General features: G+C 66.7%; 54 protein-coding genes and 1 tRNA gene (2 of these 55 running past the window's edge). 17 read left to right on the top strand and 38 right to left on the bottom strand.

Translation table 11 applies throughout. The features are described from left to right. A protein-coding gene (locus AC2EAL_RS10540) for an alpha/beta hydrolase (protein WP_484724172.1) crosses the window boundary here: on the top strand, positions 1–756 show its 3' portion. Its footprint begins 45 nt before the window's first position; only the last 756 of its 801 coding nucleotides appear in the window; the start codon falls outside the window, past its left edge; it ends in the stop codon at positions 754–756. Between the two features lie 168 nt (positions 757–924). On the opposite strand, the gene AC2EAL_RS10535 is transcribed toward AC2EAL_RS10540, so the two are convergent. The 8 genes from AC2EAL_RS10535 to AC2EAL_RS10500 all read right to left on the bottom strand — a co-directional run bounded on the left by AC2EAL_RS10535 (position 925) and on the right by AC2EAL_RS10500 (position 8,344). Then, complete coding sequence (locus AC2EAL_RS10535) at positions 925–1,788, bottom strand: ABC transporter permease (protein ID WP_484724171.1); 864 nt, start codon at positions 1,786–1,788, stop codon at positions 925–927. Continuing rightward, complete coding sequence (locus tag AC2EAL_RS10530; RefSeq protein WP_484724170.1) at positions 1,785–2,720, bottom strand: ABC transporter permease; 936 nt, start codon at positions 2,718–2,720, stop codon at positions 1,785–1,787. Before AC2EAL_RS10530 ends, AC2EAL_RS10535 begins: the two co-directional genes overlap by 4 nt. Before the next feature lie 4 nt (positions 2,721–2,724). Next, on the bottom strand, positions 2,725–3,807 hold the full coding sequence (locus tag AC2EAL_RS10525; RefSeq protein WP_484724169.1) for an ABC transporter ATP-binding protein: 1,083 nt from the start codon (positions 3,805–3,807) through the stop codon (positions 2,725–2,727). A gap of 187 nt (positions 3,808–3,994) precedes the next feature. Beyond that, positions 3,995–5,122, bottom strand: a complete 1,128-nt coding sequence (locus AC2EAL_RS10520) for an extracellular solute-binding protein (protein ID WP_484724168.1) — start codon at positions 5,120–5,122, stop codon at positions 3,995–3,997. Between the two features lie 271 nt (positions 5,123–5,393). Next, a complete protein-coding gene (gene modC, locus AC2EAL_RS10515; RefSeq protein WP_484724470.1) occupies positions 5,394–6,464 on the bottom strand; it encodes a molybdenum ABC transporter ATP-binding protein in 1,071 nt (356 codons plus the stop codon). Beyond that, positions 6,461–7,156: a molybdate ABC transporter permease subunit gene (gene modB, locus AC2EAL_RS10510; protein WP_484724167.1), complete on the bottom strand. Its 696-nt coding sequence runs from the start codon at positions 7,154–7,156 to the stop codon at positions 6,461–6,463. Before modB ends, modC begins: the two co-directional genes overlap by 4 nt. A gap of 27 nt (positions 7,157–7,183) precedes the next feature. Then, positions 7,184–7,927, bottom strand: coding sequence for a molybdate ABC transporter substrate-binding protein (gene modA / locus AC2EAL_RS10505; RefSeq protein ID WP_484724166.1), 744 nt, complete (start codon positions 7,925–7,927; stop codon positions 7,184–7,186). Between the two features lie 57 nt (positions 7,928–7,984). Then, positions 7,985–8,344, bottom strand: coding sequence for a winged helix-turn-helix domain-containing protein (locus tag AC2EAL_RS10500; RefSeq protein ID WP_484724165.1), 360 nt, complete (start codon positions 8,342–8,344; stop codon positions 7,985–7,987). A gap of 106 nt (positions 8,345–8,450) precedes the next feature. Between AC2EAL_RS10500 and AC2EAL_RS10495 the strand changes: the two genes are divergently transcribed. From AC2EAL_RS10495 to AC2EAL_RS10465, 7 genes are all read left to right on the top strand, one after another. Then, complete coding sequence (locus AC2EAL_RS10495) at positions 8,451–9,482, top strand: substrate-binding domain-containing protein (RefSeq protein WP_484724164.1); 1,032 nt, start codon at positions 8,451–8,453, stop codon at positions 9,480–9,482. Positions 9,483–9,607: 125 nt separating this feature from the next. Further along, entirely contained in the window at positions 9,608–10,885 is a 1,278-nt protein-coding gene (locus tag AC2EAL_RS10490) for an ABC transporter substrate-binding protein (RefSeq protein ID WP_484724163.1), read from the top strand. Positions 10,886–10,994: 109 nt separating this feature from the next. After that, positions 10,995–11,945 carry a carbohydrate ABC transporter permease gene (locus AC2EAL_RS10485; protein ID WP_484724162.1) on the top strand — a complete coding sequence of 317 codons (951 nt, stop codon included), beginning with the start codon at positions 10,995–10,997 and terminating at the stop codon, positions 11,943–11,945. Continuing rightward, a complete protein-coding gene (locus AC2EAL_RS10480) occupies positions 11,942–12,775 on the top strand; it encodes a carbohydrate ABC transporter permease (protein ID WP_484724161.1) in 834 nt (277 codons plus the stop codon). Before AC2EAL_RS10485 ends, AC2EAL_RS10480 begins: the two co-directional genes overlap by 4 nt. A gap of 6 nt (positions 12,776–12,781) precedes the next feature. Further along, positions 12,782–13,783, top strand: coding sequence for an ABC transporter ATP-binding protein (locus AC2EAL_RS10475; RefSeq protein ID WP_484724160.1), 1,002 nt, complete (start codon positions 12,782–12,784; stop codon positions 13,781–13,783). Between the two features lie 61 nt (positions 13,784–13,844). Then, positions 13,845–14,630: a ThuA domain-containing protein gene (locus tag AC2EAL_RS10470; protein WP_484724159.1), complete on the top strand. Its 786-nt coding sequence runs from the start codon at positions 13,845–13,847 to the stop codon at positions 14,628–14,630. After that, a complete protein-coding gene (locus AC2EAL_RS10465; protein WP_484724158.1) occupies positions 14,630–15,688 on the top strand; it encodes a Gfo/Idh/MocA family protein in 1,059 nt (352 codons plus the stop codon). The genes AC2EAL_RS10470 and AC2EAL_RS10465 overlap by 1 nt, the downstream gene beginning before the upstream one ends. A 260-nt stretch (positions 15,689–15,948) precedes the next feature. On the opposite strand, the gene murD is transcribed toward AC2EAL_RS10465, so the two are convergent. The 15 genes from murD to AC2EAL_RS10390 form a co-directional block, all read right to left on the bottom strand. After that, positions 15,949–17,349: a UDP-N-acetylmuramoyl-L-alanine--D-glutamate ligase gene (murD, locus tag AC2EAL_RS10460; protein WP_484724157.1), complete on the bottom strand. Its 1,401-nt coding sequence runs from the start codon at positions 17,347–17,349 to the stop codon at positions 15,949–15,951. 60 nt (positions 17,350–17,409) lie between these two features. After that, a complete protein-coding gene (locus tag AC2EAL_RS10455; RefSeq protein ID WP_484724156.1) occupies positions 17,410–18,930 on the bottom strand; it encodes a tetratricopeptide repeat protein in 1,521 nt (506 codons plus the stop codon). 147 nt (positions 18,931–19,077) lie between these two features. Next, entirely contained in the window at positions 19,078–20,142 is a 1,065-nt protein-coding gene (locus tag AC2EAL_RS10450) for an endonuclease/exonuclease/phosphatase family protein (protein ID WP_484724155.1), read from the bottom strand. Positions 20,143–20,210: 68 nt separating this feature from the next. Continuing rightward, positions 20,211–21,293, bottom strand: a complete 1,083-nt coding sequence (mraY, locus tag AC2EAL_RS10445; RefSeq protein WP_484724154.1) for a phospho-N-acetylmuramoyl-pentapeptide-transferase — start codon at positions 21,291–21,293, stop codon at positions 20,211–20,213. Further along, the gene (locus AC2EAL_RS10440) at positions 21,294–22,733 is read right to left on the bottom strand and encodes a UDP-N-acetylmuramoyl-tripeptide--D-alanyl-D-alanine ligase (protein ID WP_484724153.1); all 1,440 of its coding nucleotides are present in this window, start codon (positions 22,731–22,733) and stop codon (positions 21,294–21,296) included. Between the two features lie 202 nt (positions 22,734–22,935). Next, complete coding sequence (locus tag AC2EAL_RS10435; protein ID WP_484724152.1) at positions 22,936–24,417, bottom strand: UDP-N-acetylmuramoyl-L-alanyl-D-glutamate--2,6-diaminopimelate ligase; 1,482 nt, start codon at positions 24,415–24,417, stop codon at positions 22,936–22,938. Between the two features lie 25 nt (positions 24,418–24,442). Continuing rightward, entirely contained in the window at positions 24,443–26,233 is a 1,791-nt protein-coding gene (locus AC2EAL_RS10430; RefSeq protein WP_484724151.1) for a peptidoglycan D,D-transpeptidase FtsI family protein, read from the bottom strand. Positions 26,234–26,236: 3 nt separating this feature from the next. Continuing rightward, entirely contained in the window at positions 26,237–26,593 is a 357-nt protein-coding gene (ftsL, locus tag AC2EAL_RS10425; RefSeq protein WP_484724150.1) for a cell division protein FtsL, read from the bottom strand. Further along, the gene (rsmH, locus tag AC2EAL_RS10420; protein WP_484724149.1) at positions 26,594–27,610 is read right to left on the bottom strand and encodes a 16S rRNA (cytosine(1402)-N(4))-methyltransferase RsmH; all 1,017 of its coding nucleotides are present in this window, start codon (positions 27,608–27,610) and stop codon (positions 26,594–26,596) included. It abuts the gene before it with no gap. 2 nt (positions 27,611–27,612) lie between these two features. Continuing rightward, entirely contained in the window at positions 27,613–28,125 is a 513-nt protein-coding gene (locus tag AC2EAL_RS10415) for a division/cell wall cluster transcriptional repressor MraZ (protein WP_484724148.1), read from the bottom strand. Positions 28,126–28,734: 609 nt separating this feature from the next. Next, complete coding sequence (locus AC2EAL_RS10410; protein WP_484724469.1) at positions 28,735–29,340, bottom strand: TetR/AcrR family transcriptional regulator; 606 nt, start codon at positions 29,338–29,340, stop codon at positions 28,735–28,737. Positions 29,341–29,365: 25 nt separating this feature from the next. Next, positions 29,366–29,815: a VOC family protein gene (locus tag AC2EAL_RS10405; protein WP_484724147.1), complete on the bottom strand. Its 450-nt coding sequence runs from the start codon at positions 29,813–29,815 to the stop codon at positions 29,366–29,368. Positions 29,816–29,827: 12 nt separating this feature from the next. Next, positions 29,828–30,427 carry a dihydrofolate reductase family protein gene (locus AC2EAL_RS10400; RefSeq protein WP_484724146.1) on the bottom strand — a complete coding sequence of 200 codons (600 nt, stop codon included), beginning with the start codon at positions 30,425–30,427 and terminating at the stop codon, positions 29,828–29,830. A gap of 4 nt (positions 30,428–30,431) precedes the next feature. Continuing rightward, the gene (locus tag AC2EAL_RS10395) at positions 30,432–30,905 is read right to left on the bottom strand and encodes a VOC family protein (RefSeq protein WP_484724145.1); all 474 of its coding nucleotides are present in this window, start codon (positions 30,903–30,905) and stop codon (positions 30,432–30,434) included. A gap of 161 nt (positions 30,906–31,066) precedes the next feature. Further along, complete coding sequence (locus AC2EAL_RS10390; RefSeq protein WP_484724144.1) at positions 31,067–32,140, bottom strand: Mrp/NBP35 family ATP-binding protein; 1,074 nt, start codon at positions 32,138–32,140, stop codon at positions 31,067–31,069. Positions 32,141–32,389: 249 nt separating this feature from the next. On the opposite strand from AC2EAL_RS10390, the gene AC2EAL_RS10385 reads away from it, so the two are divergent. From AC2EAL_RS10385 to AC2EAL_RS10365, 5 genes are all read left to right on the top strand, one after another. Further along, complete coding sequence (locus AC2EAL_RS10385; RefSeq protein ID WP_484724143.1) at positions 32,390–32,605, top strand: DUF1127 domain-containing protein; 216 nt, start codon at positions 32,390–32,392, stop codon at positions 32,603–32,605. A gap of 759 nt (positions 32,606–33,364) precedes the next feature. After that, entirely contained in the window at positions 33,365–34,513 is a 1,149-nt protein-coding gene (locus AC2EAL_RS10380; RefSeq protein WP_484724142.1) for a benzoate/H(+) symporter BenE family transporter, read from the top strand. A gap of 100 nt (positions 34,514–34,613) precedes the next feature. Continuing rightward, entirely contained in the window at positions 34,614–35,654 is a 1,041-nt protein-coding gene (locus AC2EAL_RS10375; RefSeq protein ID WP_484724141.1) for a hypothetical protein, read from the top strand. Between the two features lie 180 nt (positions 35,655–35,834). Next, positions 35,835–36,701 carry an S-methyl-5'-thioadenosine phosphorylase gene (locus AC2EAL_RS10370; RefSeq protein ID WP_484724140.1) on the top strand — a complete coding sequence of 289 codons (867 nt, stop codon included), beginning with the start codon at positions 35,835–35,837 and terminating at the stop codon, positions 36,699–36,701. A 10-nt stretch (positions 36,702–36,711) separates the two neighbouring features. Then, a complete protein-coding gene (locus AC2EAL_RS10365; protein WP_484724139.1) occupies positions 36,712–37,251 on the top strand; it encodes an adenine phosphoribosyltransferase in 540 nt (179 codons plus the stop codon). Positions 37,252–37,566: 315 nt separating this feature from the next. Here AC2EAL_RS10365 and AC2EAL_RS10360 read toward each other — a convergent pair whose 3' ends face one another. The 12 genes from AC2EAL_RS10360 to coxB all read right to left on the bottom strand — a co-directional run bounded on the left by AC2EAL_RS10360 (position 37,567) and on the right by coxB (position 48,208). After that, positions 37,567–38,976, bottom strand: a complete 1,410-nt coding sequence (locus tag AC2EAL_RS10360) for an FAD-binding oxidoreductase (protein WP_484724138.1) — start codon at positions 38,974–38,976, stop codon at positions 37,567–37,569. A 52-nt stretch (positions 38,977–39,028) separates the two neighbouring features. Continuing rightward, a complete protein-coding gene (locus AC2EAL_RS10355; protein ID WP_484724137.1) occupies positions 39,029–39,829 on the bottom strand; it encodes an MBL fold metallo-hydrolase in 801 nt (266 codons plus the stop codon). A 62-nt stretch (positions 39,830–39,891) separates the two neighbouring features. Further along, on the bottom strand, positions 39,892–40,419 hold the full coding sequence (locus AC2EAL_RS10350; RefSeq protein ID WP_484724136.1) for a DUF1697 domain-containing protein: 528 nt from the start codon (positions 40,417–40,419) through the stop codon (positions 39,892–39,894). Between the two features lie 139 nt (positions 40,420–40,558). Next, entirely contained in the window at positions 40,559–41,143 is a 585-nt protein-coding gene (locus tag AC2EAL_RS10345; RefSeq protein WP_484724135.1) for a GNAT family N-acetyltransferase, read from the bottom strand. Beyond that, positions 41,143–42,402, bottom strand: a complete 1,260-nt coding sequence (locus tag AC2EAL_RS10340) for a M16 family metallopeptidase (protein WP_484724134.1) — start codon at positions 42,400–42,402, stop codon at positions 41,143–41,145. Before AC2EAL_RS10340 ends, AC2EAL_RS10345 begins: the two co-directional genes overlap by 1 nt. Before the next feature lie 136 nt (positions 42,403–42,538). Further along, positions 42,539–43,927 (bottom strand): threonine synthase, encoded by a 1,389-nt coding sequence (thrC, locus tag AC2EAL_RS10335; RefSeq protein ID WP_484724133.1) that lies wholly within the window; start codon positions 43,925–43,927, stop codon positions 42,539–42,541. Between the two features lie 11 nt (positions 43,928–43,938). Continuing rightward, positions 43,939–44,607: an SURF1 family protein gene (locus AC2EAL_RS10330; protein ID WP_484724132.1), complete on the bottom strand. Its 669-nt coding sequence runs from the start codon at positions 44,605–44,607 to the stop codon at positions 43,939–43,941. A 66-nt stretch (positions 44,608–44,673) separates the two neighbouring features. Next, on the bottom strand, positions 44,674–45,474 hold the full coding sequence (locus AC2EAL_RS10325; protein WP_484724131.1) for a cytochrome c oxidase subunit 3: 801 nt from the start codon (positions 45,472–45,474) through the stop codon (positions 44,674–44,676). Between the two features lie 25 nt (positions 45,475–45,499). Further along, positions 45,500–46,090, bottom strand: coding sequence for a cytochrome c oxidase assembly protein (locus tag AC2EAL_RS10320; RefSeq protein WP_484724130.1), 591 nt, complete (start codon positions 46,088–46,090; stop codon positions 45,500–45,502). Next, the gene (locus AC2EAL_RS10315; protein WP_484724129.1) at positions 46,087–46,281 is read right to left on the bottom strand and encodes a hypothetical protein; all 195 of its coding nucleotides are present in this window, start codon (positions 46,279–46,281) and stop codon (positions 46,087–46,089) included. Before AC2EAL_RS10315 ends, AC2EAL_RS10320 begins: the two co-directional genes overlap by 4 nt. Before the next feature lies 1 nt (position 46,282). Further along, positions 46,283–47,227, bottom strand: coding sequence for a heme o synthase (cyoE, locus tag AC2EAL_RS10310; RefSeq protein WP_484724128.1), 945 nt, complete (start codon positions 47,225–47,227; stop codon positions 46,283–46,285). A gap of 69 nt (positions 47,228–47,296) precedes the next feature. Beyond that, positions 47,297–48,208, bottom strand: a complete 912-nt coding sequence (gene coxB / locus AC2EAL_RS10305; RefSeq protein ID WP_484724127.1) for a cytochrome c oxidase subunit II — start codon at positions 48,206–48,208, stop codon at positions 47,297–47,299. Positions 48,209–48,370: 162 nt separating this feature from the next. On the opposite strand from coxB, the gene AC2EAL_RS10300 reads away from it, so the two are divergent. Next, a complete protein-coding gene (locus AC2EAL_RS10300; RefSeq protein ID WP_484724126.1) occupies positions 48,371–49,180 on the top strand; it encodes an alpha/beta hydrolase in 810 nt (269 codons plus the stop codon). Positions 49,181–49,235: 55 nt separating this feature from the next. Then, positions 49,236–50,657: a metalloprotease TldD gene (tldD, locus tag AC2EAL_RS10295; protein ID WP_484724125.1), complete on the top strand. Its 1,422-nt coding sequence runs from the start codon at positions 49,236–49,238 to the stop codon at positions 50,655–50,657. Positions 50,658–50,722: 65 nt separating this feature from the next. On the opposite strand, the gene AC2EAL_RS10290 is transcribed toward tldD, so the two are convergent. The 3 genes from AC2EAL_RS10290 to AC2EAL_RS10280 form a co-directional block, all read right to left on the bottom strand. Further along, positions 50,723–53,023, bottom strand: coding sequence for a Tex family protein (locus AC2EAL_RS10290; protein ID WP_484724124.1), 2,301 nt, complete (start codon positions 53,021–53,023; stop codon positions 50,723–50,725). Between the two features lie 74 nt (positions 53,024–53,097). Then, positions 53,098–54,117 (bottom strand): GlxA family transcriptional regulator, encoded by a 1,020-nt coding sequence (locus AC2EAL_RS10285; RefSeq protein WP_484724123.1) that lies wholly within the window; start codon positions 54,115–54,117, stop codon positions 53,098–53,100. 123 nt (positions 54,118–54,240) lie between these two features. Further along, positions 54,241–54,317: transfer RNA gene (locus AC2EAL_RS10280), tRNA-His, on the bottom strand. A gap of 138 nt (positions 54,318–54,455) precedes the next feature. Between AC2EAL_RS10280 and AC2EAL_RS10275 the strand changes: the two genes are divergently transcribed. Together AC2EAL_RS10275 and AC2EAL_RS10270 are read left to right on the top strand one after the other, a co-directional pair. Then, positions 54,456–54,674: a DUF6324 family protein gene (locus AC2EAL_RS10275; RefSeq protein WP_484724122.1), complete on the top strand. Its 219-nt coding sequence runs from the start codon at positions 54,456–54,458 to the stop codon at positions 54,672–54,674. A gap of 130 nt (positions 54,675–54,804) precedes the next feature. Beyond that, positions 54,805–55,795: the 5' portion of a Ppx/GppA family phosphatase gene (locus AC2EAL_RS10270; RefSeq protein ID WP_484724121.1), read on the top strand. 581 nt of this gene lie beyond the right edge of the window; 991 of the gene's 1,572 nt are visible here — the first part of the coding sequence; it begins with the start codon at positions 54,805–54,807; the stop codon falls past the right edge of the window.

Raw genomic sequence — 55,795 nt, 5'->3', positions numbered from 1 at the left:
GCGAACGGGGCCTTCATCCCCGGCGCGGCCGAGTACCCGCCGCGCTGGACCCGCGAAGCGGCCGAGTTCCGGCAGGCGATGGGTCCCCGCGCCGATCTGGACCTGGTCTACGGCCCCTCGCCCCGGCAGCGCCTTGACCTGTTCCTGCCCGAGGGCGCGCCGAAGGGCGTGGTCATGTTCGTGCATGGCGGCTACTGGCACCTGTTTTCAAAGGCCCACTGGTCGCACCTGGCGGCGGGGCCGTTGGCGCGGGGCTATGCAGTCGCGATGCCCTCCTACACCTTGGCCCCTGTCGCCCGGCTGGCCGAGATCACCGCCGAGGTCGCCCGCGCCGCCTGGTTTGTCGGGACCCGGGTTTCCGGGCCCATCGTCGTCACCGGCCATTCCGCCGGGGGCCACCTTGCCGCCCGCATGGGCTGCGCCGACATCCCGGCCCCGGTCGCGCGGGTGGTGCCGATCTCGCCCCTGGCCGAGCTTGGCCCGCTGATGGCAACCGGGATGAACACGACGTTGAAGATCGACGAGGGCGAGGCCGCCACGGAAAGCCCGGCAAGGCTCGCCCTGCGCGACGGGGTGACCGCCCATGTCTGGGTCGGGGCCGAGGAAAGGCCGGCTTTCCTTTGGCAGGCGAGGGTGCTGGCCGAGGAATGGGCCTGCCCCTGGACAGCAGACCCCGGGCGGCACCATTTCGACGTGATCGACGGGCTGGCCGACCCGGACTCTCCGCTCTGCCGGGTGCTGCTGGAGGGGATCTAGCCGGGGCTGTCCACGGTGGACATTTTCCGATTTTCTTTCGGAATCATCGGCTTGCCCGTGGGCGTTAGGGAATCGTAAACCCCTTGGTTAACCGCTCGTCGGTGGACTTCGTCCCTCCTCGCTGACCGTCCAGCGAGGAGGAGACGAAGGCGCACGACGAGCGGTCCGTCAGAGCATCGCCTCTTCCGCCCGCCGGGCCTCGGCCTCGCGGGCCGCCTCGATCCGTGCCCTTCGGCGGCGGTTCATCTCGTAGGCCAGAGCCAGGACCAGAGTCAGCAGGATCAACAGGAACGCCAGCGCGTTGATCTTCGGCGTGATCCCAGACCGCACCTGGCTGAAGACATAGACCGTCAGCGTCGTCTCGTTCGCCTTGGTGAACAGCGTGACGTTGAAGTTCTCGATCGACTGGAAGAAGGCGATGGCGGCCGAGGCTGCGATGGCCGGATAGAGATGCGGCAGCAGAATGCGCCGCAGCACCTGGCCGTGGCTTGCCCCCAGGTCCAGCGCCGCCTCTTCCAGCCCGGGGTCAAAGCTTTGCAGCCGCGCGAGCACCAGAAGCATCACATAGGCCGCAATATAGCTGACCTGCCCCAGCGTCGCGAGGTGCAGGCCCCGCCCGAACAGCCAGACGCCATCGGCCCCAAGCGAATGGCCCAGCTGGTTCCAGAACAGGACCGTCGAGATGCCGATGACCAGACCCGGCGCCAGCACCGGCGCGACCATGAAACCGTAAAGCGTCGCGCGGACCTTGCCCGAGATCGAATTCAGCACGATCGCCGCCGCCGTCCCGATCGGGACCGCCAGCGCCACAACGGCCAGCGCGACGAGGATCGAGTTCAGGAAGGCGCTCCACATCGTCTGATCGGCCCAAAGTTCACCGAACCAGGCCCAGGTAAACCCCTTCCACGGCGCCACGGTGGGCAGCTTGCTGTCGTTGAAGGCCGCCCCCGCCATGACGATCAGCGGGACCAGCAGATAGAGGATGAAGAGGCCAAAGTAGAGCTGGCCCAGGAATGCGCGGTTCCGGCTCATTTGGCGATATCCGACAGTTTGACCTTGAAGACCCGCATCGCGAGGATGACGAAGACGATGCAGACCAGAAGGAAGATCATCGAATAGGCTGCCCCCGTGTTCCAGTCGAGCGCGTCGTTGAACCAGGTGTAGATCGTCTGCGGGAACCAGTTGGCCTTGGTCGAGCCCACAACCGTGGGCACCAGCAGGGAGCCCGCCGACAGCATGAACACCATCACGCAACCCGACGCGATGCCGGGCTTTGCGTGCGGGATCACCACCCGCCAGTGCGTCCGCCACCAGGGCGACCCCAGGTCCTCGGCCGCCTCGATCTGGTTGGTGTCAAGCGAGGTGATCGCCGTGTAGATCGGGAACAGCATGAAAAGGACGTAGCAATAGGTCAGCACGATCACGATGGCGTCGTAGGACGTGAAGACCCCGTTCTGCCAGCGGATCCCCTGATCGATGATCCCGAGCCCCTTGAGAAGCGCATTCAGCGGGCCGTTGAAGGTCAGGATGATGTACCAGGCAAAAGCCCGCAGCGCTTCGCTGACCCACATCGGCACGAAGAGAAGAAGGAGAAGCGTCGGGATCGACTTCGGCGCAGCGACCTTGGCCAGGAAATAGGCCAGCGGATAGGCCAGGATCAGCGTCATGAACGTGACCAGCGCCGAGAAGAACACCGTGTCGACGAAGGTGCTGACATGGATCGGGATGGTAATGGGGATGCCGAACCAGGCAGTTTCGATCGGGTTTGCGACGAACTTGCCGTAGTTGTCGAAGGTGAACACGTCCTTCGGCCCGTCCAGCTCGCTGACCGGCAGGTAGGGGTAGAAACTTTCGAACAGCATCGAAAAGTTCGGCAGGATCACCAAGACGAGAATCCAGAAGGCGACCAGCAGGCAGAAGGTTGTGGTGAGCCCGGTGCCATAGCGGCGGATGAGGTCCTTCATCGCCCTAGCCCCTTACGTTCGCGTCGGGCAACAGCAGCGCGCGCGCCGCGTCGAAGGTCGCAAAGACCTTTTCACCCACGGCGGGCACTTGCGACACGCCGTCGTTCTTCACTTCCGCCGACAGGCGCTTGCCGCCGTCCGCCATGCCATGCACCGAGATGAATGCACCCTCGAAGGCCACTTCGGTCACTTCCATCTCGACCGCGTTTTCGGCGGCCTTGGTCCGGGCCAGCACGGTATGTTCGGGCCGGACGTAAAGTTTCAGCGCCTTGCCCTGCGCCTCGGGTGACAGCCGTCCGCGGAAGGCCCCATGCGGCCCGGTCATCGCGGCCATGCCTTCGGCCACCGCGCCAACCGTGCCCTCGAAGATGTTGTTTTCGCCCACGAAAGACGCAACGAACCCGTTCACCGGACTGTCGTAGATGTCCCGCGGGGCGGCGATCTGCTGGATGCGGCCCTGGGACATGACGCCCACCCGGTCCGACATCGCCAAGGCCTCGCCCTGGTCATGGGTGATGTAGATGAAGGTGACGCCCGTCCGCTTCTGAATCGCGCGCAGCTCGGCCCGCATATGCTGGCGAAGTTTCAGGTCGAGCGCCGACAGGGGTTCGTCCAAGAGCATGACCTGAGGTTCGACGGCCAAAGCGCGGGCGATGGCGACGCGCTGCTTTTGCCCGCCCGACAGCTGGCTGACCATTTTGTCGGCGGCCCCTGGCAGGTCGACAAGCCTCAAGAGATCCTCGGCCTTCTTGCGGCGCGTTGCCTTGTCGACGCCGCGCACTTCCAGCCCGAACGAGATGTTCTCCCAGATCGGCATCAGCGGGAACAGCGCCAGGTTCTGGAAGATCAGCGCCGTCGGCCGCTGGTTCGGCCGCGTTCCCTTCACGTCCTTGCCGCCGATCTTGATCGCGCCTTCCGTCGGTTCGATGAAGCCCGACACCATGCGCAGGATCGTGGTCTTGCCGCAGCCCGACGGCCCGAGGAAGGAAAAGAACTCCCCCGGCTTGATCGAGACATTGGCATTGTCGACGGCGCGGAAGGTGCCGAAGTCGCAGCAGACGTTTTCGAGATCGATTCCCGCGCTCATGTGGCGTGGTCCCCCTGAGTTATTCTTGGTGTTGCAGGTTAGCAGGCAGCCATGCCCCTGCAATCGGTATCGCCAGTTTTCAGCCAGTCATGGGTCCAGGGCGACAGGCCAGCGCCCAAAAAAGTCACGCCGAGCCCTTTCGGACCCGGCGTGACCTGACCTCAGGTGCGCACTCAGGCGGCCCCTATCAAGCGGCTTTGTACTTGTCGGCGTACTCCGACCGCTTGGCGATGAACTCGGCGGTCTGTTCCGGCCACCACCACAGCTTGCCCAGTGCTTCGTCGTTGAAGGTGCCGGTGTAGTAGGCGGCGACGTCCGGGTCGATGAAGTCGGCCGAGCCCTTGCCCACGGCGTTCGACGAGAAGGCCGCAGCCCACATGGCCGAGCCTTCGGCGGTCGAGACGAACTTGGCAAACTCGTGCGCCTGGTCGACGTTGGCGGCGTTCTTCATCAGGACAAAGCCCTGGTGCCACGCAAAGGCGCCTTCCGCCGGAGCAACATAGGCATAGCCGTCATTGCGCAGGTTGTAGCCGGTCGAATCCCAGCACAGACCGATGGTCGCGCCGTTGGCGGTAAAGCCCGCATTGGCCTCGTTTTCGCCCGACCACCACTGGACGACGTTGCCCTTGGCCTTGATCGCCTCGGCCAGCGCGATGTCCCACAGTTCGGTCATCGCGGCCATGTCGGTGTAGCCGTCCATCCACGGACGCGGCAGCTTGCCGGTCGCATCCAGCCAGCGGCCCATCGCGGCGAGCGTCGAGTGCGGACGCAGCACGGCCTGGTTCTCGGGGTTGAACAGGTCACCGAGCGAGGCCGGCGAGGACAGCTTGGCGTTGGCGGTGTTCACGACCAGCGCTTCGGTGCCCCAGTTCGAGGGCACATACATCAGAGCATCGCCGGCACGCGACCGCTCACCGGCGGAACCGTCGGCGAGGCCCGGCAGGTAGTTGTCCATGGCCAGCTTGGCAGGATCCCAGGCGCCCAACAGGCCGTTCGAGTTCCAGCCGCCCCAACGGTCGATGGTCGGTTCCATCACGTCGATGCCGCCGGTTTCCAGCGCGACCTTGCCTTCCGCGAACATGGTGTCCTGGTCGGGCAGTTCCTTGAAGTTCACGGTGATGCCGGTAGCGGCGGTGAAGGCCGGGAACACCTTTTCGGCCAAGGCCGGATAGCCGGCCCAGCCGACGAAGTTGACTTCGCCCGACGAGGCAAGCGCCTTGGACGAGATGATCGCCGGAGCGGCGAGAAGGCCTGCCCCTGCGGCGGACCCTTGCAGGAACCGGCGGCGGCTGAAGGCGGAGGTGTGTTTGGTCACGGTTAGTCTCCCTGGTTGATGTCAGAGGCGCGGGCTGTCCCCGAGTGTTCTGGTTCTTGCGGACGCGCGCTGCCAGCATGACTGCAGCCCCGATGTAACAGGCCCTTGTCAGACTGGTAGGATCGCCCCCTGCGGCCGTAGCTTACTCTGTCAGCCACTGGCCCTGTCAACGATCCATTGCGCACATACAACTTAAGGTGAGTGGGAACCCGCCAGAAGGGCAGTTTTGCCGTCCTGTCAGCGGACTGCGGTGACCGGCCTGCCCGAATCGTCACCCCGCGCGGGTGCCGATATCGGCCTGGGCAACCGCAACGGTCTTGAGCACGGCATGGACCGGCAGCCCGGGCTGCAGCCCCAGCGCATGGGCCGAGCGGCGGGTGACCCGCGCCAGCAGGAACTCGCCCCCAAGATCGAGCCGCACCACAACCCCCGGCCCCTGCCCCTCGTGCAGTGCCGCGACGGTGGCTGGCAGAATGTTCAGCGCCGAAAGCCCGACGGGCCGGTCCCGCGACAGAATCACATCCTGTGCCGCGATCCGGACGCGGACCACGGCGCCAGGCGCACCCGCGACCTGCGGCAGCCAGACGGGGCCGGCTCTGGTCTCCAGCCGCGTCAGGCCGTCCGCCTCATGCGCCGCGATCCGTGCGGTCAGGACGGCGCCTGCATCGCGCAGGCCCAGAAGTGGCGCCTTGGCGGGGTCGGACAGCACCTCGGCCGCCGGACCCACCGCCAATACCTGTCCGGCCTCGATCACCGCGATGGTGGTGGCCAGCCGCGCGACCTCGGGCAGCGAGTGGCTGACGTACAGGATCGGCAACCCGCTCTCGTCCCGCAAAGCCTCGATGTAGGGCAGGATTTCCGCCTTCCGCCCCTCGTCCAAGGCCGCGAGCGGCTCATCCATCAACAGAAGCCGGGGCTGCGACAGCAGGGCACGCCCGATGGCCACCCGCTGCTTTTCACCGCCCGACAGCGTGCCGGGGCGGCGATCCAGCAGCGCGCCGATCCCCAGAAGCTCGACAATCCGGTCCATTCTCAGCGGCGCCTGACGGCGGACCCGGGGGCCGTAGGTCAGGTTCTGCGCCACCGTCAGATGCGGGAAAAGCCGTGCGTCCTGAAAGACATAGCCGACCTCTCGCTTGTGCGGGGGCAGGTCGTGCAGCGCCACCCCATCCAGCACGATCCGCGCCTGGTCGGGCCGCAACAGGCCCGCCACCGCGTTGATGATGCTGGTCTTGCCCGACCCGGACTTGCCGAACAGGCAGGTGAGGCCGCCCGGCAAGGTCAGGTCGACCTCCAGCGACAAGCCGGGAAAGGCGTGGGAAAGGCGCAGCTCCAGCGTCATCGGCCCGCGATCCGTCTTGCCACCCGCCGCGACAGCCATTCCGACAAGGCCAGCGCCGCCATCGCCACCGCGACCGAAATCAGGACCAGCCGCAAGGCCGCCCCGTCGCCGCCCGGCACCTGCAGGAAAGAGTAGATCGCCGTGGGCAGGGTCTGCGTCTCGCCGGGGATATTGGCGACAAAGGTGATGGTCGCGCCAAATTCGCCCATCGCCTTGGCGAAGGCTAGGACGGCCCCCGCAATGATGCCGGGCAGGATCAGGGGCAAGGTGACGGTGGCAAAGACCATCGGTCGCGCGGCCCCCAGCGTGGCGGCTGCCTCTTCCAGTTTCGGGTCCACCGCCTCGATCGCAAGCCGGATCGCGCGGACGAGAAGGGGGAAGGACATCACCGCCGCCGCCAGCGCCGCCCCGGTCCAGCGGAAGGCAAAGGTGAAGCCGAACCAGTCATAAAGGGCGGCCCCGACCCAGCCCTGCCGCCCGAACGTGAGGAGGAGGAGATAGCCGGTGACGACCGGCGGCAGGATCAGCGGCAGATGGACAAGGCCGTTCAGCAGGCCATGACCGGGAAACCGCCAGCGCGCCAGCGCGTAGGCGACCAGAATGCCAAAGGGCAGGCTGACCAGCGTAGCGACCAGCGACACGCGCAAGGAAAGGGCCAGCGCAGTTGCAGCTTCGGGGGGAAGCCAGGTCATGCGCGGACGCTGCCACGCCGGGCGCGCCTACGGCAAGGGAATGAAGCCATTGGCCTTGAACACTTCTTGCGCGGCGGGACTGGACAGGTGGTCGAGGAAGGCCCCGGCCTCCTCCCCTGCCGTAAGGGTAAGGGCGCCCGGGTAGACGATGGGCGTGTGGCTGTCTTCTGGGAAGGTACCGATCACTGTGACCCCCGGCTCGGCCACTGCGTCCGAGGCATAGACGATGCCAAGCTGCGCCTCGCCCAAGCTGACCAGCTTCAAGGCGGCGCGGACGTTTTCCGACTGGACGACGCTGGGTTCGACGGTGGCCCAAAGCCCCAGGCTCTCCAGCGCTTCCTTGCCGTACTGCCCGGCGGGGACGGCATCGACCATGGCCATCGACAGCTTGCCGCCCGCCAGAAGTCCGGTCAGGTCGAGGCTTGCGCCGATGGTGACTGGCACCTTCCCGACGGGGCCGACCAGGATCAGGCGGTTGCCCAGGACTTCACGGCGGCTGCCGTCCTGGATCAGCGCCTTGTCCTGCAGGTCGTCCATCCAGGCTTTCGAGGCCGACAGGAAGACATCCGCCGGCGCGCCCTCGGCGATCTGCTTCGCCAGCGCGGGGGTGCCACCGTAGGACAGGGTGACCTTGGTGCCTGTCTCGGCGGTCCAGTCCGCCGCAATCTCGTCCAGCGCGGTCTTCAGGCTGGCGGCGGCAAAGACGGTCACGTCGGCCAGAGCCGACTGGGCAGACAGGATCAGGGCAAGGGCAGAGAGGGACAGGCGCATGCGACCATCGATATGTTCACTCGAACATATGGACGGGCCCGGCGCCGCAGACAAGCGTTATTTCTGCCTGGACATATCGAGATGCGCCGCGATCCGCGCGATCCCGGGGGCTGCGGCGGCATCGACGGCCTGCAGCATCGCGCGGTAGGCGGCCAGGACCTCTTGCCCCTCGGCGGTCAGCTGCGCCCCGCCCCCGCCCGCCCCACCCCGGGCCGAGGTGACCAGTGGCGCGCGGAAGGCGGCGTTCATCTCCTCGACCAGCGCCCAGGCGCGCTTGTAGCTCATCCCCATCGCGCGCCCGGCGGCGGCGATCGACCCGGTTTCGGCGATCCGGGCCAGCAGCTCACCCTTCCCCGGCCCGAAGACCAGCCGGTCGCCGAACAGAAGCCGCAGACGCAGGGTGACGGGGTCGGACATAGCAGCAGCATCGCGGGACAAAGGCGGCCTGACAAGCAGAAGCACAAGATTTCGATTGATTTCCGCTTCCGAAATGTTTCGGATACGTTCCAAAGGGGTTTGAGTGATGGCCACACTGAAAGACATCGCGCGGGCGCTGGATCTGTCGATCACCCAGGTCAGCCGGGCGCTGAACGACCATTCCGACGTGAACGAGGAAACCCGCCTGCGCGTCAAGGCCACGGCGCGGGCGATGAATTACCACCCGAACGCCTCGGCGCGAAAGCTGGTGTCGGGGCGGTCGGGCATGGTGGGGCTGGTGGTCCCGAACAACCGCAACATCGGCCAGGACCGGCTGTTCATGGAGGTGGTGGCGGGTTTGTCGACCCAGTTTTCCGGTCGCGGGATGCAGTTTGTCCTGCACATGATGGCGGAACACGAGCCCGCGCTGCCGACCTACCAGCGGCTGATCGGCAAGGCGATGCTCGACGGTTTCGTGCTGATCGACCCGCAGGACCAGGACCCGCGGATCGACTTCCTGCGCAAGGCGGGGATTTCCTTCGTCGTCCACGGGCGCAGCGGCAAGGTGATCGACTACCCGTATTTTGACATTGAAAATGAACAACTTGCCTATGACCTGACCTTCCACCTTGCCCAGCACGGCCACCGCCGGATCGCCTTTCTGAACGGCCTTGCGGGGCGGTCCTATGTCACCGTGCGTGAACAAGGTTACCTGCGCGCCCTGCGCGATGGGGGTGCCGAGGTCCTGCCGCACCTGCACCTCAACGGCGTCATGGACGAGGCGCATGGCTTGACCGACACCGTGCGGCTCTTCTCCGGCGATGCCCCGCGCCCCACCGCCATCGTCTGCGGCAACGTGCGCCTGGCGCAGGGCGTCTACCAGGCACTGGCGGCCCTGGGTCTGTCGGTGCCCGGCGATGTCTCGGTCGTGGCCCATGACGACGAGCTGCCGCTTCTGCGCGCCTCGGCCTTCTTCCCTTCGCTGACCGTCACGAAGTCGCCCCTCCGCGACAGTTGGGAACCGCTTGCCGACTGCCTGGCGGGCGCCATCGAGGGCAAGCCGCTTGGAACGCTCCAGCGGCTCGGGACCTACAGCTTCATCGAACGCAACTCGGTCGCCGCACCAATGCAACCATAGCGTTTACACGAATCGTTGACCGAAAGCGCTTTGGAGACTATGTTTTCCGAAACGTTTCGGGAAAACCGGGCGTTTTGCTACGCGAAAATGGCACGCCACAGCGGCGGCCTTAGGGAGGAAAACCAATGACCATCATCAAGGGCCGCGCAGTCCGCGCGACCGCAACTGCCGCCATGCTTGCCGTCTTCGGCGCGCCCCTCGCGGCGGAAGAGCTGTTCTACGTCTCGGGCGCCGTCGGCAACGCGGTCGAGAACTTCAAGACGCTGGTGAAGCCGTGGGAAGAAGCCACCGGCAACACCGTGACGCTGGTGCCGATGCCCGCGTCCACCACCGACCAGTTCGGCCAGTACCGCCTGTGGCTTGCCGCTGGTGCGACCGACATCGACCTTTACCAGACCGACGTGATCTGGGCGCCGCAGCTGGCCGACCACTTCGTCGACCTGACCGAGGCCGCCAAGGACCTCGCCCCCACCCACTTCCCCTCGATCATCGAATCGCAGACCGTCAACGGCAAGCTCGTCGCGCTGCCGATCTTCACCGACGCCCCGGCGCTGTACTACCGCACCGACCTGCTGGAGAAGTACGGCAAGACCCCGCCGAAGACCTGGGCCGAACTGGCTGAAACCGCCAAGTTCATCCAGGACGCGGAACGTGCCGAAGGCGCGGCCGACCTCTGGGGCTTCGTCTGGCAGGGCAACGCCTATGAGGGCCTGACCTGCAACGCGCTGGAATGGGTCAAGTCCTTCGGCGGCGGCCAGATCGTCGAGCCCGATGGCACGATCTCGATCAACAACGAAAACGCCGCTGCCGCGCTTGAGGCTGCGAAGTCCTGGGTCGGCACGATTTCCCCCGATGGCGTCCTCGCCTACCAGGAAGAGGAAGCCCGTGGCGTCTGGCAGACCGGCAATGCGGTCTTCATGCGCAACTGGCCCTATGCTTACGGCCTCGGCAACGGCGACGACTCGGCGGTCAAGGGCAAGTTCGGCGTGACCACCCTGCCGGTCGGCAAGGAAGGCGACACTTCGGCGGCGACGCTGGGTGGCTGGAACGTGGCGGTCTCGAAGTACTCGACCAAGCAGGAAGCGGCGATCAGCCTCGCCCTGTACCTTGCCGGGCCCGAGGCGCAGAAGCAGCGCGCCATCGCGGAATCGAACCTGCCGACGATCATCGCGCTGTACGATGACGCCGACATCGCCGCCGCGCAGCCGATCATCCCGCAGTGGAAGGACGTGTTCCTGAACGCCGTGCCGCGTCCGTCGGCCCCGACCCTTGGCAAGTACAACGAGGTTTCGGCCAAGTTCTGGTCCGCGGTCCACAACACGCTGTCGGGCAACGGCTCGGCTGCCGAAAACCTGGAACTGCTGGAAGTCGAACTGACCGACATCAAGGGGTCGGCCTGGTAAGTCCTCCCGGACCTGACTGATCCCAAGGCGGGCGGCTTCTGACTAAACGGGGGCCGCCCGCTTCTACAAGACCGGGTCTCGAGGGGGGACCCGACAGGGGAGGGACATCATGGCAACGAATTCGGGGGGGCTCAGCCTTACCCAACAACGTCAGCGCGCGGCCTTCTGGTTCATCGCGCCCATGCTGGCGGCACTGTTCTTCGTCGCGGCCTGGCCGCTGATCCGCACCATCTGGTTCTCATTGACCGACACCGCGCTGTCCGACCTGTACGGCGGCGAGTTCATCGGCTTTGACAATTACCTGTCCGTCCGCGTGCTGGAATCCGGCCGCTGGATCTGGCGCGGCACGCTGGTCGACCCGGCCTGGTGGAACGCCGTCTGGAACACGGTGCGCTTTGCCTTCGTGTCCGTCTTCTTCGAAACCGTGCTGGGCCTGATCGTTGCCCTTGTCCTCAACGCCGAGTTCAGGGGCCGCGGCTTTGTCCGCGCCGCGATCCTGATCCCCTGGGCGATCCCGACCATCGTTTCGGCCAAGATGTGGGCCTGGATGTTGAACGACCAGTTCGGGATCATCAACGACATCATGCTGAGCATCGGCCTGATCGACCAGAAGATCGCCTGGACCGCATCCGTCGACACCGCGATGTATGCCGTCCTGATGGTCGACATCTGGAAGACCACGCCCTTCATGGCGCTGCTGATCCTCGCGGGCCTCCAGATGGTCCCGCGTGACATCTACGAGGCCGCGAAGCTCGACGGCGTCAACCCGGTCAAGGTGTTCTTCAAGATCACCCTGCCGCTGATCCGCCCCGCGCTGGCCGTCGCGATCATCTTCCGGATGTTGGACGCGCTGCGGATCTTCGACCTGGTCTACGTGCTGACGCCGAACTCGGCCGCCACTAAGACCATGTCGGTCATCAGCCGCGAGAACATGATCGACTTCGACAAGTTCGCCTACGGGGCCGCGCAATCCACGCTTCTCTTCGCCATCATCGCGATCTTCGTCAGCCTGTATATCTGGCTGGGCAAGGTCGACCTGTCCGGGGAGGGCCAGAAATGACCGCGCAGAAACTTCTCTCCACTATCGGTTTCTACGCGCTTGTCGTGGTGATCGTCGTCTTCTCGGTCTTCCCGTTCTACTACGCGATCGTGACGTCCTTCTCGACCGGGACCGAGCTGTTCAAGGTCAACTACTGGCCCGCGTCGTTTGACTGGAGCAACTATTCCTCGGTCCTGGGCGGGCGGAACTTCATCCAGTCCATCGTCAACTCGGTCTTCATCGCCACGACGACCGTCGTCTTCGCCCTGTTCCTGGCCGTCACCGCGTCCTACGCGCTGGCCCGGGTGCGGTTCCGGGGGCGCGGGCTTCTGTTGATGATGATTCTTGCGGTGTCGATGTTCCCGCAGATCGCCGTTCTGGCGGGCCTGTTCGAGCTAGTCCGCTTCCTCGGCATCTTCAACACCCCCTGGGCGATGATCATGTCCTACGTGATCTTCACCCTGCCCTTCACCGTCTGGGTGCTGACAACCTTCATGCGCGACCTGCCGGTCGAGATCGAGGAGGCCGCCATCGTCGACGGCGCCACCCCCTGGGTCATCATCACCAAGGTGTTCCTGCCGCTTCTGTGGCCCGCTTTGGTGACGACCGGCCTTCTGGCCTTCATCGGTGCCTGGAACGAATTCCTGTTCGCCCTGACCTTCACCTCATCCGAGACGACCCGGACGGTGCCAGTGGCGATTGGCCTTCTGTCCGGCGCAAGCCAGCAGGAAATCCCCTGGGGTCCGATCATGGCGGCCTCGGTCATCGTGACCGTGCCCCTGATCATCCTCGTCCTCATTTTCCAACGCAAGATCGTCGCGGGTCTGACCGCGGGCGGCGTGAAGGGCTGACACATCATGGCAAAGATCGAACTGAAGAACGTCACCAAGTCCTACGGCGCCGTGCAGGTGATCAAGGGCATCGACCTGACCATCGAGAAGGGCGAGTTCATGGTCTTCGTCGGGCCTTCGGGCTGCGGCAAGTCCACACTGCTGCGCCTCATCTCGGGGCTGGAAGAGATCACAACCGGCGACATGCTGTTTGATGGCGAACGGGTGAACAACCTGATCCCGTCCAAGCGTGGCATCGCGATGGTGTTCCAGTCTTACGCGCTTTACCCGCACATGAAGGTCTATGACAACATGGCCTTCGGGATGAAGCTGGACAAGACGACCGATGCCGAGATCAGGAAGCGCGTCGAATCCGCAGCGAAGCTGCTCCAGATCGACCACCTTCTCGACCGTCTGCCAAAGCAGCTGTCCGGCGGCCAGCGCCAGCGCGTCGCCATCGGCCGCGCTATTGTCCGCGACCCGCGGGTGTTCCTTTTCGACGAACCCCTGTCGAACCTGGACGCCGCCCTGCGGGTCCAGACCCGGCTGGAGATCGCGAAGCTGCACCACTCGATGTCGAACGTCACGATGATCTACGTGACCCACGACCAGGTCGAGGCGATGACGCTGGCCGACCGGATCGCGGTCCTCCGCGACGGGCGGCTGGAACAGGCGGGGTCTCCAGCGGAGCTTTACGAACATCCGAACTCCCTCTTCGTCGCGGGCTTCATCGGCAGCCCGAAGATGAACTTCCTGACCGGCAAATTCGCAGAGGCGGAAGGCTGCACCACCCTTGGCGTCCGGTCTGAGCACCTTGAGGTCGTGCCCTCCAGCCCCTGGTCCGGCGAGGTCCTGCACGTCGAGGACCTCGGCTCCGACCACTTCCTGTTTGTCGAAATCGGCAGCGACGAGCCCGTCATCGTCCGCCGCCCCGGCAAGGCCGACATCACGGTGGGGACCACGGTCTCCATCGCGCCGAAGGCCGGGCATCTCTACCGCTTCGACAAGGACGGCAAGCCCGTTCGCTGACCCCTACCCTGCGCGCCCGGCAACGGTCTCCGGGCGCGCAACCATTTGAAGGAGAAGACTTATGACCATCCGTGTGACCGTGTGGGGCGAAAACGTCCACGAGCAGAAAAACAAGGTGGTGGCCGAGGTTTACCCCAAGACCATGCACGGCACGATTGCCGAGTTCCTGAACAAGGAAGACGGGATCAAAGCCTCGACCGTCACGCTGCAGGACCCCGAACACGGGATGACCGCCAAGAAGCTCGCTGAAACCGACGTGCTGATCTGGTGGGGCCATGCCGCCCACGGCGAGGTCAAGGACGAGATCGTGGAACGCGTGGCCGAGGCCGTCTGGTCCGGCATGGGCGTGATTTTCCTGCACTCCGCGCATTTCTCGAAACCCTTCAAGCGCCTGATGGGCGCGCCCTGCAACCTGTCCTGGCGCGAAGCCGGCGAACGCGAACGCCTCTGGGTCACCTCCCGCCAGCACCCCATCGCGCGCGGCATCCCCGACCATTTCGAGATCGAATACGAAGAGATGTATGGCGAGCCCTTCGGCGTGCCGGAGCCGCTGGAGACCGTCTTCGTCAGCTGGTTCCAGGGCGGCGAGGTGTTCCGCTCGGGCCTCACCTACCGCCGCGGCGCGGGGAACATCTTCTACTTCCGCCCCGGGCATGAAACCTATCCGACCTACCACCAGCCCATGGTGCAGAAGGTGATCGCGAACGGCGTCCGCTGGGCCTTCAACCCCGAGGCGCGGCTGGCAAAACCCACCGACGCCCCGAACACCCCCATCGGCAAGACGCTGGAACCGCTGGAGGAGCGTGGTCCGCGCCTGCATCACGACGGCGAGGCGGGGTATCGCTGATGCAACCCGTCCGCATCCTGATCCTCGGCACCGGCGGCATGGCGAAAAACCATGCCGAACATTTCGCCGCGATCCCGGGCGTCTCCGTCGTTGCCGGGATCGACACCCGGCCCGAACAACTGGCGACCTTCCAGAAGGCCCACAACATTCCGCACGGCTTCGCCTCCGTGCAGGACGCCATCGCCTGGGGCGAATTCGACGCCGTGACCAACGTCACCCCTGACGCCGCGCATTACGTGACAACCCTGCCCTTCCTGGCCGCAGGCAAGCACGTCCTGTGCGAAAAGCCCTTGGCCACCAACGCTGCCCATGCGCAGGAAATGGCGGCAGCGGCGGCCAAGGCGGGCGTTGTCAACATGGTGAACCTCACCTACCGCAACGTCCCCGCCCTGCAAAAGGCCGCCCAGATGGTCCGCGACGGGGCCATCGGCCCGATCCGTCATTTCGAGGCCTCCTACCTGCAAAGCTGGCTGACCCAGCCCGCCTGGGGGCACTGGGACAAGGAAAGCCAGTGGCTCTGGCGGCTGTCCACGAAACACGGGTCCAAGGGTGTCCTGGGCGACGTCGGCATCCACATCCTCGACTTCGCGACCTTCATCGCGGGGATGGACGCGACGCAAATCTCCTGCCTGCTCCAGACTTTCGACAAGGCACCCGGCGGGCAGATCGGCGAATATGTGCTGGACGCCAATGACAGCGCCACGATGCAGGTGCGCCTGTCGAACGGCGCGCTTGGCACGGTGGCGGCCACACGGTTCGCCTCCGGCCACCTGAACGACCTGCGGCTCCGGCTTTACGGCCTGACCGGCGGGATCGAGGTGCGATTCGAGAAGAACGAAAGCCACCTCCGCGCCTGCCTGGGCCCCGAAGCGATGAAGGAAGGCCTCTGGCACGACGTCGACTGCCCCGCTGTACCCACCGTCTACCAGCGCTTCATCGCGGCCATCCGCGGCGAAGGCCCGGCCGAGCCCGACTTCGCCCGCGGTGCCGCGCTGCAGGTGCTGCTGGACAAGGCCGAAGCCTCGGCAGATCAGGACGGCAGGCTTCTGGCGGTCTGAACGTCAGGCGACGGGAATTTAAAGGAGCGCTGACGCGCAAGTCTTTCCTCTCGTCGTCGGCCTTCGCCTCCTCCTCGGACGTTGCCTCCGGCGGGAGTATTTTGGAATGGGCAAATGCTTCTTGCCCTTGTTTGAAATACTCTGGGGGTTTGGGGGTGAAACCCCCATCAACCGAGGAGGCGGCGAAGGCCGACGACGAGACAAAGAGTCTTCGCGCGTCAGCGCTCATTTTGAGACCCGCCCCAACCCGGGCGCAGGGGTCAGCCGATCAGTGCCTTGACCCGCGCGGTGAAATCCTCGCCCCTTTTCTCGAAGTTCGGATACTGATCGAAACTCGCCGCCGCCGGGGCGAGGAGGACGACCTCCCCCGCCTGAGCCTCTTCGGCCGCACGGGTCACCGCGCGCTCCATCGTCTCGCAAATTTCATGCGGCAGGTCGCCCACCTGCAGCGCGAAGTCGCGGGCAGAATGGCCGATGAAATAGGCCTTCACCACCGACCCAAGCAGTGGTTTCAGCGCCGCGATGCCCCCGTCCTTGCCCATCCCGCCTGCAATCCAGCGGATCTTCGGAAAGGCCTGCAGCGCCTTCGCCGCCGAATCCACGTTGGTGGCCTTGGAATCGTTCACGAACCGCACCCCGCCGCGTTCGCCCACCAGCTGGCTCCGATGCGGCAGGCCCGCGAAGGACTGCAGCGCCCCTTCGATCAGCTTCGGCGCCACCCCCAGCGACCGGCAGGCCGCATAGGCCGCGCAGGCGTTCTGGTGGTTGTGGGCGCCGGGAAGGCCCTTCACCTCGCGCAGGTCGATCGACGCCACCTGCCGCCCCTTGCGCCATTCCGCCAGGAATCCCTTCCTCGCGAAGACCGACCAGCCGAAGCCCTCCAGCTTCTGCCCCGAGGACACCCGGATCACCCGGTCATCCTGCGCCCCCTGTGCCAGCACCCCCGCCAGGAACCGCCCTTCCAGTTCATCCACCCCCACCACGGCCCGGTCCGGCCCGCCCATGGTGAAAAGCCGCGCCTTTGCGGCGAAATAGCCGCCCATCCCGTTGTGACGGTCCAGGTGGTCGGGCGACAGGTTGGTGAAGACCGCCACATCCGGTGTCAGCGCGCGGGCCAGTTCGGTCTGATAGGAGGACAGCTCCAGCACCACCACCTCGCCATCCTGCGGCGGGTCGATGGACAGGACCCCCTTGCCGATGTTCCCCGCCATCTGCGTGGGCTTACCCGCGACCTGCAGGATATGGTGGATCAAGGCTGTCGTCGTCGACTTGCCGTTCGACCCGGTCACCGCGACGATCTTCGGCGGGGTCTCCATCTCGTCCCATTCCGGCCCGGCGGCGCTTTGAAAGAACAACCCGATGTCGTTGTCGACCGGGATGCCCAGTTCCAGCGCGCGGGCGATGATCGGGTTCGGCGTGGGGTAAAGATGCGGGATGCCGGGCGAGGTCACCAGGCAGGCCACCCCCTCCAACGCCGAATTCCGCGTGAGGTCGGTGAGCTGGAACCCCTCGGCCTCCGCCTTCGCGCGCGCCTCGGGGCTGTCGTCCCAGAGAAGCGGCTCCGCCCCCCCGGCCCGCAGCGCTGCAGCCGTGGCCAGCCCCGACCGGCCCAGCCCCAGCACCGCGACCTTCTCGCCCTTGTAACCCTTGACCGGGATCATCGCATTCCCCCACCGTTTCCCAGACAGGGATAGGTTAGCCGCGCCGCAAGGGGAAGGGGGTCAGGCGAGCCCCGACACAGGTGCCTGCCCGGCGGCCCACAAGGCTTCGACCCCCGGGCGATGGGCCGACCCCGGCAGATGCGCGGCGATGAGGGCACGGAAGTTGCGGGTCACCTTCTGGGTCGCGGGGTGCAGATCGCCCAGCGTCTGGCGAAAGATCGCCAGCGCGGCGGCGTACAGGTCCTCGGCCTCGTCATGCCGGCCCTGCGCCTCGACCACGCCGGCGAGGTTGTTCAGCCCGGTCCCATAGTCGCGGTCATCCGGGCCGAAGGTGGCGCGGTCGATTTCCAGCGCCTTGCGGAACAGGGTTTCGGCTTCGGGCAGGCGCCGCTGGGCGCGCAGCACTTCGGCCAAGGCGCAGATGCGACCGGCAAAATCGGGATGGGTGCGGCCGATCAGCCGCTGTTCCAGGTCCAGCGCCTGCCGGTAAAGCTGTTCTGCCTGATCGAGCCGCCCCTGCCCTTCGGCCAGCTGCGCGAGGCCGGTCAGGCTGTCCACGAGCACCGGATGCGCCCCACCCGGCAACTGCCGCGCCAGGGCAAAGGCCTTCCGGTACAGCGCCTCGGCCTCGGCATCCTGCTCCTGCGCCTGCAGGATCATCGCCAGCCCGTTTAGCCGCCCGCAATAGTCGGGATGGCCTTCCCCGAGGGTCGCCCGGCTGACCTCAAGCGCCTTGCGGAGCGCGCTTTCCGCGTCCGCCAGACGGTCCTGCGCCTCGAGCACCCGGGCCAGCGCCGCCAGATGCCGGGCATGCTCTGGCCCAGGCGCTGCCGCGCGCCCTGCGGTGACGGCCTTGCGCAGATAGCCCTCGGCCTCGGGCAGGCGGTCCTGCGCTTCCAGCGTCAGGGCGTGTTCGGCCAACGCCAGCGCGCGGTCGGCGGGCGAGCCGGAGGTTTCGGCCAGCACCAGAAGCCCCTGGCCCAGACGGAAGGCCGTCGTCAGGTCACCGGTCAGGCAGACCAGTTCCCGCGCCTTCTGCAGGCTGCGCAGGTCCGGGTTCAGCCGGGCGGCCAGCGCGAACTGTTCCGCCGCCTCGGGCCAGCGCAGGGCCGCCTCGGCAATCAGGCCCCGGGCAAAGGCCAGCCTGCCCGCAAGGTCTGCCGGGGCGGAGTTCAGCGCGGTCAGTTCGGCCAGGACCTGATCGGCAGGCCCGGTATCGCCCGCGCGCAGGGCACCCACGGCGTCGGACAGCTGACCGGGCCCCACCTGGCCAAGCGCCTGCACCGCCTGGACCATGACCTCGCCGATCTCCTCGACCCGGTCAGCCACAAGCGCGGCGTCCCAGGGCAGGCCCGCCACCTGGTGGATCGTCGCAATAAGGGCGCGGTGTTTCTGGTCCAGGTCGGCGCGCAGGTCGGGCGCATCCCCGGCATCCTCCTCGCGCAGCTGGAGGAAAAGGGCATCACACTCCTCGCGCAGCTCTGCCTGCCGCGCCCGCAGCGCCGCACCGGGATCAGTGCCAGCCTCGGGCTCGCCCGTTTCCAGCGCCTCTGCACGCTCTGCTATCTGGTTCGGTCGCACCACGCCCGTCCTGCCAGCAAGCCGGCCTCTCTGCCCGCGTTTGCAAACGGTGTAGGTCAGGCGCGATTCGCTCACAAGCACTGTCTGGCCCATCGGCGCCGCGTCGCAGGGACAGTGACGATCCCGCGCAACACCAGGGCGCGAGGCTCAGCCGACCGGTCCCGCCACCACGGCCTCGGCCTCGGCCTTCATCGGGCGATACTTGAAGCGCGCCGAAATGATGCCGTGGTCATTGGTGCCGCTGTCCTTGTGGTCATCCCAGTTCAGGTGGTCGTTCATCACCACCATCCCGTCGAAGAGCCAAACTCGCTTGCGGCTGTTGTCATAGAACTCCTGGCTGACGAGGATGTGATCCAGGCTTTCCATCATGTCCTGGTGGATGTGGGTGTAATAGACATCCCGCGTGTTGCGGTATTCCTGCAGCGTCTGCGCGGTGTACAGCGCCGCATCCCCCCCGCCGATGCTGTCGCCCACCAGATAGTGCGGCTGTTCGGTCAGGATGTTCGCGGTGTTCGACATCTGGCTGTCGTTGATGTCGCCCAGGACGATGACCGGAGCATCGTTGCCCCGCATCAGCCCGGTCAGCAGGAACCGCAAGGCCGAAGCCTCGGCCGTCCGCCGGATCGTAGACAGCGCGGAACCAAGATTGCTCTGGTGCGGCTTGTAACCCTCGCGGTCGGCATTGAACCAGCGTTCGCGGAAGACCTTGGTCGGGGCCTTCGACTTGAAATGGCATACGAAGACATGCACCAGTGGCTGGTCGTCGCGCGGGCGGATGGTGAAGTGCAACACCGGGCGTGAGAACTTGCGCACCTTCACCGTGATCTCGGGCGTCTGCGGATCATCGCCCCGGCTTTCCAGGATGAAGGCCTCGGGGAAGTCGGTGATCCATTCCGGCTGGCCCTCCAGAAGCCCCTTCGCCACGATCGCCGCACAGACGATCTTCGTGCCGTTCGCATCCGGCGGGATCAAGAGGTCATAGTCGGCCAGCATCCCGGCCTCGGTGACCACCTTTTCCAGCGAGGCGCGGTGCCAGAGCTCCTGAAAGCCCATGACTTGCGGCTTCAGGCGCATCAGCACCCGTTTCGACCAGTCGATCTTGCGGTCATAGACGTCCTGCGCCCAGCCATCGGCATCGCCGTAAAGCGGCAGGCCCGGTTCGTTCAGGTTCAGAAGGTTGAAGGTGGCAATGTCCAGCGTGCGAAGCTTCATGGCAAAATCCTTTCCGATTCAATGCCACAACCGTAGCACGAAGCGGGACGGATACGCCCGTGAAAACCTCAGCGCACCTTCAGCGTCGCGAGGCCAATCATCGCCAGTATCAGGCTGATGATCCAGAAGCGGATGACGATCTGCGGTTCTGCCCAGCCCTTCTTTTCGAAGTGGTGGTGGATCGGGGCCATCAGGAAAATCCGCTTCTTGGTGCGCTTGTAGTAGAGGACCTGGATGATGACGCTCAGGGCCTCGACGACGAAGAGGCCACCGACGATGGCCAGCACGATCTCGTGCTTGGTGCAGACCGCGATGGCCCCCAGTGCGCCGCCCAGCGCAAGCGATCCGGTATCCCCCATGAACACCGCCGCCGGGGGGGCGTTGTACCACAGGAAGCCAAGGCCTGCGCCGAACAGGGCGGCGGCAAAGACCATCAGGTCGGAGGTTCCGGGGACGTAATGGACGCCAAGGAAGGTCGTATAGTCGACCCGGCCCACGACATAGGCAATGATCCCCAGCGTGCCGCCTGCAATCATCACCGGCATGATGGCAAGGCCGTCGAGGCCATCGGTCAGGTTCACCGCGTTTGCGGCCCCCACGATCACCACCATGCCGAACGGCACGAAGAACCAGCCCAGGTTCACCAGCGCGTCCTTGAACAGCGGGAAGGCCAGCTGGTTCGTCAGCTCGGCAGGGTGGAACATCGATGCCGCATAAGCCGCCAGCGCCGCGATCAGAAGGCCGAGCCCCATCCGGACGCGGCTTGAGACGCCCTTGGTGTTCTGCTTGGTGACCTTGGCATAGTCGTCAGCAAAGCCGATCAGGCCGAAGGCGATGGTGACCAGAAGCACGATCCAGACATAGGGGCTGTCGAGCCGCGCCCAGAGGAGAGTGGAAAAGATCAGCGCCGACAGGATCAGCAGGCCCCCCATCGTCGGCGTGCCCGCCTTGGAGAGGTGGCTTTGCGGCCCATCATCACGGATCGGCTGGCCCTTGCCCTGCTTTCTGCGCAGGAAATCGATCAGCGGCCGCCCGAACAGGAACCCGAAGATCAGCGCGGTGACAAAGGCCCCCCCGGCGCGGACCGTGGTATAGCGGAACAGGTTGAAAAGGTCCCCGCCGTCGGAAAACTCGGTCAGCCAGTAAAACATTCACACGGTTCCTTCTGTCGGCGGCGTGCCCTGCCCCATTTTCCGCAAGCAGTCAACGACCAGGCTGACTTTCGACCCCTTCGATCCCTTGACCAGAAGGATGTCGCCTGCATCGATCAGGCTGCGGACGCGGGCGGCAAGTTCGGGGGCGGTCTCGACCCAGTCCCCGCGCTGGTTGCGCGGCAGGGCGGCATAAAGCGCCTGCATCCGCGGCCCGACGCAGTGAATGGTGGCAATCGCCTCAAGCCCCGGGTGGCGGGCGATGTCGGCGTGCAGTTGCGCCTCGGTCGGGCCCAGTTCCAGCATGTCGCCCAGGACCGCGATCCGCCGTCCGCCGCCCACCCTGCCGATGCCATCGGTGGGCCGGGCCGCAATCAGCACGTCCAGCGCCGCCGCCATCGAGGCCGGATTGGCGTTGAAGGCATCATCGATCAGGTCGAAGAAGGTCTCCTCGACGATATCCAGCACGATCCGCTCGCGCTGGCCGCGGCCTGCTGGCGGTGCCCAGCGGCCCAGGTCATGCGCGGCGATCATCGGGTCCGCGCCCAAGGCCTCGGCCACCGCCAGCGCGCCCAGGGCGTTCAGCACGAAGTGGCGTCCGGGGGTGGAGACCTTGAAGAGGACCGGCTCGCCCCGGCGGCTGGCCTGGCAGACCGTCGTGTCATCGGCGATCTGCGCCAACAAAAGGCGGTAATCCGCGCCTTCGGCTGACCCAAAGCCGACCGGGGTCGCCCCCACCGCCAGCGCCTTCGCGCGCAGGACCGGGGTCCATTCGATGTCGGCGTTGAAGACGGCCGTCCCACCCGGCACCAGCCCGTCGAAGATCGAGGCCTTCTCGTGCGCGATGCCTTCCACGCTCTCGAACGCCTCCAGATGCGCGGGGGCAACGGTCGTGACCATCGCCACGTCCAACTGTGCGAGGCGCGCGAGCGGAGCGATCTCTCCGGGATGGTTCATCCCGATTTCGATCACCGCGTAATCCGCGTCTGCGGGCATCCGCGCCAGGGTCAGCGGCACGCCCCAGTGGTTGTTGTAGCTGGCCTCGGCGGCATGGGTCTTGCCCTGCCCGCCCAGGACCTGGCGCAGCATCTCCTTGGTCGAGGTCTTCCCGACCGACCCGGTGATCCCCACCACCTTCGCCCGGGTCCGCGCCCGGGCAAAGACGCCAAGGTCGGCAAGTGCCTTCAGCACATCCGGCACGATCAATAGCGGCGCATCCTTGGCCACGCCTTCGGGAACACGGGCGACCAAAGCCGCCGCCGCCCCCTTCTCCAGCGCCTGGGCAACGAAGTCATGCCCGTCCCGCACGTCCTTCAGCGCCACGAACAGATCGCCCGGCTGGATCGTCCGGGTGTCGATGGACACGCCCCCAGCCGCCCAGGCCCTGGTCACCCGCCCGCCCGTCGCCCGCGCCGCATCGTCCGAGGTCCAGAGGGTCATGCACGGCCCCCCGTTCCTGGCACCGAAATCTGCCCCAAGCGCTTCCCTCCCCCCGCGTGGGGGAGGGAGAGGGTGGGGGGGACGGTTGCAGCGGCGCGGCGCGGGGTGGTCAGCGTGGCCCCCCCACCCCAGCCCTCCCCCACGGCGGGGGGCGCGATGCACCCTGCCCCGCCCTTGCGCAACACCATCTGCGTCCCGACCATCAGATCACCCCATCCAGCGCGGCGACCGCGACACTCGCCTGTTCCACGTCGTCGAAGGGATAGATGTCGGTCCCGACGATCTGCCCGCTTTCGTGACCCTTGCCCGCGATCAGGACCGCATCCCCCGGCTGAGCCGAATCCACCGCCCGCAGGATCGCCTCGGCCCGGTCGCCGACCTCGTTCGCCTCGGGGCAGGCCGCCAGGATCGCGGCGCGGATGCTGGCCGGGTCCTCGGTGCGCGGGTTGTCGTCGGTCACGTACAGCACATCGGCATGGGCCTTGGCCGCCGCGCCCATCAGGGGCCGTTTCGTCCGGTCCCGGTCGCCCCCCGCGCCGAAGACGACGATGATCCGCCCCATCACATGCGGCCGCAGCGCGCGCAGCGCCGTCTCGATGGCATCGGGCGTATGCGCATAATCCACATAGACCGCCGCCCCGTTCCGCCGGGTCGCGGCCAGCTGCATCCGGCCCCGGACCCCGGTCAGCCGCGGCAGCACCCCCAGCACGGCTTCCGGAGCCTCCCCCGCCGCAATCGCTAGCCCTGCGGCCACCGCGACGTTCTCGGCCTGGAAGGCGCCGATCAGGTTCAGCCGGGTCTGGAAGGCGCGTCCCTGCCACAGATAGCGCACCTCCTGCCCCGTCGCGTCAGGCCGGGTGGCGGCAATCTGCAGATCCGCTCCCTGCCCCTTGCCGACGGTCAGCACGCGCAGACCCCGGTTCAGCGCCAGTTCCGCCATGTCTGACCCGCGCGCACCGTCCAGGTTCACCACCGCAACCCCGTCCTCCGGCAACAGCCGCGTGAACAGCTGCGCCTTGGCCGCGAAATAGGCCTCCATCGTGCCGTGGTAATCCAGGTGATCCTGCGTCAGGTTGGTGAACCCCGCCGCCTTCAGCCGCACGCCATCCAGCCGCCGCTGGTCGATCCCGTGGCTTGAGGCCTCCATCGCCGCATGGGTCACGCCGCCCCGCGCCGCTGCGGCCAAAAGCTTCTGCAAGGTCACCGGGTCGGGCGTCGTATGGCCGGAAGGCGCCGTCCAGGCCCCCTCGATCCCCGTGGTGCCGATATTGATCGCCTCGCGCCCGAGCGCCGCCCAAATCTGCCGGGTGAAGGTCGCGACAGACGTCTTCCCGTTCGTCCCCGTCACCGCGACCATCACCTCGGGCTGCGCCCCGAACCACAGCGCCGCCGCACAGGCCAAGGCGGCGCGAGGGTCCTCGGCCACCACCAGCGCCACGTCCGTGTCCGCCAGCGCCTCTGCCGCCAGCTTGGCGCCCTCGGCATCGGTCAGCACCGCCGCCGCGCCTTGCTCCAGCGCCATGCCGATGAACCTCGCCCCATGCACCGCCGACCCGGGCAGCGCGGCAAACAGCATCCCCGCCCGCACCGCGCGACTGTCCGCCGTGATCCCCGACAGCGCCGGATCGCGGCCGGCCCGGGCGGTCAGCCCAAGGTCCGAAACCCGTATCGCGCGCGCTGCCATGCCATCCCCCCGTGCTGAGCCAGCTTCAGTTGCTGGCGGCTGTTACCGCATCCGGGGCCAGAGGTTCAAGTTTGGGTCTGAGACCCATCAGCGGAGCGACGCGGCGGATGATCTCGGCCGCGACCGGCACGGCGGTCCAGCCCGCCGTGCGGCGGGTTTCCGACAAGGTGTCATCCTGCGGCTCGTCCAGCGTCACGATCAGCACGTATTGCGGGTTCGACGCCGGGAACATCGCGGCAAAGGTGTTCACCACCTTGTCGTCGTAGTAGCCCCCGGTCTTCTTCGGCTTGTCCGCCGTCCCGGTCTTGCCTGCGACCTCATAGCCCGGCACGTCGCCAAGGGACGCGGTACCCTCGGTCACCACGCGGCGCAGCATGGCGACGCTGTCATGCGCGGTCTTCTCGCTCATCACCCGCACGCCCGTCGTCGGCCCTTCACGCTTCAGAAGCGTCGGCTTGATCATCACCCCGCCATTGGCAATCGCCGCATAGGCCGCCGCAAGGTGCATCGGGCTCGCCGACATGCCGTGGCCATAAGAGGTGGTGATGGTCACGATCTCGGGCCATTTCTTCGGGATCAGCGGTTTCGCACCCGGGGCCTCGATCAGTTCCAGCGGCGTCGGCTCGAAGAAACCCAGCGACTTCAGGAAGGCCTGCTGCCGCAGCGGCCCGATCATCAGCGCGATATGCGCGGTGCCCACGTTTGACGACTTGGCGATGACGTCCGAGACCGACAGCAGCGGCCCATAGTTCTTGCCCTCGAACTCCTTGATCTTGTGCCTGCCCCATTGCATGGGCGCGTTGGCATCGACCATCGTCTCGGGGCCGACAAGGCCCAGTTCCATCGCCTGCGCGGTTGCGAAGATCTTGAAGGTCGACCCCAGCTCGTAGACCCCCTGGACCGCGCGGTTGAACAAGGGGCTGTCCCCCGGTTCGGCATCCTTGTCGACCAGGGGATTGGGCCGGTCATTCGGGTCGAAGGTCGGCAAGGACGCCAGAGCCAGGATCTCGCCCGTCCGCGCATCCATCAGGATCGCCGCCGCACCCTTGGCGTTCAGCATGCCCATGCCGGCGGCGAGGATCTCCTCGATGGTCGATTGCAGCGTCAGGTCGATGGACAGCTGCAACGGCTTGCCGCCCTGCGCCGGGTCGCGCAGGCGGGCATCCAGCGCCTTCTCGATCCCGGCCACACCGATGACTTCCGCCGAATGCACGCCCTCGGCCCCGAAGGAGGTCCCGCCCAGCACATGGGCAGCCAAGGTTCCGTTCGGGTAAAGCCGCATCTCGCGGGGGCCGAACAACAGGCCCGGATCGCCGATCTCGTGCACCTTCTGCATCTGTTCGGGGGACAAGACCTTGCGCACCCAGACAAAGCTGCGCCCGTCGGTGAAGCGCCGGGCCAGGGCCTTGGCGTCAAGCTCGGGGAAGATTTCCGCCAGTTTCTCGGCCGAGCCCTTGGGGTCGACCATAACCTTGGGATGCGCATAGAGCGCATGGGTGGTCATGTTCGTGGCCAGCACCCGGCCGTTGCGGTCGGTGATGTCGGCGCGCTGCGCGATGATCTCGGCCCCCGGCGCACTGGCGCGCGGCTCCATCGGCTCGGTCGCGGCCATCAGCCCCATCCGCGCGCCGATCGCCGCAAAGGCGATGACAAAGCTTGCACACAGGATCACCAGCCGGAACTGCGCCCGCCCGCGCGCCCTTTCCCGCAGTGCCTCATGCCGGATGCGCAGGTTTTCCTTCTCGATGCTGTCGGGGTTCAGACCGTCCTGGCGGGCCTGCAGGATGCGGGCAAGCGGGCGAAGCGGGGTGCGCATGGGTTAAAGCCCCTCCTCGGGTTCGGCAAGCGTGCCCTGGATTTCGGTGGCAAAGCTGATCTCGGGCAGCTTCGCCGGCGGATAGGCAACCTGTGCCGCAGTGCCGAACTGCGAGGGCTCCATCGGCAACAGCCCCAGCCGGTCGAAATTGGCGGTGGTCAGCTCACGCAGGCGGTCGGGGCGGTTGAGGTAGGCCCATTCCGCTTTCTGCACCGACAGCGCCTCACGCAGGCCGACGATCTGGCGCTGCAGCGCCTCGACCTCCTTCAGCGCGGCCTGGGTCGCATAGTTCTCGCGGTAGGCCCAGAAGCCAAGGGCGATCAGGCCGAGGAATGACAGCACATACAAAACGGGGCGCATCTAGCGGCGTCCTTTCTTCTGAATGTCCGGCAGGCCGAGGTCCGCCGGTGCAAGCGTCTTTGCGGGGGCAGCCGTCCGCCGCCCGACCCGCAGCTTGGCCGATCGCGCGCGGGGGTTGCGGGCGACTTCGCCCTCGTCCGGGGCCACGGCCTTGCGCGTCACCATCTCGAACCGGGCCGTCGTGTCGGCCTTGGCCGGGGCATAGCGGTTGGCGTTGGCCTCATGGCCCGAGGCCAGCTGGAAGAACCGCTTGACGATCCGGTCCTCGAGGCTGTGGAAGGTCACCACGGCCAGAAGGCCCCCGGCCTTCAGCGCGCGTTCGGCGGCGTTCAGGCCCTGGGCCAGTTCGTCGAATTCGGTGTTCACCGCGATCCGGATCGCCTGAAAGCTGCGCGTCGCGGGATGCGATTGCCCCGGCTTCGGGCGCGGCAGGCATTTCGCGACAATCTCGGCCAGCTTGGCCGTCGTGGTGATCGGCTCCACCGCCCGGGCCAGCACGATGGCATGGGCGATCCGGCGCGAAGCGCGTTCCTCGCCGTAATGGTACAGGATATCGGCCAAGACGCCCTCGTCGGCGCCATTGACCAGGTCGGCGGCGGACCGCCCGGACTGGCTCATCCGCATGTCCAGGGGGCCGTCCTTCATGAAGGAAAACCCGCGTTCGGCCTGGTCCAGCTGCATGGAACTGACACCGAGGTCGAGGACCACCCCGTCCAGGGGCTCGCCCGCCAGGTCGTCCAGGTCGGAAAACGTCCCCGCCACCAGCCGCACGCGATCACCGTAGGCGTCCGCCCAAGCCTCGGCCATCTGCAGCGCCAGCGGATCGCGGTCCACCCCGATCACTTGGGCAGCCCCCGCCGCCAGAAGCGCCCGTGTATAGCCGCCCGCCCCCAGCGTCCCGTCCAGCCAGACGCCTTGGATCGGAGCACATTCCTTCAGGATCGCGTCGATCAGGACCGGGATATGTGGATCAGCGGGAAGGCCATTATCGGAAAGGCGGGGCAGCGGACCCGTCATGGCTAGCCCCTGCGCTTGTGCATCGACACGAGCCTGCGCGGATCCACCGCGCCTTCCTTCTCGACCTTCAGGATATTGCCGAAGGCGGCGTCATAGACATCGCGGCGATAGATCAGGAACCGGTCCGACTTGCCGGCAAAGACGACCTCGGCCTTGTCCGGGATCTCGTCGCCAAAACCCAGCTTCTCGCGCACCCGCTGCGGCAGGACGATCCGGCCATCCGGTTCCACCTCGACCCGCGCCGACCGGGTGACCAGGTCCAGCTCGGCCTCGTCCTTCGCGTCACCTTCCTCCATCGACTCGATGTCGGCCGCCAAAGCCTCGAAGGCTTCCTTGCTGTAGCACTCGACGAAATTTCGCATCGGCCCGCCATAGACCATCTGCATGCGCGGGCGGGCGGCATCGGGGGCCTTGGGGTCAAGCTCTTTGAGAATGGCGCGGAAGTCGGCCGGGATCGACACCCGCGCCTTGGCATCCACCTTCTGGTAGATTTCGCCTACGAACCGCTCTGCCATCGCCTTGCCGCGACCTTCCAAAAACGTCCCAAACCCATGCGATGAAAAAGAAAAAGGCGGACCGGGTTGCTGCCACTACCCGATCCGCCGCTGTCCCATCGCTGGGGCGTCCAGCTACGCGTGCCACCTTGGGGGAGATGCTGCTCGCTCGCGCGCCGGATCTCTGTCACCGATGAAAGGGGAAGCCTGTATGAAGCTGCCTTACGCCTTCTTTTGGGATCTTAAGTCTGACCCTGATTTTCACTGCCCATCTCATCGATGTGATATGTATGGCTGGGAAAATCTGGGAATGCAAGGGAAAATACGGGAAATTCGGACTGCATCTTGTGCAGACACCCTGCCAAAGACAGCATCTTGTGCCCAAAATCGGCCCATTCGCCCCACCACTAGGCCAATAGCCCACCAATGCCCCAAGATGTTGTGCCGCCCTCACGACTGATGACAGTGCCGTGAATTCCCGCGATCTCCCGGATCGGCCCGGATCACGGCCCCTGCCACCGCTTTTCCCAGCGACTCTGCGCCCGAAATGCCTGGCAGACCAGCCGCAAGGGGCTGTTTCCCACGATTTCCCGTCAGATGTGATTCGAAATCCGCAGTCAGCGCCGCGGGTCAGGCGGGCCGGTCGAACAGAAGCCGCAGATAGCGCTCCAGGTGGTCGAAGGCCTCGCGCGCGGGGGTGGGATCGTTCAGGGCCTTGGCCAGGATGATCCCGCCCTGGGTCGCGACCTGGAACTGCTGCGCCAGGCTATCCGCCGTCACCCCCGGCACGGGGTGGGCCGCCAGCGCCTCGACCAGGTGGCGGCGGACATGGTCAAAGCCCGACCGGATGCTGCGCTCGGCCGCCGCACGGATCGGGGGAAAGGTCGCGTAGGTCTCCTGCACAGTGGTCCCGGCCACGCAGGTGAAATCCGGCAAGGGCTGGCCCAAAAGCTCGCGCCGCAACTGGATATAGGCGAAAACGCGGTCTAGGGGGTCGGGCAGGCTGTTGTAGGGATGGGCGGCAAACATCGCGCCGGTCATCACGGTCCAGTCCTCGACCAGCGCCACACCCAGCGCTTCCTTCGAGGCGAAGTGATGGAAGAATGCCCCCTTCGTCACCCCCGCCGCCGCGCAGAGATCATCAACGCTGGTGGCGGCAAATCCCCGGTGACGCACAAGACTGCGCGCGGCTTCGATCAGGCGCGCGCGCGCTTCGCCCCTTGGTACGCGGGTCACTGTTGTCAATCGGTCACCTTCTCCCTCATGCTCTGTTGTCCCAAAGTGCGGGGTTCGGTGTCAACACCGCCCATAGGATGCCGAACGGATCCTTCACCATGCCCCAGTCGTCGCCCCAGGGCTGGCGACCATAGGGCACCGCCACCGTGCAGCCCGCCTTGACCGCCCGGTCGAACCAGGCTTGCCCATCGGGCACCACCAGTTGCAGGTGACCACGCCGCAAGGGCGTCCCGGCTTCCGATTGCTCGTCGACATGGTCGGTCAGCATCAGCGCCCCGCCGTTGATCTCGACCTGCAGGTGCATGTAACCCGGCTGGTCCGGGAACGGCATCCGGCCGATGTCCTTGGCGGCGAAGGCTTTCATGTAGAAGTCGGCCGCTTCGCCCGCCTTGCCGGCGAGGCTCAGGTAGGGGATCACGCCTTGCATGATCCGGTCCTCGGGGCGATAGCGCCGGTCTTGCGGTATGTCGTCCATCTGACCCTCCTGTCAGAAACTGCCGGTGCGCATGGCCCCGGCGGGTTTGTAGGTAGAAACGACGACGCCCGTTGCCGTCGCCTTGCTGTCGATCAGCTTCAACTCGCTGGGGTCGACCGCGTCCGAGAAAATGCGCTTGCCCCGCCCGATCATCACCGGGAAGACCAAGAGCACCACCTCATCTGCCAGCCCTTCGGCAATCAGCAAGGGCGTCAGGGTGGAACTGCCCCAGACGATCAGGTCCGCCCCGCCCGCCTGTTTCACCTTGCGGATGCCTGCCGCGATGTCGGGCCCCAGGCTTTCGACCGGCCCCCAGTCCAGACTGTCGGGGCGGTGCGTCGCGACGAACTTCCTGGCGCCATTCAGGCTGTCGGCCATCGGACCCTGCTGCTTTGGCCAATAGCCCGCGAAGATGTCATAGGTCTTGCGGCCCAGAAGCAGGTCGAACCCCTGCCCCTGCGCCGTGTCGATGGCCGCCCCGGCCTCGTCGCCATGGTGCGGAAAGGCCCAGCCGCCGTGGTTGAACCCGTTGGCCTTGTCCTCCTCCGGCCCGCCCGGGCCCTGGATGACCCCGTCCAGCGAGATGTGTTCGATGATCCTGACCGTCCGCATCGGCTCAGGCCGCCGCCCGGACGGCAGCCTCGATCGGCGCCAGATCGATCCTGCCCTGCTTCATCATCTCGGTCATCGCCGCCGCCGCGACCTTCGGGTCGTCGCTGGTCGTCAGCTCGGTCAGGCGGCGCGGGAACACCTGCCAGGACACGCCATAGCGGTCCTTCAGCCAGCCGCAGACGCTTTCCTCGCCGCCATTGGCCGTCAGCGCATACCAAAGCCGGTCGGATTCCGCCTGGTCATCGGTCTCGACGCTGATCGACACCGCCTCGCTCAGCTGGAAATGCGGCCCTGCATCCAGGATCTGGTAGGGCACGCCGCCAAGGGTGAAATCGATCAGCCACGAGGTCCCCATCTCGTTGTTGATGGTGAAGACGCGGTCGACCTTGCTGCCCGGGATCAGCGAGCAATAGAACTTCGCCGCCTCCTGGCCCCGCCCATCGCGGAACCACAGGCATGTCCTGATTGTGTGGGTCATCGTGATCTCCTCCCGATCTTCCGGCCGCGCCGGGCGCGACTCGATGCTTACGCCAGAAGAATACCGACTAGTTGGTATGTAATCAACCCAGATATCCGCAAATGAAGAACCCGCCGGGGTGCGGCGGGTTCGCTGCTGGCGATTGGGGGGGGGGGCGGGTTTCAGCCCATCCCGCCCGCGATCAGCCGGTCGGCCAGCGCCAGGTAGGGTGCGGCCAGGGGCCCGTCCGTCGCGGCAATCGGCGTGCCACTATCCCCCGCCACGCGCACGTCCAAGGCCAGCGGCAATTCGCCAAGGAACGGCAGGTCCAGCTTTGCCGCCTCGGCTGCCACGCCGCCATGGCCGAAGATCGGCGTCACATGCCCGCAGTTCGGGCAGCAGAAGGTCGACATGTTCTCGATCAGCCCCAGAACCGGCGTCTTCAGCTTGCCGAACATGTCCAGCGCCTTCCGCGCATCCAAAAGCGCCACGTCCTGCGGGGTGGAGACCACAATCGCCCCGGTCAGCTGCGTCCGCTGGCAGAGCGTCAGCTGCACATCCCCCGTCCCCGGCGGCAGGTCGATGATCAGGACATCGAGCTTCCCCCAGGCCACCTGCCCCAGCAGCTGCTGCAACGCGCCCATCAGCATCGGCCCGCGCCAGACCACCGCCTCGTCCTCTTTCAGCATCAGGCCGATCGACATCATCGTGACCCCATGCGCGACCAGCGGCTCGATGGTCTTGCCGTCGGGGCTGGAGGGGCGGCGGTTCACCCCCATCATCTTCGGCTGGGAGGGCCCATAGATATCGGCGTCCAGAAGCCCGACCTTCCGCCCCCGTCGCGCCAGCGCCACCGCCAGGTTCGAGGCGACCGTGGATTTCCCCACGCCCCCCTTCCCCGACCCTACCGCAATGATCCGGTCGATCCCGGAAATCCGTTGCGGCCCGCCCTGCTGCGGCGTCGGGTGCTGGCCGATCTTCAGCGTGGGCGGCGCGGCCTTCGCCGCCGGCCCATGCGCCGTCATCACCACTTGGACCGACGAAACCCCCGGCAGCGCCTTCAGCTTCGCCTCCGCCTCAGCCTGCGCCGGGCCCAGGGCCCGTGCCTCATCCGGCGTCGCCGCCTCGATCACAAAGCGCACGACCCCGCCTTCGACCGACAGCGCACGAATCAGATCGCGGCCCACCAGATCGCCCCCGTCCGGGTGCGGGACCCCCGCCAAGACCGCCATTACCTGGTCCCGATCCACTGCCATCGTTTCAACTCCGCTCAAGATTTGCACTAAGGTCGTAGCGTTTCGGCGGAAGGGCAAGGTCCGTTGACCATTCGCTCAAATTTTCGGCGAACACCTTGGTAAATCATGACATTTCCGTGACCTCAGCCATGCATATGCTGCATGGCAGCATTGACGAGACCCGCTATTGTGCATCTGCAGCATGAGGCTCATGTTACCCCTAACAGCGCGACAGAACGTTGCTGACGAAACTGAAGAGGCTTGAGTGACATGGCTTACGTGAACACCACTTCCGCTGCCCGCAAGGGCTTTGCCGACCGCCTGGTCGTGCTCCGTGACACCGTCCTGACGGCAATTGCCCAGCGCCGGACCTACCTGCGCACCGTGGCCGAGCTGAACGGCCTGACCGACCGCGAGCTGGCCGACCTTGGCATCAGCCGCCTGTCGATCGCCGACATCGCGCGTGAGGCCGCCTACGGCAAGTAAGAATTCGTGAGGTCCCCTCCTCCTCCCTGGGACCAAAGCGATATGCGGCGATGCCCTCCTCCTCCCTGGCATCGCCGCCCCTCTTCCGGGGCGTAAGCGCCCCAAACCCATCCTGGTGACCCACCCTCCTCCCGGGTCACCTGGTCAGCGCGGCGGGGCCTCTCCTCCTCCCTGGTCCCACCGCGCCACTTCTCCCGAAGGCCCCCTCCTCCTCCCTGGGGCCCAAGGATCGCGGCGATGCCTCACCTCCTCCCGAGGCCATCGCCGCCCCCATTCCGGGCCGAAAAGGCCCAAGCCATCGGGCGCCCACCCTCCTCCCGGGTTGCCTGGTACAGTGGCGGTGCCGCCCTCCTCCCTGGCACCGCCGCGCTGAATTCCGGGCCGGAAGGCCCGACCGGTGTCCGAGGCCCGCTCCTCCTCCCATGGGCGCCTCGTGGTCCTGCGGCGGTGCCCCCTCCTCCTCCCTGGGCATCGCCGTCCCGTTTCGGGCCGAAAGGTCCACCCCATCGGGTGACCCACCCTCCTCCCGGGTCACCTGGTACAGTGGCGGTGCCGCCCTCCTCCCTGGCACCGCCGCGCTGAATTCCGGGCCGGAAGGCCCGAACGCCATCGGACGCCCCATCCTCCTCCCGGGGTGCGCCGATCTTGCGGCGGCTCCCTCTCCTCCTCCCTGGGAGTCGCCGCCTTTCTCCCCTTGCAGCCCCGAGCGCGCCGCGAAATAGTCCCGCCGTCAGCGCGACGGGCAGGACCGGGGACAGGATGCGCCTTTCAGTGATCTCGGCAGCGACCGTCGCCGCCCTTGTCGGCTATGCCTCCTCGGTCGCGATCCTCTTGGCCGCCGCAACCGCCATCGGCGCAACGCCCGCCCAGACAGCCAGCTGGCTCCTCGCCATCTGCGTCGGCAAGGCCATCGGCTCCGCCTTCCTGTCCTGGCGCGCGAAGATCCCCGTCCTTCTTGCTTGGTCCACCCCGGGCGCTGCCCTCATTGCCGCGACCTCGGGCATAACCTTCGCCGAAGGGGTCGGAGCCTTCGTCGTGGCAGGCCTTCTCATCACCGCGACCGGCCTGATCCGGCCTTTGGGAGCCCTCGTCGCCCGCATCCCCGACGGCATCGCTGCCGCCATGCTGGCCGGGGTCCTCCTGCCCTTCTGCCTGAAAGGCGCCACCGCCGCGCAAAGCCTGCCGGCCCTCGTCCTGCCGATGGTTGCCGTCTTCCTGGTGGTCCGGCTCTGGAACCCCGCCTTCGCCGTCCTCGCCGCCTTTGCCACCGGCATCCTTCTGGCGCTGACCACCGGCTCGGACCTGACGACCCTCCACCTCGCCGCCCCGGTCCTGACCCCCGTCGTCCCAGAGTTCCGCCTTTCGGTCGTCCTCGGCCTCGGCCTGCCCCTGTACCTGGTCACCATGGCCTCGCAGAACCTGCCCGGCTTCGCGACCCTCCGTGCAGCGGGGTATGAGCCACCCGTCTCCGCCGCCCTGACCACCACCGGCTTCATCTCGACCGTGACTGCCTTCGTCGGCGCCCACACCGTCAGCATGGCCGCAATCACCGCCGCAATTTGCCTTGGTCCCGATGTCCACCCCGAGAAGGACCGCCGGTGGATCGTCGGCCTCGCCTACGCCGCCGCCTGGACGCTCCTCGGCCTCCTCAGCCCCACGGTCCTCGACCTGATCGCCGCCCTTCCGGCCGAGGTCGTCGCGGCCCTCGTCGCCCTCGCCCTCCTCTCCCCCCTGACCGGAGCGCTGACCGGAGCCTTCGCCCACCCCGACCAGCGCCTTCCGGCAACGCTGACCGTGGTGGTCACCGCCTCGGGCATTGCCGCCTTCGGCATTGGCGCGGCCTTCTGGGGCCTGATGGTCGGGCTCTTGGTCTGGGGCCTTGACCGGGCGAAGCCGCGCAAGGCCTGAGGGACGCAGAACTATTCGAAACGTTCTGCCAAAATCCTTCGAAGGATTTTGCCCCTTGCGCTAACCTTGCCGCCAGACCACCGGCCTTGGGACTGAAACGATGCAGCTTGCACTGGCAGAGGGTTGGACCCAGGTCAGCCCAAGGGACACGCCCTATACCCTGGTAGTCTCGGACCAGAACCCAGGCCAGCGCCTGATCGCGGTCAACACCGCCTTCACGCGGCAGAAGGACCTGGGATTTGCCGGCGGCACCAACTGCCCCATCGCTGTCGACCGGGCTGGAGAGCGTATCTTCTACTCCGGCGATGCATTCACCTCGCTTGATCTGCGCAGCGGGAGCGAGCGGCACTTTGCCATCGACGACGCCCTCGGCATCTACTGGATGCTGACCTACCAGTCCGATCCGCCTGGGCTGGTCATGCTGCTGCACGTCGCCGATCCTAAGGTGCAGTTTCTAGGGCATCTCGACCTCACCACTGGGGCCCTGGAACGGCGTCCTCTTCCCGCCGAAGCCTTCTCCCCTCTCGCCGTGGACATCGATCGCGGATTGGCGTTGTTCTCAACCCGACGGGCTGGCGCTGCAGTCTGTGACCTGTCCGGTGCGGCGGCAGCCAAGGCATCCCTAGCTCTTTCTCCCTACGTGTACAGCGGATGCTTCACAGGCGATGACGATACGGTCGTACTCGGCGGCAAAGGCCTCGTGGCATGGAATACGCGGACCGGTGCCGTCGCCACCCTCAGCCCGACGGGCCGGTATCCACAGTACGACCGGCAGGGCGATCTCTGGTTCTGCACCGAGGACGGCAATCTCTGCCGCATGCGCCGGGACGGCAGTGGCTTCGACGTCATCGTCGAACTGACCGGGGTCGACCCGACCGGCTGGGGCTATGCCCGGCCCATCGTCTTCAGTCCCGACGGTCGCTACGGCCTGGCGCGCCTGACCGGGAAGTCACCCCTCAGCGCCGAAGAGCTTGCAAAGGCCGAAGCCTTCTGCAAACGCCACGGGCAGCCCTTCCGCGAGTTCTTCCGCTACAGCTATCGGCACATCCTCTGCATCCTTGATCTGGACCGCCAGGAGGCCTGGTGCCAGGACGGCTATGCCCACAACCTCGCCTGGATCGCGGGCGACTGGACGGCCTGATCGTCAGCCTCGGTCCGGGGGCCGAAATCCGCCCTCGAAAGGCCAAATCGCAATCATTAACACCACCCTAACAGAAAATCGCAACCCCTTGAAATCCCTGCCATCGCTGCGTTTGTCCACCGTGGACACAAACCCCGCGCCCGGCTATCCTCCCGCCCGGCCAACCAACGGGGGACCCCCATGGACACCATGCTCGGCGTGATCGGAGGATCGGGGGTCTACCAGATCGACGGCCTTGAAGGGGCCAGCTGGGTGAAGGTCAAGACCCCCTGGGGCAAGCCGTCAGATGAGGTGCTGGTGGGCCGCCTGAACGGCCTTCCGGTGGCCTTCCTGCCCCGCCACGGACGGGGCCACGTCCACTCGCCCACCTCGGTCCCCTACCACGCCAACATCGACGCCCTGAAGCGGCTCGGCGTGACCGACATCCTCGCCGTCTCCGCCGTGGGCTCCCTGCGGGAGGAGTTCGAACCCGGCCACTTCGTCCTCGTCGACCAGTACATCGACCGCACCACCCAGCGCGCGCCCTCGTTCTTCGGCCCCGGCTGCGTCGCCCATGTCAGCCTCGCCGACCCGACCTGCCCACGCCTCGGCGCCCTCGCCGCCCAGGCCGCCCGGGACGAGGGCCTGACGGTCCATACCGGCGCGACCTACCTGTCGATGGAGGGCCCCCAGTTCTCCACCCGCGCGGAAAGCCGGATGTACCGGACCTGGGGCGCCGACGTGATCGGGATGACCGGCTTTTCGGAAGCCCGCCTCGCCCGCGAGGCCGAGCTCTGCTACGCCTCCCTCGCCATGGTCACCGACTACGACTGCTGGCACGACAGCCACGGCGCGGTGGACGTGGCGCAGGTGATCGCCGTCGTCCACGCGAACGCCGCCGCTGCCCGCGGCCTCGTCGCCCGCCTTCCCGCCCTGATGGACAAGGACCGCCAGCCCTGCCCTCACGGCTGCGACCGGGCGCTTTCCCACGCCATCATGACCGCCCCCGAAAAGCGCGACCCCGACCTTCTCGCCAAACTCGACGCCGTCGCCGGACGCGTCGTCTGAAAGGCCAACCATGACCCCCCGCAAGACCGTCAAGGACTACATCCGCACCATCGTCGACTTCCCGCACGAAGGGATCCTGTTCCGCGACGTGACCACGCTTTTCGCCGACCCACGCGGCTTCCGGATGTGCGTCGACCAGCTCCTTGCACCGTACGCGGGCATGCGGATCGACAAGGTCGCGGGGCTGGAGGCGCGGGGCTTCATCCTGGGCGGGGCTGTCGCGCACCAGTTGTCCACGGGCTTCGTCCCGATCCGCAAGAAGGGGAAGCTTCCCGGCCAGACCATTTCCCAGGCCTACCAGCTGGAATACGGCGAGGCGGTGGTCGAGGTGCACGACGACGCCATGCAGCCGGGCGAGAAGGTCCTCCTCGTCGATGACCTGCTGGCAACGGGTGGCACGGCCGAGGCCGGCATCCGGCTGATCGAACGGCTGGGCGCGGAAGTGGTGGGCTGCGCCTTCGTCGTCGACCTGCCCGACCTTGGCGGCCGGAAGAAGCTGGAGGCGATGGGCATGGACGTCCACGCGCTTTGCGCCTTCGAGGGGCTGTAACGGCGCGCGACTTCGGAGTTTTCGAAAACTCCGGACCGATTTCTTCGAAGAAATCGACGCCCCGGGCGGTGTAAGGGGATCGCGTTAACCGTAAGCTAAGAGAATCACCCTAGAACAGGCTTTGTCAGGGCTACCCACCCTGACCGCGCTGCTACCCACAGCGTGACCCACACACCCCAAAGCACCCCGTCGCAGGTTTCCTGCGGCGGGGATGTTTCGTTTCAGGGTCACCCGCCGAGCACTTCGCGCAATTCTCACCCCTCCACAGAGGCACCGTTACGACGTGTGCCCGCAGGGCTTCGAGGAGTTGGCGCCTCAGCCGAGGACCGCGCCTGGGTTCATGATGCCCGCCGGGTCCAGCGCCGCCTTGATCGCCCGCATCGCTGCAAGCTTCCCCGGGTCCGCATAGCGCGCTAGATCGGCGACCTTCAGCCGCCCCACCCCATGTTCCGCCGCGACCGACCCGCCCAGCCTATGGACCAGGTCATGCACGACCCGCTTCACCTCGTCCCGCACGGGCTCATGCTCTGCCTTCGCATGGCCGCGCTCCGGGAAGACGTTCCAGTGCAGGTTGCCGTCGCCCAGATGCCCGAAGCAGTTCACCCGGAACGCTCCCAGGCCCGCAATCGCCCGAGATGCCTCGGCGATGAACCCCGGGATCGCCGACAGGGGCAAAGAGATGTCATGGCTCGACACCGCGCCCACCTTGCGGTTGGCCAAGGGGATCGTCTCGCGCAAGGCCCAGAGATGTGCGGCCTGGGCTTCGGAATGGGCGATCACCCCATCCGTCACCAGCCCCGCCTCGGCCCCAGCCTCGTAAAGACTCGCCATCGTCACCTCGGGCTCCAGTCCGGCTGGCAGTTCCAGTTCCAGAAGCACCAGCCACTCCGGCACCGGGTCGAAAGGCGCGCGCAGGTCGAACCCGGTCTCGGCCAGGAAGTCGAACCCCATCCGGTGGATCAGCTCGAAGGCCGAGACCATGCCCGCCGCCCGCTGACCACACAGCGCCAGCAGGTCCAGCGCCGCCACGGGCGAGGGCACCGCCAACATCGCCACCACCCGCGCCGCAGGCTCGGGGAACAGCTTCAGGCTGGCCGCCGTGATCACCCCCAGCGTCCCCTCGGACCCGATCAGAAGGTGGCGCAGGTCGTAGCCTGCATTGTCCTTGCGCAGCCGGGTCAAGCCGTTGAACACACTGCCATCCGGCAGCACCGCCTCCAGCCCCAGACACAGGTCGCGCGCATTGCCATAGCGCAGCACCGCCGTCCCCCCGGCGTTCGCGGCGAGGTTCCCGCCGATCCGGCAGCTCCCGTCGGACGCCAGCGACAGCGGGAACAGCCGCCCGACCTTCGCCGCCTCGGCCTGCACATCGGCCAGGATCATCCCGGCCTCGACCACCATCGCATTCTCTTCCGGCCAGATGCCCCGCAAGGCCGTCATCCGTTCCAGGGACATCAGCAAGGGCGCGGGGCCAGAGGCCATGATCTGCCCGCCGACCAGCCCCGTCCCGCCGCTGATCGGGACAATGCCCACCCGGGCCTCGCCACAGGCGCGGACGATGCGCGCCACCTCCGCCGTCGACCGTGGCCGCGCCAGCACCCCCGCCTGCCCGGTCCAGCGGCCCCGGGGTTCCTCCAGATGCCGGGGTTCGGGCGCCGACAGGGTTCCCTCCGGCAGGTCCCGGGCCAGGCGCGTGACAAAGGCGGTATCGCAGGGGTTCAGCATCCGGTTGGCCTCCTGCCCCTTGCTAGCGCGGGCGGCGGACCGGGGCCAGAGCTCAGTCGATATAGGCCGGTTCCAGCACCATGATCGTGGGCTGCGAGGGCAGCTGATCCAGCGACAGCGCGATCTGCGCGTCCCCGGTCTCGACCACGGTGAACTCCGCCGACATCTCGGCAAGGAAGGTTTCCAGCGACTGCTGACTGAACCAGTGCATCGGGATCACCACCGAAGACCGCAGCCGCCGCACCACGCCCGCCATATCCTCCAACCGCATCGTATAGCCGCCGTCGACCGGCACGATCACCACATCGAGCCGCCCGATCGCCGCATATTGCTCGTCCGAGGGGATCTGGTGCAGGTGCCCCAGGTGGCCGATGCACAGCCCCCCCGCCTCGAAGATGAAGATCGAGTTGCCATGCGCCCGCGCGCCTTCGCCAAAGGGGCCGCGCGTGTCGGTGGTCACGTTCCGGACCAGCATCGCGCCCAGGTCCAGCCGGTGGTCGGCAGGGCCGTCGCCATCGGGCCAGCCCTCCAGCACGTTCGGGATGCGCGGGTCGGGCGCGGCGGTCCAGTGCGTGGAATGGGCGTTGTTCATCGTGACCACGTCCGGCACCAGGTCCGCCGTGCCGATGTAGCCGGTGTAATCCGTCACCGCCACCGTCCCGTCCGCCGTGACGATGGCAAAGCTCGCGTGGTTGATATAGCGGATCAGCACGCTGTCCGGCTCCAGCCCGTCCTCAAGCGCCACGGGTACGACGGTGGGCTCCCCGGCGGCCACGGCGATGCAATGCGAGGGGATGCGCTCTTGCGCGAAGGCGGGGGTGGCAAGCAGGGCAAGGGCGGCAAGCAGGCGCATCGGTCACCTCCGGGTTTGACGGAGGGTAACCCGGATTGACCCTTCGTCACGCGGGGACCCGATCACGGATGCGCGAGCATCCCGTGCAGCGCCGCGAGCGTGCGCAGGTTCCGCGCCGTCATCGGCTGCGGCAACAGGCGCGGCAGGCGCTCGGCCAGCTTCGACGTGCCATAGCCCCCCGGCGTATGCAGGGTGAACCGGCGCGGCCCGATGTGCCAACCGTCGCCCGGCCGCGCCAGCGCCCGCAAGGTGGCTTCGTCCAGGACCGGCGTCTCGCGCAGGAAGCAGACATGGACGAACTTCGGGTCCGCTCCGCCGAACGGATGCTCGGTCAAGGCCGCCACCAGCTCCGCCGCCGTCAGCACAAAGGTCTCGGGCGCAAAGCCGAACCGCGCCGCCACCACATCCCGGATCGCGGCCTCCAACTCGGCCCCAGGCCTGTCACTGTCAAAGACCGCATTCCCTGACTGGATGTAGGTCTGCACCTTCCCCAGCCCCATCCCCGCCAGCATCGCGCGGAACTCCGCCATCGGCAGCCGCCCCGCGCCCGAGACATTCACCCCCCGCAACAGGGCCACCAGCAAAGCCATGGCTTTCCCTTCTGCAAATATCCCCGGCGGAGCCCAAAGAGGAGGAGGGGTGCCAAGCCCCGACGACGAGACAAAAGGTCTTCGCGCGTCAGCGCTCAATTCAATAGCCGTCCGAACCCGTCAGCCGACGCCCGATGCCTCAACCGACATCCGTCCGCCCACGCCGGTCGCCGCGCAGGTTGGCGTAAAGCACATGGTTGCGCCAGCGCCCGTTGATCTGCAGGTAGCTTTGCGCGACGCCCTCGTACTTGAAGCCGCATTTCTCCAGCACCCCGCGCGAGGCCACGTTTTCGGGCAGGCAGGCCGCCTCCAGCCGCGACAGATCCATCCGGGTGAAAGCGTGGTGGGTCAGCGCCAGGATCGCCTCGCGCATGTAGCCCTGCCGCGCGAAAGGTTGGCCTATCCAGTAGCCGAAGGTCCCGGTTTGCGCGGGCCCCCGGCGGATGTTGTCCAGGGTCAGCGCGCCCAAGAGCTGCTGGTCCTCGCGCCGGATCAGCAGCATCGGCAACGCCGTCCCCTGCGCCTCGGACCGCTGCGCCCAGTAGACTCGGTTGGTGAAGGCGCGGCGGGTGAGGTGGTCGTTCGACCATACCGGCTCCCACTTGATCAGGAACTCGGCACTTGTCTCGCGCACCTCGGACCATTGCCGCCAGTCGCCATGCTCCGGCAGCCGCAGCGTCATCCGCTCGGTCTCGACCCGGATGCGACGCTTCAGTCCCAGCATCAGGCGGCCAGTCCCTTGCGGACCTCTTCGACGCCAGGGGCCGCCGCGACCGGGCCGTAGATGGCCAACGCCGCCTTAGCCGTCGTCAGGTCGACCGCATAGGACCGCACCGCCGCCGTATCCACCGCGTCGATCTTCGCCACCGCCTCGGTCACGTCGGGGATGCGGCCCCAGATCGACAGAAGCCGCGCATTGCGTTCCGCGCGGCTCGACGGGCTTTCCAGGCCCATCAGAAGCCCCGCCTTCAGCTGCGCCCGCGCCCGCGCGACCTCGGCCTCGGTCATGTCCTCGGCGGCCCGCTTCAGCTCGTCCACCGTCAGGCGGGTCAACTCACCGATTTCGGCTTCCGAGGTCCCGGCATAGATCGTCACCTGCCCGGTATCCTCATAGGCCGCCGATTGCGCGTAGATCGAATAGCAAAGCCCCCGGTCCTCGCGGATCTTCTGGAACAGGCGCGAGGACATGCCGCCCCCCATCGCCATCGAATAGACCTGCGCGGTGTAGACCTTGTCGTCGCGGTAGCCCGGAGCCTCGAACTGCAGCGCGAAATGCACCTGCTCCAGATCCTTCACCTCGCGCCGCTCGCCGCCGATGAAGCGGGCGGGTTCGACCTTCGAGGCCCCCACCGGCTTCAGCCCGCCAAAGATGCGCTCCGCCGCCGCGACGATGGCGTCATGGTCCACGCCGCCTGCCGCAGACAGGATCATCTGGTCTGGGCCATAATGCGCGCCGGTGAACCCTTCGAAGTCGGCTTTCTTGAAGGACGCCACCCGTTCCTCTGGCCCGAGGATCGTGCGGCCGAAGCTCTGGTCGGGATAGCTCACCTCATGCAGCCAGTCGAAGATGATGTCGTCAGGCGTGTCCAGCGCCTGGCCGATTTCCTGCAGGATCACGTGGCGTTCGGTCTCGATGTCGGCCTTGCGGAACAGGGGGTTGAGGACGATGTCGGCGATCACGTCCAGCGCCATGACCACGTCCTGGCTCAGCACCCGCGCGTAATAGGCCGTCATCTCGCGGCTGGTATAGGCGTTGATGTAGCCGCCCACATCCTCGATCTCCTCGGCGATCCGCAGGGCCGAGCGGCGACGGGTGCCCTTGAAGGCCATGTGTTCGAGAAAATGCGCGATGCCGTTCTGCTCGGGCCGCTCGTGCCGCCCCCCGGCCTCGACCCAGAGGCCGACGGAGGCGGATTGCAGGCCCGGCATCGCCTCGGTGACGATGCGGAAACCGTTCGGCAGGGTGTGCAGGCGCTGGGTCAAGATGCGGTCCGGATTTGGCGTCGGGTTCGCAGGTGATACAACCCCCGCGCGGGATGGAAAAGGGGCGCTCCGGAACGCTCCTCGTGCGCCTTCGGCTTCTCGTCGCAGGGCGCACCCGCAGCGAAGAGTGACGAAGTCATCGACGAGCGATCCGGTCGCGCACCACGGTCTGCAGGGCGGACAGGTCGTTCGGCACCCGCGTCATCCGTTCCGGCCGGTCGAAGAGGTCCGCCATATGCGGCGGCAGGCCCGGCCTGATCCCCGTGGCGCGCTGCACCGCGTCGGGGAACTTCGCCGGATGTGCCGTCGCCAGGGTAATCATCGGCGCCCCGCCAAGATGCTCCTCCGCGACCTTCACCCCCACGGCGGAATGCGGGCAGAGAAGCTCCCCGGTCGTCTTCCAGTGCCGGGCGATGACGGCCAGCGTTTCGTCCTCATCACATCGGCCCGAGGCGAAGGTCGCCCGCAGCGCCTCGATGGCCCCCTGGCTGATCCGGAAACCGCCCGCCCTCATCTCGCCCATCAGCTGCGCCACCGCCGCGCCGTCGCGGCCATAGGCATCAAACAGGGCGCGCTCGAAGTTCGACGACACCTGAATGTCCATCGACGGGCTGATCGAAGGCTTCACGCCGTTCGTGCGGTAGTCCCCGGACTTCAGCGCGCGGTCGAGGATGTCGTTCTGGTTCGTGGCAATCACCAGCTTGTCGATGGGCAGCCCCATCCGCTTGGCGATGTAGCCCGCGAAGATGTCGCCGAAGTTGCCAGTCGGCACCGTGAAGCTCACCTCGCGGTGCGGCGCACCCAGCGCGGTCCCGGCGTAGAAGTAGTAGACCACCTGCGCCAGCACCCGCGCCCAGTTGATGCTGTTCACCCCCGCCAGCCGCACGCCGTCGCGGAAGGCGAAGTCGTTGAACATGTCCTTCACGCGGGCCTGCGCATCGTCGAAATCGCCGTCGATGGCCAGCGCGTGGCAGTTCGCCTCAGCCGGAGTCGTCATCTGCCGCCGCTGCACGTCCGACACCCGGCCATGCGGGAACAGGATGAACACGTCCACATTGGCGAGGCCCCGGAACGCCTCCATCGCCGCCGACCCGGTATCGCCGCTGGTCGCCCCAACGATGGTGATCCGCTCCCCCGTCTTGGCCAGTGCCGCCTGCATCATCTGCCCAATGAGCTGCATGGCGAAGTCCTTGAAGGCCAGCGTCGGGCCGTGGAACAGCTCCAGCAGGAAATGGTTCGACCCCAGCTGCACCATCGGCGCGCGTGCGGCGTGGTGGAAGCCTTCATAGGCCTTTGCGATCAACCCCTTGAATTCGTCGTCGGAGAAGAACCCGCCCAGATAGGGCCGCATCACCTTGAAAGCGACCTCCTCGTAGGGCGCCCCCGCCAGCGCGGCGATTTCGGCCTTCGTCAGCACCGGGATCGTCTCGGGCACATACAGCCCGCCGTCGCGGGCAAGGCCCGTCATCATCGCCTCGCCGAAGCCAAGGACCGGGGCCGCGCCGCGAGTGGATACGTAGTGCATGGTCATCGCCTTCAAACCTTCCGCGTCCTGATACGCCAGAGCAGGAACAGTGTCATCCCCGCCCAGGTTGCGGCGAGCAGGAACCACTGGATCGCATAGCCCCAATGGTTGTTCGGTATACCCGAGGTATCGACCGGCATCGGCGCGATCCCGTCACCGGTTGGCTCACGCGCGACAATCAATGTCGGTTCCGTCTTCAGCTTCGCCGCCATCGCCGGAACATCGCGGGCAAACCACAGCCCCGTCTTTTCATCCGGTGGCGGGGTGGAACTGCTGGTATCGTCCGGCCAGTGCAGGTTGCCCAGAACCCTCGCCGCATGCGAGGCCCTCGGGACCTTCCGCGCCTCCTCCTCGACGAAACCGCGCTGGACCATGATCCGGCGGCCATTCCCAAGGTCGAAGGCCTCGATCACCATCACGCCCGGGCTTGCCCCCTTCTGGCCCGCCAGCACCTCGAGATACTCGCCGGTAAAGGCCCCCTCGGCCACCACCGCCTGGAACTTGTCGCGGCCCTCTTCGGGAACGGCGGGCAGCGGAATGGGAGCATTGGCAATCCGCGCTTCGATCTCGTCGAGATAGGCGCGCTTCTCCTCCATCCGGTCAAGCTGCCAGAAACCGAGGCTGAGCAGGACAGCGACCCCGGAGACCCCCAGGATGACGGGAAAGAGATAACGGCGCATGCGTCCCCCGGAAACGAAAGCGCAGGCCCGAAGGCCCGCGCTGACCAGTGACTTTGGGCCTGGGGCTTACTGGCCCCAGACGTAGACGGCGGCGAACAGGAACAGCCAGACCACGTCGACGAAGTGCCAGTACCAGGCGGCGGCCTCGAAGCCGACGTGCTTTTCAGGCGTGAAGTGCCCTTTCAGCGCGCGGATCAGGCAGACGGTCAGGAAGATCGTCCCGATGATGACGTGGAAGCCGTGGAAGCCCGTCGCCATGAAGAAGGTCGCGCCATAGATGTTGCCGGCGAAACCGAAGGCCGCGTGGCTGTATTCATAGGCCTGCATGCCGGTGAAGATCACGCCCAGAACGATCGCGATGATCAGGCCATTGACCAGGTCCTTGCGGTTGTTCTCATGCACCAGGGCATGGTGCGCCCAGGTCGCGGCGCAGCCCGACAGAAGCAGGATCAGCGTGTTGATGAACGGCAGATGCCAGGGGTCGAAGGTCTCGATCCCCGCGGGCGGCCAGACACCGTCGACCGTCGGGCTGTCCGGCCCCATCGGATACATGCGGTGCTTGAAGAAGGTCCAGAACCAGGCCGCGAAGAACATGACTTCCGACATGATGAACAGGATGAAGCCATAGCGCAGGCCCAGCCGCACGACCGGAGTGTGGTCGCCCACGCGGCTTTCGTGCACGACTTCCGACCACCAGGCGAACATCACGTAGAGCACGCCCGCCAGCCCGATCAGCCCCATCCAGGGGCCCGAGCCGTGCATCCAGAGGACCGAGCCGAACAGCATGACGAAGGCGGCGACAGCGCCGAACAATGGCCAGATCGACGGCGGCAGGACGTGGTAATCGTGGTTCTTTGCGTGGGCCATGGCCGGCGTTCCCTCGTTTCTTGTCTCAGTTCACAGCGGATGCGTCGTCCGCCGAGGATTGCAGGGCTGCCTGTTCTTCCGGCAGCGGGGTTTCATGGAAGGTATAGCTCAGCACGATCTCGTGCACAAACTGGCCTTCGATATCTTCGACCATCGCGGGATCGACGAAAAAGGTGACCGGCATCTGCACCGTCTCGCCCGGCTGCAGCACCTGTTCGGTAAAGCAGAAGCATTCGATCTTGGTGAAGTAGCCGCCAGCCGAATAGGGATAGACGTTGAAGCTCGCCGTGCCCGCCACCGGGCGGTCGGTCGGATTGTGCGCCTCGTAGAAGGCAAGGCCGGTCTCGCCGATGCGGATCTCCATCGACCGTTCGACCGGCTTGAAGGTCCAGGGCATCCCCTGCTCCAGCGAGGCGTCAAAGCGGACCTTCATGGTCCGGTCCAGGATGACGTCGGACCCGGCCTCGGCCACCGAGGTGGTGCCGCCAAAACCAGTCACCCGGCAGAACCAGTCGTAGAACGGCACGGCGGCAAAGGACAGCGACCCCATCGTCACCACGACGCCGACCAGTTGCACCGCGGTCCGCTTCGGGCCCTGCAGCTTCGGGAAGATCATGGCTGGGTCTCCTCTTTCGGCAGCATGGCGGGGGAATAGGTGTGGTCGAAGCCCTGCATCGGATCGCCGCGCTGCACCTTGACCACGGTCAGCGCGAAGACCAGCGCGACAAAGGCCGCAAGCGTCAGCCCAAGCCCAAGGTTGCGGCCGAACCGGCGCTTGTGCAGCTCATGCTCGGGGCGGAAGGTCATCTCACCAGCCCCCGAGCCCGGCCGACTTCAGCGCCGCTTCGGCCAGGAAGGCCGCGAAATGCAGGAAGAGATACAACAGCGAGAACCGGAAAAAGGCCTTTTCCACGGCATATTTGTCGGCCTCGGCCATGGCCTCGTCCCGCTTCCAGATCCGGACCGCACCGATCACGAACCAGGCGTTCAGCGCCACCGCCACCGCAAGGGTCAGCGGCCCGCCGATCTGGGTCAGCGCCGCGCCCAGCGCAACCGGGACAAGCAGCAGCGTATAGACCAGGATGTGCACCCGCGTCGCCTTGCGGCCATGGGTCACCGTCAGCATCGGCACGCCCGCGGTGTGGTAGTCTTCCTTCATGAAGAGCGCGAGCGCCCAGAAATGCGGCGGCGTCCACATGAAGATGAGGGCGAACATCAGCACCGCCTCGACCGAGACCGATCCCGTCGCACAGACCCAGCCGATCATCGGCGGGAAGGCCCCCGCCGCGCCGCCGATCACGATGTTCTGCGGCGTCGTCCGCTTCAGCCACATCGAATAGACCACGGCATAGAAGAAGATGGTGAAGGCCAGAAGCGCCGCCGCGACCCAGTTGGTCGACAGCCACAGCATCACGATGCTGATGCCGGACAGCGCCAGCCCCACGGCCAGCGCCTCGCCGGCCTGGACCTTGCCTGCGGGCACCGGACGGCGCGCCGTGCGCTTCATCACGGCGTCGATGTCAGCGTCCCACCACATGTTCAGCGCGCCACTGGCCCCCGCGCCCAGCGCGATGAACAGGATCGCCGAGAACGCCTCGACCGGGTGCAGCCCCACCGGCGCGACCAGAAGCCCGACCAGCGCAGTGAACACCACCAGCGACATCACGCGCGGCTTCAGAAGCTGCACGTAATCGCCGAACCCCGGCTCATGCGGGGTGACGGTCACGCCCTGATATGCGGTGGTATCGCTCATTCCGGTTCCGTTTTAGGCGACGGGGGCCGGACCTTTCGGCCAAGCCCCATGCAAGTCCCGTGTCTAGGTTCAGTCGTTCGCCGCGACCTGGGTCTCGGCCGGCAGAGCCACATGCGAAAGCTGCACGTCGCCTGCCTTGGCCTTTTCCAGCCACTGGGCATAGGCGGCTTCCGACACGACCTTCACCGTGATCGGCATGTAGGCATGCATCTGGCCGCAGATTTCCGAGCACTGGCCGAAGTAGATGCCTTCCTTCTCGGCCGTGAACCAAAGGCCCGCCGTCCGGCCGGGCACCGCGTCCTGCATCACGCCGAAAGCCGGGATTTTCCAGGAATGGATCACGTCCGACGCAGTGACCTGCACTACGACGACCTTGCCCACCGGGACGACCACGGCGGTATCGGTTGCCAGAAGGAACTGTTCCTTCGAATAGCCCGCGGCCTTCAGCTGCTCTTCGACTTCCGGGGTCAGCATGTTGACACCGCCGGTGGCCGGAGAGCCGATCATGTAGCTGTCGAACGAGATGCCCTCGTCGACATATTCATAGGACCAGTACCACTGGTTGCCGGTCGCCTTGATGGTGACCTCGCCCACCGGAATCTCCTGCTGCTTGAACAGGACCGGCAGCGAGAAGGCGCCGATGAACACCAGGATCACGATCGGGATCAGGGTCCATGCCACTTCCAGCGGGCTGTTGTGGGTGAAGCGCGCGGGCGTCGGGTTGGCACGACGGTTGAAGCGGACGACGGTGTACAGCAGAAGCCCGGTGACGAAGATCACGATGGCGCCGATGATGTAGTTGATCATCGTGTCGAGCCAGACGATGTCATGCTTCAGCTCGGTCGCCGAGGGCTGGAACCCCATCCCGCCCGGCTCGGGCTGGCCGATGATTTCCAGGGCCTGCTGCGCCAGCACCTGCCCGGCCACAAAGGTGGTCATCCCTGCCGCGGCGATCCCGCCGATCACATTCGAAAGACGCATGGTTTTGTTCCCGTTCACGTCGCGGCTTGGCGCCGCTTTCAAGCAGGACCGACCGCCGGTCAGAATCCCGCCATTTCACACGGCCCTCAAACCATATTAGCTTGCCCGCGACAAGCAAAACCGTAGCGACAAATCGCCCGTCCGATGGCGAGAAGGATTGCCGTGGCCTTCATCAAGCTGACCCTCGTCACCTTCGGCCTGATCTACGGGGTCGCGCTGTCGGGAATGTACCTTTTCCAGCGCGATCTGCAGTATTTCCCGACCCGCCGCGACCCCGCACCGGACGCCGTGGGCCTGGCCGGGGTGACCCGCGTCACGCTCGCCACCCCCGACGGCGAAACGCTGGTCATCTGGCAAAGCCCGGCGCAGGGGGACCGGCCCACGATCCTGTTCCTGCACGGCAACGCGGGAGAGGTCGCCGACCGTGCCGACCGGCAGGCCTTCTACCAGTCGCGCGGGTTTGGCACGGCCTTCCTCAGCTATCGCGGTTATGGCGGCTCGACCGGGCGTCCGACCGAGGCGGGCCTCCTGATCGACGCCAAGACCGCCTACGACCACCTGCGCGGCCAGGGCATCCCGCCTGACCGCATCGTCCTCGTGGGCGAATCTCTCGGTACCGGCCCTGCCGTCCAGACCGCCGCCGCCAATCCCGTCGCGGCCCTGGTGCTGGAGGCGCCCTATTCCGCCGCCGTCGACATCGCCCGCGCGGCCTACCCCTGGATCCCGGTTGGCCTGTTGATGAAGGACCAGTACCGTTCGCGCGACCACATCGCTGCTGTCCGCGCGCCGCTTCTGATCCTGCATGGCGACGATGACCGCGTGATCCCGCCCGGTTTCGGCAAGCGCCTCTACGACGCCGCCCGCGACCCCAAGACCTTCCTATCGCTCGGCCCCGTCGGGCATGAGGCGCTGTTCGACCCTGCCACCTGGGCCGCGGGCGCCGATTTCATCGACCGGACGATCGCGCCTTGACCCTGCCTCTGCGACGGCCCATCTCTGGCGCCTGCCCCACCGAAAGCGCACGCCCATGACCGACGCCCCCTTCCGCCCCTTCGAGTCCCATCTCGACGAAGCCGCAGCCCTTGCCACCCTGCGCGAAGCGACCGCCGGGGCGGATGATGGCGAGCTGTTCCTGGAACGGCGCCGGGCCGAGTCGATCGTGCTGGACGATGGCCGCATCCGGCAGGCGACCTATGATGCAAGCCAGGGCTTCGGCCTCCGCGCCGTCCGGGGCGAAGTCGCAGGCTACGCCCATTCGACCGAGATCACCGAAACCTCCCTTCGCCGCGCCGCGGAAACCGCCCGGCTTGCCGTGGGCGCGGGCGGCGGCACGCTCGCGCCCCCCCCACGCGGCACCAACACCCGGCTTTACCGCCCCGACGACCCGATGGCCGAGGCCGCCTTCCCGGTGAAGATCGATCTTCTCCGCGAAATCGACGCCTATGCCCGCGCGCTTGACCCTCGCGTTGTCCAGGTCTCCGCCACCCTGTCGGCCAGCCTGCAAGAGGTCGAGATCCTCCGCCCCGAAGGCACCCGCCTTGCCGACATCCGCCCGATGGCCCGGATCAACGTCAGTGTGATGGTCGAGGAGAACGGCCGCCGCGAACAGGGTGGCACCGGCCAAGGCGGCCGCCACGGTCTGGCGCAACTCATGTCGCCCGAGACCTGGAAACCGATGATCGCCGAGGCGCTGCGCATCGCCCGCGTCAACCTCGGCGCGGTCGAGGCTCCGGCCGGCGTGATGGACGTCGTCCTCGGCCCCGGCTGGCCCGGCATCCTTCTGCACGAGGCCATCGGCCACGGGTTGGAGGGCGACTTCAACCGCAAGGAAACCTCGGCCTTCGCCGGGCTGATGGGGAAACAGATTGCCTCGAAAGGCGTGACTGTCCTTGATGATGGGACAATCCCCGACCGCCGCGGCTCGATCTCCATCGACGACGAAGGCACACCTTCGGGGAAGAACGTGCTGATCGAAGACGGGGTCCTCGTCGGCTACATGCAGGACCGTCAGAACGCCCGGCTGATGGGCGTGGCCCCCACCGGCAACGGGCGGCGCGAAAGTTTCGCGCATATCCCGATGCCCCGGATGACGAATACCTACATGCTGGCCGGAAACGACGACCCGGCGGGCATCGTCGCCAGCCTTAAGGATGGCATCTATGCCGTGGGCTTCGGCGGAGGCCAGGTCGACATCACCTCTGGCAAGTTCGTGTTCTCCTGCACCGAGGCCTACCGGGTCCGGAACGGGGTCATCGGTGAGGCGGTGAAAGGTGCCACCCTGATCGGCGACGGGGCGACCGCGCTGAAAGGCATCCGCGCCATCGGCAACGATCTGCAGCTCGACCCCGGCATCGGCAACTGCGGCAAGGCGGGGCAATGGGTTCCGGTGGGCGTGGGCCAGCCGACGCTGATGATCCAGGGCCTGACGGTCGGGGGCGCCGCCGCCTGACCCGGGTGCACCCCAAATTTCTTGAGCAAGAAATTTGCCAAAATCCTTACTCAAGGATTTTGCGTCTACCGTCCAAACTTGCCCTTCAGAGCATCGGCGAACGCATTCCCGCCCGACTGCGGCCCCGACTGCATCGGCCCACGCACCGGTTTGCCCGGCCCGGGCGCCCGCTCCCGCGCCTGGTCCTTCGCCGAAGCCCCGCCGTCCGACTTCATCGTCAGCCCGATCCGCTTGCGGGCCACGTCGACCTCGACCACCCGGACCTTGACCACATCCCCGGCCTTCACCACCGCATGCGGGTCCTTCACAAAGCTGTCCGATAGCTGGCTGACATGCACCAGCCCGTCCTGATGTACGCCGATGTCCACAAAGGCCCCGAAGGCCGCGACGTTGGTGACCGTGCCTTCCAGCACCATCCCCGGCCGCAGGTCGGTGATCTCGTCTACCCCGTCGGTGAAGGTCGCCGTCTTGAACGACGGCCGAGGGTCCCGCCCCGGTTTCTCCAGTTCCGACAGGATATCCTTCACCGTCGGCAACCCGAAACGTTCATCCACGAACGCCGCCGGGTTCAGCTTCTTCAATGCCGCCCCATCGCCCATCAGGCTGCGGATGTCCCGCCCGCAGGCCGCGACGATCTTCCGCGCCACATCATAGGCTTCGGGGTGGACAGAGGACGCATCCAGCGGCTCCTTCCCGCCCGTGATCCGCAGGAAGCCCGCCGCCTGCTCAAACGCCTTCGGCCCCAGCCGAGCGACTTTCAAAAGGTCCTTCCGCGTCCCGAAGGGCCCGTTCTGATCCCGATGCGCCACGATGGCCTCAGCGAGCCCCGGCCCGACCCCCGACACCCGTGCCAGAAGGGGGGCGGAGGCTGTGTTCAGGTCCACCCCCACCGCGTTCACCGCATCCTCGACCACCGCATCTAGCGATTTCGCCAGCCGGTGCTGGTCGACATCATGCTGGTACTGGCCAACGCCAATCGCCTTCGGCTCGATCTTCACCAACTCGGCCAAGGGGTCCTGCAGGCGGCGGGCAATCGAGACAGCGCCCCGCAGCGAGACATCCAGCCCCGGAAACTCCTTCGCCGCCAGTTCCGACGCCGAATAGACCGAGGCCCCGGCCTCGCTGACAACCACCTTCACCGGCTTCTCTGCCCCGCCCGGCAGCAGCGCCAGAAGGTCCGCCACCAGCTTCTCGGTCTCGCGGCTGGCGGTCCCGTTGCCGATGGCGATCAGCTTGACCCCGTGCTGCCCGATCAGCCGGGCAATCGACACCTGAGCGCCCTTGAGGTCCAGCTTCGGCTGGAACGGATAGACCGTGTCCGTGGCCACGACCTTGCCCGTCGCATCGACGACCGCGACCTTCACCCCCGTCCGGATGCCCGGATCGAGCCCCATCGTCGCTTTCCCCCCCGCCGGAGCAGCCAACAGCAAGTCCTTCAGGTTCCGCGCAAAGACCCGGATCGCCTCGGCCTCTGCCGCCTCGCGGAGCTCTGCCATCAGGTCCAACGTCAATGAGGTCCTGATCTTTACCCGCCAGGCCCAGGCCGCCGCCTCGCGCAGCCATTTGTCCCCCGCGCCCTGCCCGGAGGCCCCCACCGCCGCCCCGCACGCCCGTTCCGCCGGGCTCTCGCCACGAGGAGCCTCGGCATCGACCTCCAGGTCCAGCGACAGGAATTCCTCGTTCCGCCCGCGAAACATCGCCAGCGCCCGGTGGGACGGCACGCGCCCGAAATCCTCGGTATGCGCGAAGTAGTCCGAAAACTTAGCTCCCGCCACCTCTTTCCCCGGCACCACCTTCGCCGCCAGCTTCCCGGCCTTGCGCATGTGGTCCCGCAACCGGCCCAAGAGCGAAGCATCCTCAGAGAGCCCCTCGGCCAGAATATCCCGCGCGCCTTCCAGCGCGGCCTTGGCGTCGGGGAACCCCTCTGACAGGAACCCGCCCGCCAGGGCCAGCGGGTCGGCCGAACGGTCCCCAAGGATCGCGTCATACAACCCCTGCAAGCCCGCCTCCCGGGCGATCATCGCCTTGGTGCGACGCTTGGGCTTGTAGGGCAGGTAGATGTCCTCCAGCTCCGCCTTCGTCACCGCCTCGGCAATCGCGCGGGCCAGCTCATCCGTCATCTTGCCCTGGGAAGATATCGACTCGGCAATCGCCCCCCGCCGCGCCTCAAGCTCGCGCAGGTAGCCCAGCCGCTCCTCCAACTTCCGCAGCTGGGTGTCGTCCAGTCCCCCCGTCACTTCCTTCCGATAGCGCGCGATGAAGGGCACCGTCGCGCCGCCGTCCAGAAGCTCCACCGCCGCGCTGACCTGCTGGGGGGTCGCCCCGATTTCCGTGGCGATCAGGCGGGGGATCTGGATCAGGCTCATGCGAATCCTCAAAGGTCAGGGGCGGGCACCTTAGCCGCGCCCCCGGGCCGGGTGAAGCCCGCCAGCCAGCCCGTCTACCGCGTCCGGGCCGGGCTTTGGCCGAACCGCTTCTTGTAGGCCTTGGAAAAGCTGGACCGAGAGTTGAACCCCGTCGCCACCGCCACCTCCAGGATCGACAGCGTCGTGTCCGACAAGAGGTCCCGCGCCTCCTCCAGCCTGAGGCCCAGGTAGTATCCCTTGGGCGTCTCCTGCACGACCGACTGGAAAATCCGCTCCAGGTGGCGGGGCGACCGGCCAAAGACCGCGGCCAGCGCGTCGCGGTCCAGCGGCGTCGCGATATTCGCCTGCATCGCCGCGATCACCCGCGCCACCGCCGGATGCCGCGCCAGCATCGGCGCCGGATAGACCTTCTTCTGCGTAGCACTCGCCTCGCGCCGCCGAGAATGCAGGCACATCTCGGCCACCGCATCCGCGAGCTTCGGCCCATGGTCGCGCGTGATCAGCGCCAGCATCAGGTCCACCCCAGCCTCGCCGCCCGCGCAGGAAAAGTGCTTGCGGCCAATGACATAGATCTGCTCAAGCGGCTCCATGTCGAACAGCTCGCGGAAAGCAGGCCGGTTCTCCCAATGCACCGCCGGCGTATCATCGCCCAGAAGCCCCGCCCGCGCCAGCGTATAGGCCCCGGTGCAGACCGCCCCCAACCCCCCGCCCCGCCGGGCATGGTCGCGGAGCCAAGCGAGCACCCGCTTGTCCGCCGCCTGGCTGGCATCCGTCCCCGAACAGACGATGGCCGTCGTCTCGCGGCTGAGCGGTTCCAGCCCCTGGTCCACCTCGACCTTCACTCCGGCGGAACTTTCCACCGGCTGACCGTCCATGCTGACCAGCCGGTAGTTGTACAGCGGCGCTTGCGTCAGCTGGTTGGCAATCCGCAATGGCTCGATGGCCGAACTGAACGCCAAGAGCGTGAACCGCGGCAGCACGAGGAAGGCAAAGTCCCGGGTGACGACGGGACCCTCCAGCCGCACATGCGCCACCCCGCGCGGGATGACGGCGCTGGCGATGGTGAAACCCTGGTCCCGGTCGGCACGGCTCATCTGCGGCACCCCTCTGGGGAAAAATGCGACATCCCCGCTTCTGTGCCGATGCGGCCTCTCTGTCAATCGGTCCCGCCAGCAATGCCAAAGGCCCGGACCTTGCGATCCGGGCCTTCTGCAGGATGGTACCGCCTCCCCGGCTCGAACGGGGGACCCCCAGATCCACAATCTGGTGCTCTAACCAACTGAGCTAAGGCGGCACACGGGGGCGATTTAGCCGCGCTCCCCCCCGAATGCAAGCCTGAATGCAAGCGCCCTCGTCACCCATGCCGGAACGGTTTTTCCTTGCGCCTCGCCCCGCCGCCCGCTACCCCCGCGACATAGCCGGAGTAGCACGAATGGGCATCAACAACCCCAGCGACATCGCCGCCAACCTGCAGATCGGGCCGACCGACGCGGGCATGGTCCGCATCTATGTCGAGGCCGAAGGCGGCATCGAACTGCCCCTCGACTTCGACCCCGAGGAGGCCGAGGAAATCGCCGAGGAACTGCGCGCTGCCGCCGAAGCCGCACGGGCGATGGGCGACCGCCCGGCCCCCAAGCCGAAAAAGCGCTGACGCCGGGCAGGGGCCAAATCTTTTCGAAAAGATCTGCAAATTCCTTCGAAGGAATTTGGCCCGCCCAGCCGGTTGACCGACCACCCCCGCCCCGTCACGATACCGCCGCAACGACCCCGGAGATTCTTCCATGGCTGCAGACGGACCTGCCCCCCAGCCAGATGACGATGACGACGCAGGCGACTGGGGCCCCTTCGGCAAACCCCTGTTCGACGACCCCTCTGCCCGCGCCCTGTCGCGCGTGGGCGTGGTGGATGTCGGCTCGAACTCGGTCCGGATGGTGGTCTTCGACGGCGCGGCGCGCTCGCCCGCCTATTTCTACAACGAAAAGATCATGTGCGGCCTGGGCAAGGGCCTGGCCGAGACCGGCCGCCTGAACCCGCAAGGCAAGGCCCGCGCGCTTGCCGCGCTCAAGCGGTTTTCCCTTCTGGCCAAAGGGATGGACATCAGCCCCTTCACCGTGGTCGCCACCGCCGCCACGCGCGAGGCCGAGGATGGCCCCGAATTCCAGGCCCAGGTCCTGCGCGAGACCGGCCTCAGGCTGCACGTCATCGACGGGGCCGAAGAGGCGCGGTTGTCGGCCCAGGGCGTGCTGCTCGGCTGGCCCGAGGCCCGCGGCATCGTCTGCGACATTGGCGGCAACTCGATGGAACTGGCGCGGATCGGCGGCGGCAAGGTCGGCAAGCGCGTCTCCACGCCCCTCGGTCCCTTCCGCCTGCAGCAGGTCTCGACAGACCCGAGAAGGCGCAAGGCGCATATCGACGCCATCCTTGAAGCAGCCGCCAGGGACATCAAGCCAGACAACGACCGCATCTACCTGGTGGGCGGCAGCTGGCGGGTCATCGCGCGGCTCGACATGGAGCGGCGGAACTACCCGCTGACGGTCTTGCACGAATACCGGATGACGCCCGACGGCCTCCTCGCCACGCTCGACTGGCTGGCCTCGACCGATCTTTCGGCGCTGCGTGGCCGCACCGGCACCAGCGCGGAACGGATGGAGCTTGTGCCCCTCGCCTGCGAGGTCCTGCGCGAAATCATCCGCGTCCTGAAGCCGTCCGAGATCGACGTCTCGGCCTATGGCATCCGCGAGGGGCTTCTCTACGAACAGATGCCGGAAAAGC

It is taken from the genome of Tabrizicola sp. T74, from assembly GCF_057219935.1.
The sequence above is the reverse complement of the archived record's forward strand: the minus strand, read 5'-3'. Positions and strand labels throughout refer to the sequence as shown.

Excerpts from the sequence above, each read along its gene's own strand:
- AC2EAL_RS10370 (WP_484724140.1), top strand. The coding sequence starts at position 35,835 with ATGGACACCATGCTCGGCGTGATCGGAGGATCGGGGGTCTACCAGATC.
- AC2EAL_RS10415 (WP_484724148.1), bottom strand. The coding sequence starts at position 28,125 with ATGGCAGAGCGGTTCGTAGGCGAAATCTACCAGAAGGTGGATGCCAAG.
- AC2EAL_RS10475 (WP_484724160.1), top strand. The coding sequence starts at position 12,782 with ATGGCAAAGATCGAACTGAAGAACGTCACCAAGTCCTACGGCGCCGTG.
- AC2EAL_RS10365 (WP_484724139.1), top strand. The coding sequence starts at position 36,712 with ATGACCCCCCGCAAGACCGTCAAGGACTACATCCGCACCATCGTCGAC.
- modA (WP_484724166.1), bottom strand. The coding sequence starts at position 7,927 with ATGCGCCTGTCCCTCTCTGCCCTTGCCCTGATCCTGTCTGCCCAGTCG.
- AC2EAL_RS10465 (WP_484724158.1), top strand. The coding sequence starts at position 14,630 with ATGCAACCCGTCCGCATCCTGATCCTCGGCACCGGCGGCATGGCGAAA.
- AC2EAL_RS10345 (WP_484724135.1), bottom strand. The coding sequence starts at position 41,143 with ATGCTGGGACTGAAGCGTCGCATCCGGGTCGAGACCGAGCGGATGACG.
- AC2EAL_RS10375 (WP_484724141.1), top strand. The coding sequence starts at position 34,614 with ATGCAGCTTGCACTGGCAGAGGGTTGGACCCAGGTCAGCCCAAGGGAC.
- AC2EAL_RS10320 (WP_484724130.1), bottom strand. The coding sequence starts at position 46,090 with ATGATCTTCCCGAAGCTGCAGGGCCCGAAGCGGACCGCGGTGCAACTG.
- AC2EAL_RS10430 (WP_484724151.1), bottom strand. The coding sequence starts at position 26,233 with ATGCGCACCCCGCTTCGCCCGCTTGCCCGCATCCTGCAGGCCCGCCAG.
- AC2EAL_RS10355 (WP_484724137.1), bottom strand. The coding sequence starts at position 39,829 with ATGCGCCTGCTTGCCGCCCTTGCCCTGCTTGCCACCCCCGCCTTCGCG.
- murD (WP_484724157.1), bottom strand. The coding sequence starts at position 17,349 with ATGATCCCGGTCAAGGGTTACAAGGGCGAGAAGGTCGCGGTGCTGGGG.
- modB (WP_484724167.1), bottom strand. The coding sequence starts at position 7,156 with ATGACCTGGCTTCCCCCCGAAGCTGCAACTGCGCTGGCCCTTTCCTTG.
- AC2EAL_RS10480 (WP_484724161.1), top strand. The coding sequence starts at position 11,942 with ATGACCGCGCAGAAACTTCTCTCCACTATCGGTTTCTACGCGCTTGTC.
- rsmH (WP_484724149.1), bottom strand. The coding sequence starts at position 27,610 with ATGACGGGTCCGCTGCCCCGCCTTTCCGATAATGGCCTTCCCGCTGAT.
- AC2EAL_RS10435 (WP_484724152.1), bottom strand. The coding sequence starts at position 24,417 with ATGGCAGCGCGCGCGATACGGGTTTCGGACCTTGGGCTGACCGCCCGG.
- ftsL (WP_484724150.1), bottom strand. The coding sequence starts at position 26,593 with ATGCGCCCCGTTTTGTATGTGCTGTCATTCCTCGGCCTGATCGCCCTT.
- AC2EAL_RS10315 (WP_484724129.1), bottom strand. The coding sequence starts at position 46,281 with ATGACCTTCCGCCCCGAGCATGAGCTGCACAAGCGCCGGTTCGGCCGC.
- AC2EAL_RS10470 (WP_484724159.1), top strand. The coding sequence starts at position 13,845 with ATGACCATCCGTGTGACCGTGTGGGGCGAAAACGTCCACGAGCAGAAA.
- AC2EAL_RS10360 (WP_484724138.1), bottom strand. The coding sequence starts at position 38,976 with ATGCTGAACCCCTGCGATACCGCCTTTGTCACGCGCCTGGCCCGGGAC.
- AC2EAL_RS10530 (WP_484724170.1), bottom strand. The coding sequence starts at position 2,720 with ATGAAGGACCTCATCCGCCGCTATGGCACCGGGCTCACCACAACCTTC.
- AC2EAL_RS10350 (WP_484724136.1), bottom strand. The coding sequence starts at position 40,419 with ATGGCTTTGCTGGTGGCCCTGTTGCGGGGGGTGAATGTCTCGGGCGCG.
- AC2EAL_RS10325 (WP_484724131.1), bottom strand. The coding sequence starts at position 45,474 with ATGGCCCACGCAAAGAACCACGATTACCACGTCCTGCCGCCGTCGATC.
- AC2EAL_RS10490 (WP_484724163.1), top strand. The coding sequence starts at position 9,608 with ATGACCATCATCAAGGGCCGCGCAGTCCGCGCGACCGCAACTGCCGCC.
- cyoE (WP_484724128.1), bottom strand. The coding sequence starts at position 47,227 with ATGAGCGATACCACCGCATATCAGGGCGTGACCGTCACCCCGCATGAG.
- AC2EAL_RS10535 (WP_484724171.1), bottom strand. The coding sequence starts at position 1,788 with ATGAGCCGGAACCGCGCATTCCTGGGCCAGCTCTACTTTGGCCTCTTC.
- AC2EAL_RS10525 (WP_484724169.1), bottom strand. The coding sequence starts at position 3,807 with ATGAGCGCGGGAATCGATCTCGAAAACGTCTGCTGCGACTTCGGCACC.
- AC2EAL_RS10440 (WP_484724153.1), bottom strand. The coding sequence starts at position 22,733 with ATGACCCTCTGGACCTCGGACGATGCGGCGCGGGCGACGGGCGGGCGG.
- AC2EAL_RS10395 (WP_484724145.1), bottom strand. The coding sequence starts at position 30,905 with ATGACCCACACAATCAGGACATGCCTGTGGTTCCGCGATGGGCGGGGC.
- AC2EAL_RS10275 (WP_484724122.1), top strand. The coding sequence starts at position 54,456 with ATGGGCATCAACAACCCCAGCGACATCGCCGCCAACCTGCAGATCGGG.
- AC2EAL_RS10495 (WP_484724164.1), top strand. The coding sequence starts at position 8,451 with ATGGCCACACTGAAAGACATCGCGCGGGCGCTGGATCTGTCGATCACC.
- tldD (WP_484724125.1), top strand. The coding sequence starts at position 49,236 with ATGACCGACGCCCCCTTCCGCCCCTTCGAGTCCCATCTCGACGAAGCC.
- AC2EAL_RS10400 (WP_484724146.1), bottom strand. The coding sequence starts at position 30,427 with ATGCGGACGGTCAGGATCATCGAACACATCTCGCTGGACGGGGTCATC.
- thrC (WP_484724133.1), bottom strand. The coding sequence starts at position 43,927 with ATGCACTACGTATCCACTCGCGGCGCGGCCCCGGTCCTTGGCTTCGGC.
- AC2EAL_RS10485 (WP_484724162.1), top strand. The coding sequence starts at position 10,995 with ATGGCAACGAATTCGGGGGGGCTCAGCCTTACCCAACAACGTCAGCGC.
- AC2EAL_RS10450 (WP_484724155.1), bottom strand. The coding sequence starts at position 20,142 with ATGAAGCTTCGCACGCTGGACATTGCCACCTTCAACCTTCTGAACCTG.
- AC2EAL_RS10380 (WP_484724142.1), top strand. The coding sequence starts at position 33,365 with ATGCGCCTTTCAGTGATCTCGGCAGCGACCGTCGCCGCCCTTGTCGGC.
- AC2EAL_RS10390 (WP_484724144.1), bottom strand. The coding sequence starts at position 32,140 with ATGGCAGTGGATCGGGACCAGGTAATGGCGGTCTTGGCGGGGGTCCCG.
- mraY (WP_484724154.1), bottom strand. The coding sequence starts at position 21,293 with ATGTTTTACTGGCTGACCGAGTTTTCCGACGGCGGGGACCTTTTCAAC.
- modC (WP_484724470.1), bottom strand. The coding sequence starts at position 6,464 with ATGACGCTGGAGCTGCGCCTTTCCCACGCCTTTCCCGGCTTGTCGCTG.
- AC2EAL_RS10500 (WP_484724165.1), bottom strand. The coding sequence starts at position 8,344 with ATGTCCGACCCCGTCACCCTGCGTCTGCGGCTTCTGTTCGGCGACCGG.
- AC2EAL_RS10385 (WP_484724143.1), top strand. The coding sequence starts at position 32,390 with ATGGCTTACGTGAACACCACTTCCGCTGCCCGCAAGGGCTTTGCCGAC.
- coxB (WP_484724127.1), bottom strand. The coding sequence starts at position 48,208 with ATGCGTCTTTCGAATGTGATCGGCGGGATCGCCGCGGCAGGGATGACC.
- AC2EAL_RS10405 (WP_484724147.1), bottom strand. The coding sequence starts at position 29,815 with ATGGACGACATACCGCAAGACCGGCGCTATCGCCCCGAGGACCGGATC.
- AC2EAL_RS10285 (WP_484724123.1), bottom strand. The coding sequence starts at position 54,117 with ATGAGCCGTGCCGACCGGGACCAGGGTTTCACCATCGCCAGCGCCGTC.
- AC2EAL_RS10330 (WP_484724132.1), bottom strand. The coding sequence starts at position 44,607 with ATGCGCCGTTATCTCTTTCCCGTCATCCTGGGGGTCTCCGGGGTCGCT.
- AC2EAL_RS10290 (WP_484724124.1), bottom strand. The coding sequence starts at position 53,023 with ATGAGCCTGATCCAGATCCCCCGCCTGATCGCCACGGAAATCGGGGCG.